This is a genomic window from Kitasatospora sp. NPDC094028, assembly GCF_049543595.1.
In the GTDB taxonomy this organism is placed as follows: domain Bacteria; phylum Actinomycetota; class Actinomycetes; order Streptomycetales; family Streptomycetaceae; genus Kitasatospora.
The window spans coordinates 56836-112445 of record NZ_JBMVFA010000006.1; the positions used below are offsets into that span (position 1 = coordinate 56836).

Below are 55610 nucleotides of genomic sequence, written 5' to 3' on the forward strand. Positions count from 1 at the left end.
TCCAGTCCTCGCTCAAGTCCGGCGCGGGCCCCGCGGCCAAGGCCGAGGTGCGGATCTCGGACAACGTGCAGGACTTCAGTGCCGACCGGGAGCGGCTGCGGTTGGTCCGGCAGGCGGCGCAGTACCTGGCCGAGACGCTGACCAAGGCGTCCTGAGCGGGCGTCGGACGGGGGTTACGCTGCCCGGTGCCCGGGGTGGGTGCCGGGCAGCGGCGCGTCGCGGCGGGTCGTCGGGTGGAGTGGGCGGAGTGGAAGGGAGCCGGATGAGGGGCAACGGGCGGGCCGCGCTGGCGGCCGGGATGCTCGCGGCGGCGGTGCTCGCGGGCGGGTGCAGCCCGGGGCCGTCCGGGTCGGACGGCGCGCGGCCCGTCGGCGGGGCCGCGGCGGCCTCGTCGGACTCGACCGGGGCGAGTGGCGGCAGGGCCGCGGCCGGGGTGACTCCGCTGCAGCCGCTGCCCACCGCCGTTCCGGCCGCGCTCGCGCCGTACTACGCGCAGCGGCTCGCCTGGCAGCCGTGCGACGGCGGGTTCGAGTGCACCACCTTCCGGGTGCCGCTGGACTACGAACGGCCCGGCGACGGGGACCTCACCCTGGCGGCGGCCCGGGCGGCATCCGTGGCGTCCGGGGCCTCCGGGATCTCCGGTACCGCAGGGGAGGTGGCCGAGGGCGGTGGCGCTGGTGGCGCTCCGGCCCGGCTGGGCTCGCTGCTGCTGAACCCCGGCGGGCCCGGCGGCTCGGCGATCGAGTACCTGGAGACCGCCGCCCGCAGCTACGACCGCGGGGTGCGCGCCCGGTACGACCTGGTCGGCCTCGACCCGCGCGGGGTGGGCCGCAGCAACCCCGTCACCTGCCTGAGCGGGGAACGGATGGACGCCTACACGGCCGTCGACCTGACCCCCTCCGACCAGCCCGGCGTCGAGGCGCTGGTGGCCGCCGACAAGGAGTTCGCCGAAGGCTGCCACCGGCACACCGGCCCCGCCCTCGGCCACCTCAGCACCGTCGAGGCCGCCCGCGACATGGACGTGCTGCGCGCCCTGCTCGGCGACGAGAAGCTGAACTTCGTCGGCAAGTCCTACGGCACCTTCCTCGGCGCCACCTACGCCGGCCTCTACCCCGGCCGGGTCGGGCGGCTGGTGCTGGACGGCGCGATGGACCCGTCCCTCGACTCCGTCACCGGCAACCGCACCCAGGCCGGCGGCTTCGAGACCGCCTGGACGGCCTTCGCCAAGGACTGCGCCACCCGCGACGACTGCCCGCTCGGCCGTGCCGAGCAGCAGATCGGCGAACAGCTCACCGCCCTGTTCGGCGCCGTCCACGCCCACCCGCTGCCCACCACCGACAACGGCCGCCGGCTCACCGAGGCGCAGGCCACCACCGGCGTCATCCAGGCCCTCTACGCCGACTTCCTCTGGCCCAAACTGCGCACCGCGCTCTCCGACGCCCGGGCGGGCGACGGCACCGGCCTGCTGAAGCTCTCCGATTCCTACTACGGACGGGAGACGGACGGCTCCTACCCCAACCTGATGTTCGCCAACACCGCCGTGAACTGCCTCGACCTGCCCGCGCCCTTCGGCGGGCCGGAGGACGTCCAGCGGGCGGTCCCGGACTTCGAACGGGCCTCGCCGCACTTCGGCCGTGACATGGCATGGATGGCGCTGGCCTGCACCTACTGGCCGGTCCGGGCCACCGGCGCGGCCCACACCATCCGCGCGGCCGGCGCCGCCCCGATCGTCGTCGTCGGCACCACCCGCGACCCGGCCACCCCGTACGCCTGGGCCCAGGCCCTGGCCGGCCAGCTGGAGTCCGGCCGCCTCCTGACCTACGACGGCGACGGCCACACCGCCTACGGCCGCCGAAGCGCCTGCGTGGACACCGCCGTCAACCGGTACCTGCTCACCGGTGAGGCACCTGAGCCTGGCAAGCGCTGCGACCGGTAGCGCGATCGGTAGCGCGATCGGTAGCGAGACCGGTAGCGCACGGGGCCGGCTGCCCCGCGGCCCGGCGCGCTCAGGCGGAGGACACGGCCAGCTTGGCGGCGAACCCGGCGAACAGCACCGCGACGCCGCTGGTCAGCGTGGCGGAGAGGCGCTTTCGGCGGCGGAACGCGCTCGCGAGCGTCGTGCCGGCGAAGATCAGGAGCGACAGGTAGAGCACGCTGAAGGTCTGCAGGATGCCGCCGAGCAGGCCGAACGAGAGCGCGGGCTGCCCGTAGGACGGGTCGACGAACTGGGTGAAGAAGGAGAGCAGGAACAGGATCGCCTTCGGGTTCAGCAGGCTGATCACCAGCGCCCGGCGGAACGGCCGCTCGCCGGCCTCCGCCACCGCCGCCTCGGCGGCCGGGCCGTCCCCGGCCCCGGCCCGGCGCTCGCGCCACAGCTGCCGGGCGGCCCGGAGCATCCCGTACCCGATCCACAGCAGGTACGCGGCCCCGCCGAACTTCACCACCGCGAACACCGCCGGGTTGGCCGCCAACAGCGAGGCGGCCCCCAGCGAGGTGAGGCTGATCAGCGTGAGGTCCCCGACGAACACCCCCGCCGCGGCCCGGTACCCCGTCCGGATCCCCTTGCGGGCGGCGACGGACAGCACGTACAGCGAGTTGGGGCCGGGCAACAGGACGATGACCAGGGCGCCGAGGACGTAGGTCGCCAGGTCGTTCACACCGAACATGGTGCACTCCGGGGTGGGGGAAGGGCGGCAGGGGGCGCTCATCGTAACGTCACACCGCCGATCGATTGAAGCGACAACCATCACCCCTTCCCGGCCCCGCTCCCGGCCCGCCACCGCCCTGGCTACGGATCACCAGCGAACCTGTGTAGACTGGCCCGCGTTGCCGACACACACGGCAACGGTGCCGCCTTAGCTCAGTTGGCCAGAGCAACGCACTCGTAATGCGTAGGTCGCGGGTTCGAATCCCGCAGGCGGCTCAGAAGGGGAAGGCCCGGTCAGATGTTCTGACCGGGCCTTTTCGTGTTCAGCTGTCCTGTGGGCGCGAGTGAGGGGCGGTGGGGCGGGTGGCGCGGGTGGTGGTGCGGGATGCGTCCGGGCGGGAGTGGGTGCTCGGGGACGGGGGCCCCGCGGTGGTGGGGGCGGGGCGGGTGCTGGTGGTGGTGCCGTCCGGGGTGGGGGCGGTGCGGCTCGACGGGCAGCGGGTGCGGGTGGCCGGGGGTTTGCTGCCGGTGGACCTCACCCGGTCGACCGGGTTCCACCGGCTGGTCGTGGAGGGGCGGGAGTACTGGTTCGGGACGGAGGACGCCAAGCTCGGGCTGGACGGGATCGAGCGGATGCTGAACCACCTGCGGACGGTGTACACCGGGGCGGGCTGGCGCGGGCAGGTGCTGTTCTCGTCGGGGGACGTGCTGCGGGACCCGCACGTGGTGTACGGGTGGCTGGACCGGCACGTGGCGGCGGTCGTGGCGGTGGCGCGGGAGATCCTGGCGCAGCCGCGGTGGGGGAGCGAGACCGGCCGGCGGACCAGCCGGGTCGGCGGGCCGGGGGTGGACGCGGCGGCGACGCACCGGCTGTTGCGGTCGGATCCGCGGCGGCTGCTGGTGGAGCTGCCGGGCCAGGGGTACCTGCCGCTGCGGGTGGTCCGGAAGGACCGCCGGGCGAGCGTGCGGACGGCGGCGAACCTGCGGCTGCTGGCCCTGCTGCGGGTGGTGGCCCGGCTGGCCGGGGAGGTGCGGGCGGCGGCCGACGACGAGGCGGTGGCGGCGCGCTGCCTGGGCTGGCAGGAGGAGGTCGGCGGGCTGCTGCGGCTGGGCGTGCTGCGGGAGTTGGGGCGGGACGGAGTGTCGGCGAACGCGCTGCACGCCGCGCGGACGACCGACGAGCTGGCCGACCGGCGGTACCGGGCGATGTACGGGCAGGCCGAGTCGCTGCGGCGCAACTTCGGCTGGCAGGCGACGCGGGAGCCGGTCAACCGGTTCGCGTACGTGGACTACGCGGACCGGATCTACCAGTCGTTCGTGGCGGTGGCGATGGCCGACGCGCTCGGCTGCGCGCCGGTGGACCCGGTGCTGGGGCGGGCGGCCGGGGCGGCCTTCCGCGGGCCGGAGTTCGACGTCCACGTCGACCGGACGCCGCCGGCGGGCGTGTTGAGGTCCTGGCGGCTGGCGAGCAGCACGCCGGACCAGCTGCGGCCGGACGTCCTGGTGCACCGCCGGGAGGACGGGGCGGTGCTGCTGCTGGACGCGAAGTACCGGGCGCGGGGGAACCGGGCGACGGAGGACTCGCGGAAGGAGGTGCTGGCGTACATGGCGAGTTACGGCCTGGAGAGCGCCGTGATCGCGTACCCGCCGGCGAGCTCCGCGTACGCGCAGGTGGCGGTCGTGGAGGGGGCCGGGCAGCGGCTGATCGAGCTGCCGGTGGCGCCCCGGGCCGGGCTGCGGGCGGAACTCGCGGCGGAGGTGCCGAAGTTGCTCGCGCACCTGGCGCCGGGGCGGTACTGAGGGCAGGCCTCAGAGGAGCGGGAGGAGCTCCTCGGGGGCGCCGTCCTTCATCCGGTCCAGCAGCCGGACGACGTGCTCGGCGCCGGTCAACCCGGCGACGGCGGCGGCCAGTTCGTCGGCGCGGGCGTGCGGGCCGCGCAGCTGCGGGACCAGCTTGTCGGCCACCGCGTCGACCAGGGCGCCGAGTTCGGACTCCTCGTCGTCGCGGTCCGCGTAGCCGACGGCCAGCGCGAGGTCACGCAGCAGGCCCATGGTGAACCAGGACCGGCCCTCGGGGCTGCCGAGCACGGCGGCGCAGATCCCCGTCAGTGCCGAACGGGTCTGCGGGGAGAGGGAGTCCGGAGTCTCGACGGTCGCGAGCCGGGCGAGCCGGATCTGGTCGAACATGCTGGCCAGGCCGTCGTCGACGCGCCGCTGGACGCGCTCGCGCTCGTCGCGGATCCGGTCCAGCGCGAGGGGGACGATGGCGTCCTCGCCCCCGGCCTCGAAGCGGTCGGCCAGCACGTTGGGCATGGTGATGACGGTGGCGCGGCGCTTGGCCGGGGCGCTGATCCTGGTCCGGGTCTCCGGCTCGTCCAGGTAGGAGTTGCAGGTGGCGAGGATGAAGGCGTCGACGGGCAGGGCCCGGTGCGTGCCGTCCGGGAGGCGGATCCGGCGCTTGGGTTCCTGGGCCGCGATCAGGACGGAGGCCAGGTAGCTCTCGATCGTCGCGAGGTTGAACTCCTCCAGGATGACCACACGGGCGTCCAACGGGCGCCCGGTGTTGAGGACTTCGGTGGCGAACTCGCGCAGCTGGGCCGTCCCGTCGAGCTGCTGGTAGCCGATGAACTCGGCCTCGTCGAAGTCCGAGCGGATCGGGATCAGGACCGGGGACGGGAGCTTGAGGTACGCGCTCATCGCCGTGGCCAGGTTGCTCGCGAAGGTCGTCTTGCCGGTGCCGGGCTGGCCGATGAGCACGACCATGTCGCCGCGCAGCCAGGCGGTCAGGACGCGGCGGACGAGGTTGGTGGGCGTGGTGAATCCCGACTCGGCTATCCGGGAGTCGAGTTCGGCGACGATGGTGTCGAGGGAAGCGGGGATCAATCCGGCCTGTTGGGTCTCGCCGGGTTCGCCCGTCCGGTCGGTCTGGTCGGTCCGGTCGGTCTCGTCGATGGAGTCGGACTCGTCGGTGTCGGCGTCGGTGTCGGTAGCGGTGTCGTCATCATCGTCGGCGTCGAGGGCGAACTCCGTCTGAGTTGCGGCCCGTTCGGTGTCGGCGAAGGCGGCGGCGAGTTCCGCGTCGGTGACCGGTCGGTCGACGGGCGGGAAGGCGGTGTACTCGGCGGTGACACCGGAGTCGAGCAGGATCGTGCCGGGGAGGTCCAGGACCTCGGGACGGAACTCCTCGTGGTACCAGGCCATCAGCTCGTCGAGGTCGGAGACGTCGCGGTGCCGACCGAACCAGATCGCCAGGTCGATCATGCGGACGGGCTTGCAGGGCTTGGCGAGGAGGTCGGCGCCGGGCGTCTCGGTGAGGGACCAGAGGTCGTCGGCCCGGCCGGAATCCTTGTCCGCCTTCTGCTGGCGGAAGATCTTGCCCCACTTGACGCCGTCCGTGCGCATCCGTTGGAGGCTGGTGTCGGGGTAGCGTTCGTTCACCCACGGCTTGGTCGCCCCCTTCCAGATCGCCCGGTAGGGGATGGTCGGGTCGGGTGCGCCGGGGAGGCGGAAGTACTCGTCGAGGAACGCCTTCTCGTTGCCGGTCCAGGTGAAGCCGTCCAGCAGCTTCTTGGTGGCGCCCTCGGCGTCCGCGCTGTCCTTGGCGGCGGTCCGCAGCATGGCGGAGAGCGTGACGACGATCAGCGGGTGGGCCTCGGCCCGGAGGCGTCCGGCGGCCTTGAGGATCAGCGGCAGGGGGAGGTACGGCACCGTCGTACTGTACCGACCCGCCGACCGGCCGTTACGGGGCCAGGTCGGTGAGCCCGGGGAGGGTGGGGTGGAGGTCGAGTTCGTCCGCCCGCAGGGCGGCCTCGGGCTTGGCGGGCCTGGGGAGGGCGGCGGCGCCGGGCATGTGGCCGATGACGAGGTCGCAGAAGGCCGGGTTGAGCTCGATGCCGACCGAGGAGCGCCCCATCTCCAGGGACACCTCCATGGTGGTGCCCCCCCCGAGGAAGGGGTCGAGGGTGACGCCGCCCTCCGGGCAGCCGGCGGCGATGCAGCGGCGGACCAGGTCGCGCGGGTAGGGGGCGTAGTGGGTGCCGCGGCCGAGGGACTTGCGGTCCGGCTCGATCGTCCAGACGTCCTCGGCGCCGTCCAGGCCCTCGCGGTCGAAGAAGTAGCGGGGGCCCTTGGAGAACAGGAAGATGTGCTCGTACTGGCGGTGCGGGCGGTCCTTGGCGGTGGGCTCGGGGAGGCTGGTGCGACGGGTCCAGATGATCGCGCTGCGGAGCGTCCAGCCGTCTTCCTGCAGGGCGAGGGCGACCCGCCACGGGATGCCGATCAGGGACTTCCGGGGGAGGCCGAGGCCGGGCCCGTCGACGGCGCGCAGGCCGGGGAGACGGCGGCTGCGGTGCTTGGCGTCGTTGCCGTGCGGCTTGCCCTTGGCGGAGTAGTACGTGTCGCCCAGGTTGAGCCAGACCGTGCCCTCCTTGGACAGCACGTGCCGCAGGCCCCGGAAGGTCTCGCGCAGGTTGGTGACGAAGCCGTCGATGGTCGCTTCCATGCCGAACTGGCCGTCGACGCCGTAGTCGCGCTGCCAGTAGTACGGCGGGGAGGTGATCACGCAGTCGACGGACTCGGCCGGCAGGTCCTGGAGGACCTTGTGGTTGTCGCCCTCGTGGACCCGCCAGAAGGCGCCGTCCGGGGCGCTGCCCGCGCCGCGCGCGGCGGGGACGCTCTCGTCGGCCCAGATCTCGGCCTTGGTGCGTGGCTCGGCCTTCGGAGTCTTCGTGCGCGCAGCCACGTGGTTCCTCATCCGGATTGTCCTGCAATGTACCGACCCATTATGGGCCAGTGAACACCACTGTAAGAGTTGTCCGACGGTGGTGGCAAGCCGCGGATGGATCTAGGCTGGCTGGTCGTGGACGCCAAGTATCTTGCGGGTGCGACCGAGATCGGCGAGGTGCTGGGCGCGGACGGCAACACCGTCAACCAGTGGAAGCGTCGCTACCCCGACTTCCCGGAACCGGTGCTCGTGCTGTCCGGACGCCCGCTCTGGGACATCCGGGAAGTCATCGGCTGGGCCCGGCGCACCGGGCGGCCGGTGGCCAAGCCGGACTACGAGGCGCCGGTGCGGCGGACGGCGGCGCGGGCGGCCGCGGCGGACCCAACGGCGCTGCCCGGGAAGGACGTTCGGCCATCCGAGGGGTGGACGAACGGTGTGGCAGAATCCCGGCTGTGACCCTTCGCCTACTGATCGCGGACGACCAGGAGATGGTTCGGCGCGGCATGCGGCGGATCCTGGAGAACCAGCCGGACATGGTGGTGGTCGGCGAGGCGGCGGACGGCGTCGCCGCCGTGGCGGAGGCCCGCCGGCTCCGGCCCGACGTCGCCCTGGTGGACATCCGGATGCCGCGCATGGACGGCCTGGAAGTCGTCCGGCTGCTGGCCGGGCCCGGCGTCGCGGAGCCCGTCAAGGTGGTCGTCGTCACCACCTTCGACCTCGACGAGTACGTGTACCCGGCGCTGCGCAACGGTGCCTCCGGGTTCCTGCTCAAGCGCTCGGGGCCGGCGCTGCTGGTCGAGGCGGTCCGGGCGGCGGCGGTGGGGGACAGCCTGATCAGCCCGTCGATCACGGTGCGGCTGCTGCGGCACGTCACGGGCGGTGGGGGGTCCTCGGGGGCGTCGGCGGGCGCCGGGACGGGTGCCGGGACGGGTGACGGGTCGAGCGGTCGTCCGGGGCCGGCCGAGCGGCTCACCGGGCGGGAGGTGGAGATCGCCGGGAAGGTCGCGGAGGGCCTGACCAATGCCGACATCGCCGGGGAACTGTTCATCTCGGCCGGCACGGTGAAGACCCACGTCGCCAGCATCCAGCGGAAGTTGGGCGTGCGGAACCGGGTCGGGATCGCCGTACGGGCCTTCGAGCTGGGCTACGCGGCCGGCCGCCCGGTCGGCTGACTGCCCTGCCGGGCCCGGCAGTTGGACCGTTCGGGGTCGCACCGCCGGGCCGGCGCCGCCTAGGCTCGGCGCATGCAGACCGTACCGGGACCGCCCGACTCCCGCCGTCGCCGCACTTTCTGCGCCGTGGCGGGGGTGCTGGTCGCGGCGCCGGCGGCGCTCGCCGTGACGGCCACCGCGTGGATCGTGGCCCTGGCCGCCGTCGCGGCGCTGGCGGTCGCGGTGCTGCGCCGGCCGTTCGGGGCAGGCTCCCCGGTCCTGGCGGCCGGGCTGGTCGCGGCCGCCTCGCTCACGGTGGACGCCGGCTTCCCCGGGCCGCGCGGACTCGCGCTGCTGTGGCTGCCGTTCGAGTTCGCGGCGCTGCTGGTGCTGGTCGCCCGGGTGGTACGGCTGGCGCCGGCCCGGCAGGCGGCGCTGGTCGGCTCGGCGCTGACCCTCGCGGTGACGGTCCTGCCGCTGCGCTTCGCCCTGCACCCGCCGGGGCCCGCCCTCGGGCCTGCGGTGGTCGGCGTCGCGGGCGCCGTGTTCCCGGCCGCGGGGGCGGTCGGCGTCGGGCTGTACCTGCGGGCGCTCGACGACCGGCGGGGCCGGGCCGTCCGGCGGGCCCGGCGGGAGCAGCGGCTCGAAGTGGCCCGCGACCTGCACGACTTCGTCGCCCACGAGGTGACCGGGATCCTGCTGGAGGTGCAGGCCGCGCAGCTCGGGCCGTACGACGAGCGGGAGATGGGGGAGCTGCTGGTGCGGCTGGAGGCGGCCGGGCTGCGGGCGCTGGACTCGATGGACCACACCTTGCGGTCCTTGCGCGGGTTGGAGGGCGGGCCCGGGGAGTCGGGCGGCGGGCCGGAGGGCGGGCCGGAGGGCGGGCCGGAGGGGGCGGTCGTCGCCGGGCCGCCGCCGACCCGGACCCACGGGCTCGCCGACCTGCCGGAGCTGTTGGGCCGCTTCCTGGCGACCCGGTCGGCCGGGGCGGCCGGCGAGGTCGGGGAGGTCGGGGCGGTTGGGGCGGTCGAGGGCGGGCTCGACCTGGAGCCCGGGTTGGCCGGGACGGCGCCGCGCGAGCTCGAGGACGCGGCCTACCGGATCGTCCTGGAGGCGCTGACCAACGTCCGGCGGCACGCCCCGGACACCGGGCGGTTGGCGGTCGAGGTGGTCCGCACCGAGGGGCCCGCGCTGCGGGTCACCGTGACGGACGGCGGACGGCGTGCGGGCTCCGGGCGGCTCGGTGGACTGCTCCCGCGCCGTGACGGCGGGGGCGGCACCGGGCTGGCCGCGCTGGGCGAGCGGGTCGACGCGCTCGGCGGGCGGCTGGAGGCCGGGCCGCACGGCGGGGGGTGGCGGGTGCGCGGCGAACTGCCGCTGCGGCGGGAGCGGGTCGGGCTGGTCCGGCGGGGCTGAGGCCGCGGGCTCTGCCCCGGGGTGCCGTGCGGAGGCGCGCGGGCGGAGCAGCGTGGGCGAAGGGGCGCGTGCCGTGGGCGCGCGCCCTGCCGAAAGGCACAGGTCAGAGGGCGAGAAAGTCCCCGGATATCTGCCGAACGGCAGATGGCGGCCGGGCGCGGATCGGGGAGGCTTCCGAGCGTGCCCAACGCCAACGCCAATGCCCTGGAGGTGCCCGGTGTTCACCCGTCGCCGCGCCGTACCCGCCCTGCTCGCCCTCGTCGTGGCCCTCCTCGTCCCGCTGACCGGCTGCGCCAACGCGGCCGACGCCGAACCCGAGGACCGGACCTTCGAGTTCACCGGCAAGAGCCTGAACGTCAGGTCGCACGGCATCCCGACCGACCTGGTGCCGGCCGAGCGCAAGGACGTCAAGGTCACCCGCTGGTTCGACAAGGACGGCCGGATCGGCGACACCCACGAGGTCTGGGAGTTACAGGGCGACGTCCTCGAACTCCGGGCCGGGTGCAATGGCCTGGCCAACTGCGACGCCAGGTTCCGGGTCGAGGTCCCCAAGGGCGTCGCGGTGCGGCGCGACGGCCGTGAGACGGACCTCAAGGGCTGAAACCGACGACGGCTCCTGCTGGGAAGGGCGGAGGCAATGCTCGAACTGATCGATGTCACCAAGGTCTACAAGGGCGGCAAGCGGGCCGTCGACGGCATGACGATGCACCTCGCGCCAGGAATGCTGGGCCTGCTCGGCCCCAACGGCGCCGGGAAGTCCTCGCTGATGCGCATCGTGTCGACGGTGACCCGACCCACCAGCGGCCAGGTCCGTTACCGGGGCGCCGACGTGGTCGCCGAACCCGACCGGCTGCGCACGGAACTCGGCTACCTGCCACAGGACTTCGGGGTCTACCCGAATCTGACCTCGCGGGAGTTCCTGGCCTACCTGGCGGCCGCCAAGGGGCTCGGCGCCCGCTCCGCCCGGGCCCGGATCGACGAACTGCTCCACCTGGTCAACCTGACCGAGGCGGTGAAGCGTCCGCTCGGCACGTACTCGGGCGGGATGCTCCGCCGGGTCGGCATCGCCCAGGCCCTGCTGGCCGACCCCCGGGTGATCGTGGTCGACGAGCCGACCGCCGGACTGGACCCGGAGGAGCGGGTGCGCTTCCGCAACCTGCTCAGCGGACTCGCGGCCGACCGGGTGGTGATGCTCTCCACCCACATCGTCTCCGACGTCGAGTCCGTCGCCTCCGACATCGCCGTGGTCGCGCGGGGGCGGCTGCTGCGGCGGGGCGCGCCCGAGGACCTGCTCCGGGAGGCCGAGGGGCGGGTCTGGGAGGCCGTGGTCGCCCCGGCCGCCGTCCCGGCGGTGCAGGAGCGGTACGTGGTCAGCCGGATGGTGCGGACGGCGGACGGCGTGCGGCTGCGGCTGCTCGCGTCCGACCCGCCGGCGCCCGACGCCGTCACGGTGCCGCCCGACCTGGAGGACGCCTACCTGAGTGTCATCCACGGTTTCGGAGAGCGGAGTTCGGAGCAGCCGCAGGCGGATCGGGGGGTGGTGCGGCGATGACGGTGCGACTGCTCGTGGGCCTGGCGGTCGGCGACTTCCGGGACCGGGTGCGCCGCCCGGCGTACGCGGTGACCCTGCTGGCGGCGGTCGGCCTCGGCTATCTGGCGGTGCCGGACGCCGGCAGCCGGTGGGTGATCATGGACGTGGGCGGCTACCGGGGGGTCTACAACAGCCCCTACGTCGGGGTGGTCACCGCCTTGGCCGGCGCGCTCTGGCTCACCTTCGGCGGCTTCTACGTGGTGCGCAGCGGCATCGCCCGGGACGAGACCGCCGGGGTCGGCCAGATCCTGGCCGCCACCCGGATACGCAGCTCCGCGTACCTGCTGTCCAAGTTCCTGAGCAACCTGCTGGTGCTCGCCTCGATGCTGGGCGTGCTGGCGGTGACCGCGCTGCTGATGCAGCTGGCCCGGGGCGAGGACCGCTCGGTCGACCCGGTCGCCCTGGTCGAGCCGTTCTTGGTGCTCGCACTGCCGCTGATGGCGGTCACCGCGGCGGTGGCGATCCTGTTCGAGACGGTGCCGCTGCTGCGGGCTGGCCTCGGGAACGTGCTCTGGTTCGGGCTGGCGCTCGTCCTGTCGATCGGTGGGCAGTCCGCGGCCGCGCCGCTGGGCGGGCTGGGCGTCGGGGAGGTCTCGCGGTCGATGGCGGCGGCCTTGGGGGCCCAGCACCTGCAGGCCGGGGACGGCGGCTTCAGCCTGGGGCTGACCGAGGTGGCCGAGCCGCTGGGCAGCTTCGCCTGGAGCGGCTTCACCCCGTCCGTGGGGTTCCTGCTCGGTCGGGCGGTGCTGGTGCTGCTGGCGGTGGCGGTGGCGGTGCTGCCGGCGCTCTGGTTCGGTCGCTTCGATCCGGCGCGGGCGACGGCGGCGTCGGTGTCAGCGTCGGTGCCGGTGCCGGTGCCGGTGCCGGTGTCAGCGTCGGTGCCGGCCTCGGACTCGGCGCGGGGGCCGGAATCGCCCGCCCCCGCCCCCGCCCCCGCCTCCGCCCCCGCCCCCGCCGGCGCGGGGTGGGCGGAGCCCGGTGGTGCGCCGGTGGCCCTGCCGCGGACGGAGGCGCGTCAGGCCGGGGCGTTCGGCCGACTGTTGGCGGGCGAGGTCCGGATCCTGGTGCAGGGGGTCTCGCGGTGGTGGTGGCTGGTCGCCGCCGGGCTGGTGGTGGCCGGGTTCGCGCTGCCGCTCGGGACCGTGACCGGGCTTCTGCTGCCCGTGGCGTGGCTGTGGCCGGTGCTGATCTGGTCCCGGCTGGGCAGCCAGCAGGTCGAGAACGGCCTGGAGGTGCTGCTCGGCGCCTACCCCTCGGCCCGGCGCCGGCTGCTGGCCGAGTGGGCGTCCGGGGTGGTGCTGACCGCGGTGGTGGGTCTCGCTCCGCTGGCGCGGATGCTGGCGTCGGGGGACGGCGCGGGGACGGCCTGCTGGTTCGGCGGGGCGGTGTTCATACCCTCGCTGGCCATGGTGCTGGGCGTGCTGAGCCGGACCCACCGGGTGTTCCAGGCGGTCTACCTGCCGATCTGGTACGTGCTGGTCAACAACGTGGCCGCGCTGGACTTCATGGGGGCGGTGCGCCGGGACGGAAGCCCGGCCGGGCCGAGCCCACTGCTGGTCGCGGGCCTGGCGGCGGCGATGCTCGCGGTGGCGTTCCTGGTCGGCTCCGCCCGGCGGAACGTCAAGGGATGAAGGAGCGAGGAGGTGAGCGGGTGAGCGGGTGAACCACCGGCGTCACTGGTCGAGGTAGGCGAGGACGGCGAGGACGCGGCGGTTGTCGGCGTCGGCGGGCAGGAGGCCGAGCTTGGTGAAGATGTTGCTGATGTGCTTGGCGACGGCCTTCTCGGTGATGAACAGCCCTTGGGCGATACCGGCGTTGGAGCGCCCCTGGGCGAGCCATTCCAGGACCTCGCGCTCCCGGGCGGAGAGGCTGCCGACGCTTTCGTCGCGCTCCTTGCGGACCAGCAGCTGCGAGATCACCTCCGGGTCCATCGCCGTGCCGCCCTCGGCGACCCGGCGGATCGAGTCGAGGAACTGCGAGCCGTTGGTGACGCGGTCCTTGAGCATGTAGCCGACCCCGCGCCCGCCGCTGGCCAGCAACTCCCGGGCGTAGAGCGGCTCGACGTACTGGGAGAGCAGCAGGACCGGCAGGTCGGGCATGGTGCGGCGGGCGGACAGGGCGGCTCGCAGTCCCTCGTCGGTGAAGTTCGGCGGCAGCCGGACGTCGACGATGGCGACGTCCGGCCGTTCGGCGGTCAGCGCGGCGAGGAGGTCGGCACCGTTGTCCACGGCGGCCACCACCTCGTGGCCGAAGGCCTGGAGCAGACGGATCAGGCCGTCCCTCAGGAGGAAGTGGTCTTCGGCGAGGACAATGCGCACGGGAGCTCCATGGTCACCATGGTGGGGCCGTTGACGGGACTGTCGACGGCGACGACCCCGTCGAAGGTGGCGAGCCGTCGCTCGATGCCGCGCAGCCCGGTGCCCCGGGAGGCGTCGGCGCCGCCGCGGCCGCTGTCGGTCACGGTGATGCGCAGCATGCCGCGATCGTAGCGAATGTCGATCCTGGCCCGGTCGGCGTGCGAGTGCTTGGCGACGTTGGTCAGGATCTCCGAGACGGCGAAGTAGGCGGCCGACTCGACCGGCATCTCGGGGCGGCCGGGGAGGTCCACCTCGACCTCGGTCGGGACGGGGCAGACCATGGCCAACGCCCGGACGGCGTCGGCGAGTCCGCGGTCGGCGAGGACGGGCGGGTGGATGCCGCGGACCAGGTTGCGGATCTCCTCCAGCGCCTTGGAGGAGGACTGCCGGGCCTCGATCAGCAGCGCGCGGACAGCCTCCGGGTTGCTCTCCAGCAGGTGCTCGGCGGCGTCCAGGGTCATGCCCATCGCGACCAGCCGGGCCTGGGCGCCGTCGTGCAGGTCGCGCTCGATCCGGCGGATCTCGGCCATCTGGGTGTCGACCGCGCTGCTGCGGGTGGTGGTCAGGTGCTCGATCCGGCTGGCCATCAGCTCCTGCTCGCTGGGGGCGAGCATCGAGCGGGTGTACAGGGCGTGCCGGCGCACCGCGCGCGGGGCGATCCACAGCGCCAGCGGCAGCTGGGCCAGGCCGAGGACGCCGGCCAGCACGGCGGTGGCGGTGCCGTCGATCGGGACGAACAGGTACCAGAGCCCGTCCCACTCGGCGGAGAGCGAGACGCCGAAGAAGGCGAGGAAGATCCCCCAGAAACCGCTGAGCAGCACCGCGATCGGAAGGAAGGCGAGGACGGAGCCGGCGAACGGGTCGGTGAAGACCCAGGCGAACTCCCGCTTGGTCTGCGGGTCGCCCGTGATCCAGCGGTAGCGGGCGAACATCCCGGAGGCGCCGGGCGGCACCGGCGGCAGCGGGGCGGGCGGGTCGGGGATGTGCACGCCCGACCAGCTCGCGGCCCGCACGCGCTGCTCGTCGGCCAGCGCGCGCACCCGCGCCATGGTGCGCGGCACCAGGCCGAGGCCCGGGCTCATCAGGGAGAGCGCGGTCGTGACGACGAAGGTGAGGCCGCAGGCCACGAGGGACAGCCGGAACAGCGCCAGGGCCCTGAGCAGCCCCGTGAATCCGGCGGGGCCGGAGAACCCCTTGATCTCGACCGCCGAGGGGCTTCCCCCGAGCTGCATCGTGCGGTCCATGGACGCGCTCCTTCCTGGTGCCTCGCGGCCTCGGCGGTGCTCCGGCCGGGCGCCGGCCGGCCTTGCGTCCATTCTGGTGGTGCCGCGGGGGTGGAGTCGGTGGTAATAACCCCCCTCTTGTAGGCCGGTGACTGATCGACAGATCGATGCACTCGCCGACCGGGCCCTGCGCCGGCCTGACGGAAGGGGGGCGGACACAGCGGCGCCGGCGGCCCTCGGGGAGGGCCGCCGGCACCGGGGTCGCCGCGGGGCGTGCTGCCCACGTCCCGCGGCTACAGCGACGGATCCTGTGTGAGGATCGCCTGGTAGAGGTGGTGGAGGCGGCGGCCCGGCTTGAGCCCCAGCTCCTCGTCGAGCCATCGGCGGGTCCGGTGGAAGATGTCCACCGCCTCGGACTGTCGCCCGCACCGGTACAGCGCGATCATCAACTGTTCGCTGAACCGTTCCCGTTCGGGGTACTGGGCGAGCAGTTGCTTGAGCTCGGGCACCACCGCGCCCGCCTCACCGGCCCGCAGCTGCGCCGCGATCAGGTCCTCGCGGGCGGTCTTGCGCTGCTCGTCCAGCCGCAGCGCGACCGCCCGGCACCAGGGGCCGTCGCTGGTGTCGAGGAGGGCCGGGCCGCGCCACATCGCGAGCGCCTCGCGGAGCGTGTCCATCGCCTCGTACGGCCGGTGCTCGACCAGCCCGGCGCCCCGCTCGGCGGTTCGCAGGAAGCGGTAGGCGTCGACGGCGCTTTCCGGGACGTCGAGCAGGTAGCCGTTGTCGACGGTGCGGATGAGTTCCTGGTCGGGTCTTTCCAGGCCGAGTTCGGCCAGGGATTTCCGCATCCGTTTCACATTGGCCTGCAGGGCGTTCCGGGCGTTCTTGAGCGGCGCCTCCCCCCACAGTTCGTCGATCAGCTCGTCGAACGCGACCACCTGCCCGGCGTTCAGGGCGAGCATGGTGAGCATCACGCGGTTCTTCTTCGCCCGTAAGCCCACGGCCCGCTGGTCGTCGCCGATCAGCAGCGGGCCGAGTATGGAGATGTACACCGAATTCCCCGTCCTCGCGGTGAACTCCGGCCACAGGTTTCGCCCTTGCGACCTCGGGCCGCCACAACGACAGTGGCCGACTTGTTCGGAGAGTGTCCTGAAAAAGGGAAAAGCCTGGCGATCATTCGCGCTGGTCAAGTATCCGACGAACGCGGCTCCTCCGGCCATGTACCTTCGTACATGAGTTGGTGACACTGGGCCACCAGCCCGGCCTGCAACCGGGATTCGACGCCCAGCTTCGCCAGGATCCTGGCGACGTGCGCCTTCACCGTGCGCTCGGTGACGTGCAGCCGGTCGGCGATGCCGCGGTTGGAGTGCCCGGCCCCGATCAGGTCGAACACCTGCCGCTCGCGCACCGACAGCAGCCCGACCCGGGTGAGTTCGTCGCGCCAGCGTGCCGAGGCGAGGCCGCCGTCACCGTGCAAGCTGACCGCCCCCGCTTCCGTCCGCCCCGCGCGTCGCAGCCGTGTCCTCGGGCTCCCGGCAGCCGCTCCTGGAGGCCGTTCCCGGGAGGCGCGTGCGGGGGGCGCGTTCGGACGGCACTCCGCGCGAACAGCGAACGTGCATGCGACTCCACAACTCCCGTAACAAACCATCACAGGGCCGTCGTCGTCAAACCCCTGGTCCACCTCTCCCGCGGCCGGGCGCGCGGACGGCTGGCCGGGCCCGGGCGCGGCCGTTCTGCCGGTGTGCCCGCCGGGGCGGGAGTGACGGGAGGGGTCGGCGGGTTCCGGTCCGGTGCTGCGGAAGCGGGCGCGCGGGCCACGGTGGGAGCGGGCGCGCGGGCCACTGCGGAAGCGGGCGCGCGGGCCACTGCGGAAACGGCGCGCGGGCCACTGCGGAAACGGCGGGCGGGGCACTACGGAAGCGGCGTGCGGGCCGCCGCGGAGGCCGTGGCGGCGGCCACGACCGCGGGCATCCGTGGGGCCCGCGCGGTGCCCTGGCGGGCCAGCCGGGAGGGCCACCAGGTCTTCCATCCGAGCAGGGTGACGACGGCCGGCAGCACCACGATCCGGATCAGCGTGGCGTCCAGCAGCACCGCGCAGGCCATGCCGACCCCGAGCTGCTTCGTCTCGATGAAGTCGAGCGAGGCCAGCAGCGCGAACACGCAGACCGTCACCACCGCGGCGCTGGTCACCACGCCCGCGGCGCGGGTGATGCCCTGCTCCACCGCCTCCCGGACGGACAGCCCGCCCCGGACCGCCTCCCGGATCCGGCTGATCACGAAGACGTGGTAGTCCATCGACAGCCCGAGCAGGATCACGAACAGCGTCAGCGGCAGCCAGGCCACCACCCGGCCGGTGGACCGGAAGTGCAGCAGGTCCTCCGCCCAGGTGTGCTGGAAGACCAGCGCGAGCAGGCCGAAGGAGGCCGCCGCCGACAGCACGTTGAGCGCCACGGTGATCAGCGCGAGCACGATCGAGCGGAAGGCCAGCGCCGTCACCAGGAAGGTCAGCGCCAGCGCCGCTCCGAGCACCCAGGGCATCCTGTCCATCACGTTCGCCCGGTAGTCGACGTCGAAGGCCACGTCGCTGCCGCCGACCGCGTACTCGGCGCCCTCGACCGCCCCCAGGGTCCGCGGCGCGAGGTCCTGCCGCAGCCGCGCCAGTGAGGCCCGGGCCCGCGCGGAGCCGCTGTCGAAGCGGGTGCCGATCAGCACCTCGGCGACGGTGCCGTCCGCCGAGGTGCGCACGGTCGGGGCCGGGTCCCGGACGAACAGTTCGTCCTGCTCGGCCAGCCGGACCAACCGGGCGACGGCCGCCCGCAGTTCGGCGGTCCGCCCGGCCGGGACCCGAACCGCTACGGTGTGCGTGTCGGACGGGCTGGGGAAGGAGTGGGCGAGCCGCTGGTTCGCCTGCATCGCGGGGATCGAGCGGGGCAGGTCGTCGATCCCGGTGGCCTTGAGCCTGAGCCCGAGCGCGGGCAGCGCGAGCACCAGCAGGGCCGCGACCGAGGCGGTCAGGGCGATCGCCGGGTGGCGCAGCGCGGGCTTGAGCATCGCCGACCAGAGCCGGGGCCTGACCCCGCCGCCCTGCCGGGTGAGGCGCCACACCAGCGGCACCCGCGGGGCGTCCAGGTGGCGGCCGAACCGGGACAGCATCGCGGGCAGCACGGTCAGCGAGGAGGTGATGGCGGTCGCGACCACGATCACCGCGCCGGTGGCCATCGACGCGAAGGCGACGTGCCCGGCGAGGTAGAGCGCGCCCATGGACACCATGACGACCATCCCGGAGACCAGCACCGAGTGCCCGGAGGTGGCGGCGGCGATCTCGATCGCGTCGATGGTGTCGGCGCCCAATGCCCGTTCCTCGCGCTGGCGTTTGAGGTAGAAGAGCGAGTAGTCCACGCCGATCGCCAGGCCCGTCAGCACGATGAACTGGCTCACCGGCCCGGGGTCGGGAACCGCCTGGGAGGCCACCCCCCACAGCCCGAGCCCGGCGAGCACCGAGGACAGGCCCAGCACCACCGGGACGCTCGCGGCGATGACCGCGCCGAAGACGAAGACCATCACCAGCATGGTCACCGGCAGGCTGAGCACGGTCGCCTTGCCGAGGTCCTTGCGCAGCATGTCGTCGAGCCCGGCCCGGATCGAGCCGGCGCCGACCAGCTCCATCCGCAGGTCGGCGTGCGCGGCGCCGGTGCGTTCGACGCTGTCGAGCAGCGGCCGCACCCGGCCGGAGGCCGTCTCCGGGTCCCCGGCCAGGGTGACCGGGACGAGCAGGGCGGCGCCGTTCGGGGCGGTGACCTGCTCGCCGACCGAGGCGACGCCTTCGACCGTGCGCAGCGCCCGGCCCGCGTCCCCGGCGGCGGCGCGGGCCTTCGGTAGGTCCAGCGGGCCGTTGTCCCAGGCGGTGACGAGCAGGTTCTCCACCGCGCGGTCCTGCAGTCCGCCGCCGCGGGCGATCTGGGCGGCCCGCCCGGACTGGCCGATCGCGAGGTCGGAGCTGGTGGCCTGCCGGGTGCCCGTGACGCTGCCGACCATCAGGGACCCGACCACGAACACGACCCAGAGCGCGATCGCGCACCAGGGGTGGACGGCGCTCCAGCGGGCGGCCCTGGTGATCACGTTCCTGCCTTCCACGATCGCGTTCCCCTCCTCATGACCAGCTGCCCGGAACCTGGAGACGGCGCCCGGAGACGGCGTCCGGAGACGGCGCCCGCCGCGCGAGCCCGGCGGTGCGGCGGCGCGCGTGTGCCGGCGCCGTCGAATCTAGTGCCGCTCCGGCGGGCCGATCACGGGGACAACGTCGCCGATCCGGACGTGCGGACGGCCTCGACGGACCTCGGGTCGGTCGCGGTGTCGCTCATGCGGTGCTCCTCGCGCGCGATCCGGGGGTGGGCTGAGTCGGTTGCTGTCGCTGAAGGGGCAGCGCGGGCTCGCCGGGCGCCCAGTGGTTCCCGCTCGGGTGCGGTCGGAGCGGCCGGTGGCACGGAGCGGCCGGGTGTCGGTCAGTGTTCGAGGACCATCGCGGCGAAGGCCGCCCCGAGCCCCGCGCTGGTCATCGGGTAGCGGTCGCCCGGGCCAGCCGGCCGCGGGCGGCGGTTCTGCCGCAGGTTGATGAAGGGGCGGCGCAGAAGCAGTGGCCGATGCGGCCGGCCAGGTCGAGGAAGACCCGCTTGATCGGGTAGCCCAGGGACTGGCAGGCCCGCAGCAGCAGGTCGGTCTCGTCGGCCGCCGGGTCGCGGCACACCTGGTCGAGGCCGTAGAAGCGCTGGTAGCGCCGCAGTTGGGCACCCGTCAGCCCGAGCTCCCACTGGAATCCGAGATCGGGACGGTGTCGGGGAGGCCGCTGGAGACCGCCGTGATCGACGTCATGCCCCCTACGGTCGCGTGCGGCGCTGACGCTCAGCTGACGCCGGGCTGACCGTCCGGACGGCCCGGCCCGCAGGTGCTACTCGTCGTCGCCGAAGTCCCCGGCGTCCCCGGCGTCGCTGCCGTCCGGGGTGCCGCTGATCGCGTAGCCCTGGCGGCGCGCCTCGTAGCAGGCCACCGTCGCGGCCGCGGAGACGTTCAGCGAGCCGACCCGGCCCAGCTGCGGCACGAAGACCACCTGGTCGCAGAGTGCCAGCGCCTCGGGGGTGATGCCGCGGTCCTCGTGCCCGAGCACGAAGGCCACCGCCGGGGTCAGCTCGGCGGCGAACATCGGCACGGCGTCGTCCGCGAGCTCCAGCCCGACGACCTTGAAGCCGTCCGCCTTCGCCGCGGCCACCGCCTCGGCGACGGTCGGGAAGTGCTCCACCTTGAGGTACTTGTCGGTCCCCATGGCGGCCTTCTGCGCGCCGGAGGAGCGCACCGACGGGGTGTCCCCGGTCAGGTACAGCTTCTCGGCGCCCATCGCCGCCCCGGTCCGGACCACCGAACCGACGTTGAACGGCGACTGCAGGTTCTCCAGGATCATCGCGAGCCGGAACTCGTTGCTGCGCCGCCACGAGCGGTGCAGTCGCTTCAGTTCGGTCCCGCGCAGCTGCTTCACGACGTCGTACCCCTGCCACTCTCGGTGCCCTCGCCCGCCTCCGGACGGGGCCGTGCTTCCAGAATCCGGAACCCGTTGACGGATGTGACCCGGGTCGTCGGGTAGCCCTGGTCGTTCAGCCACTTCTGCAGCGAGTCCGAGCCCAGGTGCTTCTGCACCACCAGGAACGCCGAGCCGTCCGGGGTCAGCCGGCCGAGCCAGCGGGTCAGCAGTCGGCGCAGTTCCGCCTTGCCGATCCGGATCGGCGGGTTGGAGTAGATGGTGGCGAAGCGGACGTCCTGGGGGACGTCGTCGGGCAGCGCGGCCTGGACGTTGCCCAGCCCCAGCGCCTCCGCGTTCAGCCGGACCAGCTCCAGCGCGCGCTCGTTCACGTCCACCGCCCACACCGGCAGCCGCTTGCGCCGGGTCGCCCAGGTCAGCGCGATCGGGCCGTAGCCGCAGCCGACGTCCAGGATCGGGCCGCGCACCCGCGGCGGCGGGGCGTGCTCCAGCAGGATCCGGGTGCCCGGGTCGAGCCGGCTGCGGGAGAACACCCCGGCGTCGGTGGTCAGTTCCAGGGTGAGGTCCGGCAGGGAGACCGTGATCGGCCTGCGCTCGCTGGCGACCTCGGGTGCACCGCTGAAGTAGTGCGAGCCGGACATGCGTTCCCCGTCGTTCGTAAGGGCCTCGGGGCCACCGGGTGGGTGTGGGTAAGCCCTTGGTACGGCACCGATCGTACCCCGGTGGCCCCGGGCGACGTCCCGGTCAGCGGTTCGCCCGGGGCCCGGCCGGCGGCCCGTCGCCGCCGCGCGCGGTCAGTGCGTGCCCGGGGTCTTGCGGGTGGCCACGTTGATCCGGTTCCAGGTGTTGATGGTGAAGCAGACCGAGATCAGCTGCGCCAGCTCCGCCTCGGCGAACTGCTCGGCGGCCCGGGCGTACACCGCGTCCGAGACCCCGCCGTCGATCCGGGCGATCTCCTCGGCCAGCGCCAGCGCGGCCCGCTCCCGCTCGTTGTAGACGCCGGCGGGGGCCTCGTGCCAGACCGGCAGCAGGTAGATCCGCTCGTCGGTCTCGCCGGCCTTGCGGGCGTCCTTGGCGTGCATGTCCAGGCAGTACGCGCAGCCGTTCAGCTGCGAGGTGCGCATCTGCACCAGCTCGACCAGTGCCGGGTCCAGGCCGTCGCGGGCGGCGGCGTCCAGGGCGATCACCGCGCGGAAGACCTTCGGGGCGGTGCGGGCGAAGTCGAGGCGGGCGGGGGCGGTGGTGCCGTCGTTCGGCGTGGAGTTCGTCGTCATGGCTACGACCCTAGGGGCGGAATGAACCCGCCTCATGGGTCATTCCGCAGGAGGATTCCCGGGTCAATTCCCGGACCGGCCGAGCGCTGGCCGGTCCCGGGTCGGTCCTCGGCCGAGCCCCGGTCGAGCCCTGGCCGAGCCCGCGTCCGGCCCCGGTCGGCTGCGGCGCATCGCGCCCGGCGGCCCGGCGGCGGATACTGCCAGTACCGCCCTGTACCGTCCCGTAGCGCGCAGCACCGCCGCCCGGGCCCGTGGGAGCCTCCGAACAGCGAGGACGGACGCCATGCCGCAGAATCACGAGGACTACCTGATCGACGAGGCCGTCGAGACCGTCGAGCCGGACGAGGCGGCGCCCGAGGGCGACGAGTACGACGAGGTCGCCGAGCGCCGGGCCGTCGGCGCGGACCCGGCCACCGACATCGCGGACGCCGCCGAGCAGAGCCGGGTCGTCCAGCTCGACGAGGACGCCTACCGCGACTAACCGCCCGCGGCCCCCGTCACAGCGCCTTGCGGCGCTGCAGCCAGGCCATCGCCGCCCAGCCCGGCAGCACCGGAAGGATCAGCGTCAGCAGCCGGAACAGCGCCACCGCCGCCAGCGCGCCGCCCTCCTCCATCGACGCGGTCTGCTGCAGCAGCCCGGTCAGCATCGTGTCCACCGCGCCGGCGCCGCCCGGGGTCGGCGCCATGCTGCCCACCGAGTTCCCGACCAGGAACACCACCGCCACCGAGGCGAACGACGGCTCCCGGCCGATCGCCCGGACACAGCAGTAGAAGCAGGTGATCAGGCAGAGCGACACCAACAGCTGCCCGGCCACGCCGACCGCGAGCCGGCCCGGGTTGCGCAGCAGGTCGAGCATCCGCGGCAGCACCTCGGCGGTCAGCGGCCGCAGCCGCGCCGCCAGCCACCGCCGGGCGGCCGGGATCGCCCAGGCGACCGCCAGCAGCACCGCCGCCACCACCAGGCCGGTCACCACGATCGGCAGCGCGCCCGAATCGCCGTTGCCCGAGTCCGCGCCCGGCGCGGCGTTGACCGGCTCGAACTCCAACAGGTAGGCGAACGCGCCCAGTTGCAGCATGTGCAGGGCCAGTCCGATCAGGTTCCCCACCCCGACGCTGGACAGCGCCTGCGCGGTCGGGATCCCGGCCTTCTGCAGCAGCCGGGTGTTCAGCGCGATCCCGCCGACGCCGCCGGGCGACACCAGCTTCACGAAGGACCCGGCCACCTGCGCCAGCACCACGTTGCGGAAGTCCAGCCGCTCCGGCACGAACCCGACGAACCCCATCCCGGCCGCCACGTGGCTCGCCGCCGCCGCGACCAGCGCCAGCACCAGCCACCACGGCTCGGCGTCCGCCACCGCCGCGATCGGGTTGTCCTCCGCCGCGAACAGCTGCGGGATCAGCAGCCACCCGGCCACCACCCCGCCCACCACGGCCAGCAGCGTCCGGGGCCGCAGCCGCTCCAGCTTCACCGGCCGCTCCGGCGTCACCGCCCGCCCCCGCAGCACCTCCGCCCGGATCTCCTCCACCAACCCGCCGGCCACCGGCTCCGCGGCGGCCCCGGCCCCCGCCGGCGGCTCCGCCGGCCGGTGGCGCTTGAGGGCGCGGCGGGTGGTGCGGGCCAGCGCGATGGGCTGGAGGAGGGGCAGGGCGGAGACGACCGGGTCGGGGCCGAGGACGGCGATCGCGGTGGCGACGGCGCGGGCGGCGCCGGCCCGCAGGGCGAGCGTGGTGAGGAGCTGGACGAGGTCGCAGCGGAGGACGAGTTCGCTGGCCGCGATGTCGCCGTCCGCGAAGTCGACCAGGTGGACGGCGCCGGCCCCGTCGACCAGCAGGGAGGTGGGGACGAGCGCCCGGTGGGCGATCTCGCGGCGCTGCAACAGGGCCAGCTGCCGCCAGGCGTCGGCGAGCAGTTCGTCGGTGACCTCCTCGTCGGCGAGCCGGTCGAGGGTGCGGCCGTCGAGGTGCTCGTAGGCGATGAGGGCGCTGTCCGGGCCGAGGCCGGCGGTGGCGGCGATGTGCCGGGTGCGGACGCCCGCGGCGAGGGCCGCGTACGTGACCAGGGCCTCGTGTTCCAGCCCGGTGCGGGGCGAGCGCAGGGCGCGCGGGTGGGGCGCGGTGCGCAGCCGCAGGCGGCGCCAGGCGCGCTGGAGGGCGGCGGCGGTGACCGCCTGCCGGTCGAGGAGCTGGAGGTCGAGGTCGGGCCGGTCGTCGGCCTGCCGGACGTGGTAGCGGTCGGGCCCGGCGGGCTGGGCCTCGACGGGCCGCAGCCCGCTGTCCCGCAGGGTGCGCAGGATCTCGCCGGGGCGGGGCCGGGGGTCGGGGGTGCCGACCGCGTAGAGGGTGCCGTGCGCGCCGGTCCAGCCGAGCAGCAGGCCGAGCAGCAGCGCGGTGGGGGTGGCGTACCCGCAGGCCAGTCCGGCGAGGCCGGAGAGCGTGAGGAGCGCCCAGGGCAGCCGGCGTTCGCGGCTGCCGGAGGCGGTCATGAAGGCGAGCACGGGCGCGAGGTAGCCGTACACGGGCTCGGTGTGGCCGAGCGTGCCGGGCGGCGGCTGGGTGAGCGCGTGGAGCATCGAGGCGGGGGCGAGGGTCTCGCACCACAGGTTGAGGGCGAGGGTGGCGCCGTAGGCGAGGACGGCGGCGAGCAGTCCGTCCGAGACCTGGTGGAGGGCGCGCCGCCGGTCGGGGCCGAGGAGGCGGCGGACGGCGAGGCCGACCGGGAGCAGCAGGACGGCGGCGGTGGTGAGCCCTCCGGCGAGGCGGGCCAGCGGGCGGGGGACCAGCGCGGCGACGCCGGCGACGTCGTCGGCGAAGCCGCCGGTGGTGGCGCGGGCGTACTCGGCGAGGAGGAGGGTGAGCGCGATGGCGGTCAGGCCGGTGAGCAGCCGGATGAGGGCGACGGGCTGCCGGACGCGGTCGGTGCCGGGCAGCACCCGGGCCCGGTACCGCCCGCTTCCGCCCTGCCCGTTGCCTTCCTGCCCGCTGCCTTCCTGCTCGGCCGCGTTCTGCCCGGCTCGGCGCTGTTCGGGTATGCCGCCCGCGCCGCCCGTCCCGGCGGGTGCACTGCCGCCCCCGCCGTCGCCGCTCGTTCTCCCCGTCGCGATCGTCACGGACGGCATGCTCCCATGCGTCCGTGGACGACGTGTCCGCACGGTGGACGACCGCCCCCGCGATCGGCGGGGGGCGGGCGGTGAGCGTGTCGCGGGCGGGCCCGGCCGGGGCCGTCACTACCCTCGACGACCATGAGCGCCTGCGAAGACCTCGCCGCGGCCCCCCGGGAGATCGCGCCGCTTCCGCCCGTCGACGGCTGCGCCGACTGCCTGGCCGAGGGCCGCCGGGACTGGGTGCACCTGCGGATCTGCCTGGACTGCGGCCACATCGGCTGCTGCGACTTCTCGCCGCGGCGGCACGCCACCGCGCACTTCCACGATTCCTCGCACCCGGTGATCCGCTCGTTCGAGCCGGGGGAGGACTGGCGCTGGTGCTTCGTCCACGAGGTCATGGGCTGACCGCCCCGGCCTGCCCGTGACCTGCCCCGCCCCGGCTGGACCGGGCTCCGCCCGCTCCTCGGTGGCACGGGCCCGCAGGACGGGTAAAATCCGGACATAACGCCCGTGCGGGCCCTCCGGTCGACATCCGTCCGGCCGGTGGCCGTCGAAGGGAGGCCGATGATGACCAAGCGATCACCGGGCAGCACCGCCAAGCTCCGCCAGGGCACCCAGGAGCTGCTGGAACGCCGGGGCATGGCGAGCCCGCCCGCCCGGCTCGGGCCGACGCCGCAGGCCGGGTCCATGTCCTCCGCCACTGCCGGGTACGGCTCCGGCGGCGCCTTCCGCCACGGCGGGCGCGACGCGGCGACCGCGGCGATGCAGTCCGCCCCGGCAATGCACGCCGAGCTCAAGGGACACCGGCACCGCGGCGCGGAGAAGCACTCGGCGCACTGAGTGCCGCGTCGTCCGGGGATTCCCTCCCGGGGGCGGGTGCCGGAACGTCCGGACCCGCCCCTGACGCGCGCTCGGGCCCCGGGGCGGGCCGGCGGAACGGGACGGTCGGGGCGACTGTCGGAGGTGTCCGCTAGGTTCGTCGCGATCATCGGGACAGGGCCCGGTGGTCGGCGCAGGCACAGGGCACGGCAGGACGTTGGGGGCGCACCATGGCCGATGTGATCGCGGAGGAGCCGGTCGAGGTCCGGATCGAGCGGCACCGCACCGAGTTGACGGGCTACTGCTACCGCATGCTCGGCTCGGTCTTCGAGGCCGAGGACGCGGTGCAGGAGACGATGGTCCGCGCCTGGCGCGGCTACCAGGGCTTCGAGGGCCGCGCCGCGCTGCGCTCCTGGCTGTACCGGATCGCCACCAACGTCTGCCTGGACGCGTTGAACGGCCGCAACAACCGGGCCCGCCCGATGGACCTGGCCGGTCCGGTGACGGTGGCCACGGCGAGCGGTGACCAGCTGCCCGAGGTCACCTGGATCGGCCCCGCGCCGGACGGCCGGGTGCTCCCCGAGACGGGGGACCCGGCCGAGGTGGCGGCGCAGCGCGAGTCGGTGAAGCTGGCCTTCGTCGCGGCGCTGCAGCGTCTGGCGCCCCGGCAGCGGGCGGTGCTGATCCTGCGCGAGGTGCTCGGCTGGAGGGCGGCCGAGGCGGCCGAGCTGCTCGGCGTCACGGTGGCCTCGGTCAACAGCGCGCTGCAGCGGGCCCGGGCCGTGCTGGCCGCCGACGACTCGGCGGTGCGGACCCCGCAGCCGCTGGACGCCGACCACCGCGCCCTGCTGGACCGCTACGTCACGGCCTTCGAGGCGTACGACATGGACGGCCTGGCGGCGCTGCTGCACGAGGACGTCACGCTCAACATGCCGCCGTTCTCGATGTGGCTGCGCGGTCTGGGCGAGATCCAGGCGTGGATGCTGGGCCCGGGCCACGGCTGCCGGGGCTCGCGGCTGGTGCCGGTGACGGCCAACGGCGGCCCGGCGTTCGGCCAGTACCGGCCGAGCCCGGCGGGCGGGCACGAGCCGTGGGCGCTGATCGTGCCGGAGGTGTCAGGGGGCCGGATCACCGGGCTCACCAACTTCCTCGACACCGACGTGCTCTTCCCGCTGTTCGGCCTCCCGCCCCGGCTGGACGCGGAGTAGCCGGGCACCGGGCGGCCGGGCGCCGACCAGCGGCGCCAGCGCGGACGGGTCGGCCGCGCCCGGCAGCAGCGCCGCGAGCCCGCTGAACGCGAGCAGTTCGCGCAGCGGCCCGTCCGCGTTCAGCAGCACCACGCGCACGCCGTGCCGCCCGGCGGCCAGCCGCAGCCGGGCGAGCGCGTCGACGACGGCCAGGTCGGGGGCGGTGAGGGCGCCCAGGTCGCAGGTGAGCACGGGGGCGGTCGCGGTGTCGCGGTCGAGGTCCATGCGGTGTGGACCGTCCGCGCGGCCCGGGCTCATCGCTCCCGGCGGAATCGGCCCGGGATCGGCCTGGAACCAGCCCGGAAAAAAAGATCCGCGCGGAGCGATGAGTTTCGACCGGACACCCGGTCTACCCCTGTGAGAGCGCACCACCGAGGGCGCCGCACCCGAGCGAGGAACGGACACCACATGACCGAGAACCTGGGCGAGCTGACCATCACCCGCGAGCTGCCGGCCGGCCCGGACGCGGTGTTCCGCGCCTACGTCGAGCCCGAGCAGTTCGTCCGCTTCTGGGGCCCGGTCGGCACCCACGTGGAGCTGGACACGGTGACCATCGAGCCGAAGCTGGGCGGCCGTTACGACAGCACGATGACCGTCGACGCGACCGGCGACACCTTCCCGCTGCGCAGCACGATCACCGGGTTCGTCCCCGGCGAGCTGCTCGTCATCCGGGAGGAGGGCGTCGGCATGAGCTCCAGCCTGGCCTTCAGGGACCTCGGCGACGGCCGCACCGAGGTCGTCCTGCACCAGACCGACGTGCCCGCGATGTTCCTCGGTCCGGAGGCCGAGGCGGGCATGAACTCCAGCTTCGACCGCCTGGTGGAGCACCTGTCGGTCCAGCGCTGACCGGGCCGGACCGCACCCCGGGTGCGGCCGACCGGCCGTGCCCGGTGGCAGGGTTGGGGTCACCTGTACCCGCCCCGCCCCAGGAGGTCCGCCGTGACGGTCGAGCCCGAGCCCCTGAAGTCCCGTGAGGAATGGCTGGCGTCGCTGCCCCGGATCTACGCGGCGGCCGGCTGCCTGCTGCGGGACGAGTCCGGCCGGATCCTGATCGTGAAGGCCGGCTACCGCGAGCACTGGCAGTTCCCGGGCGGGACGATCGACCGCGGCGAGGGCCCGGTCGAGTGCGCCGTGCGGGAGTTGGAGGAGGAGACCGGCATCGTCCAGCAGGCCGGCGAGCTGCTGGCGATCTCCTGGACCCACCCCTCCTCCGAACTCGACCACCCCGCCCAGCACCTCCTGTTCGCGTTCGGCACCGTCCCGGACGGCACCCCCGTGACCGTCCCGGCCGGTGAACTGGACGCGTACCGCTGGGCCGGCACCGACGAGGCGCTGCGGCTGCTCGGCCCGGCCCGCTCGGCCCGGCTGCGCGCCGCGCTGGAGGCGGAGGCGGACGGCCGGGTGCGGATCGTCACCACCCACGTGTCCGGTTTCTGAGCGGCGACGGCGGCGACGCGAGCGACGTGACCGGCCCCGGGCGGAGGTTCCCGCCCTGGGCCGGCCGCGTCCGGGGCTACGACCGGTCGCCGTCCTGGTCGCCGCCCTGGGTGGCGGCGACGATGGCGGCGATGGCCTCGGCGACGAAGGTCTCGGCCTCGGCCTTGTCGACCTTCAGCCCGGTCAGCACGCCGTCGCCGTTCTCCAGTTCCAGCAGCGCGAGCAGGATGTGCTCGGTGCCGATGTAGTTGTGCCCGAGCCGGAGCGCCTCGCGGAAGGTCAGCTCCAGCGCCTTCTTCCCGCGCGCGTCGTACGGGATGAGCCCGGGCACGGTCTCGGCCGCGGCCGGCAGGGTCGCGGCGACGGCCGTCCGGACCACCTCCGGGCTGACACCCTGGGCGGCGAGGGCCTTGACCGCGATGCCCTCCGGTTCGGCGAACAGGCCGAGCACCAGGTGCTCGGCGGTGATCTCGGCGTTGCCGGCGGCCCGGGCCTCCTCCTGGGAGGCCATGACGACGTTGCGGGCCCGGGGGGTGAAGCGGCTGAAGCCCTGGCTGGGGTCCAGGTCGTTCGGGGTGCCCGGGGCCTTGGGGACGAAGCGCTTCTGGGCGGCCTGCTTGGTGACGCCCATGCTGCGGCCGATGTCGGTCCAGGAGGCGCCGGAGCGGCGGGCCTGGTCGACGAAGTGGCCGATCAGGTGGTCGGCGAGTTCGCCGAGGTGGTCGGCGGCGATGACCGCGTCGGACAGCTGGTCGAGCGCGTCGGCGTGGACCGTCTTGATCGCGGCGATCAGGTCGTCGAGGCGCAGCGGAGTGGCGGAGGGAACGACGGGATTCTCCATGCGTCAACCGTAGGTTGTCGATCCGAGGATCGTCAACCATCGGTTGACGTTACTGGCGGGTAGTCCCGCGGGCCTCCCGGGCCGCGCTCCCGCGGGCCTTACGCGTCCGGCAGCAGTCGCGCCCGGACGGCCGCGAGCTCGGCGGGCGTGTTCCCGGCGGCGAGCAGGTAGCGGGCCGGGTCGAAGCCGTCCAGGGCCGCGCCCAGGGCCGCCCCGGCGGTGGTGCCGGCCTCGGTGAGCGCCGCGTCGATCCGGCGGTACGGGTCCCGCAGGCCGAGCATCGTGTACAGCGGGCGGACGTTCGGCTCGCTCAGCAGGTAGTCCTCGACGATCGCGTCCCGGTCGACGCCGGCCAGGGCGAGCAGCAGGGCGGCGGCCAGGCCGGTGCGGTCGCGGCCGGCGCCGCAGTGCACCACCAGCCCGCCGGGGCGGGCCGCGGCGATCGCGGAGACCAGCGCGGCGGCGGCGTGCGGGCAGTGCTCCAGGTAGGGGCGGAAGGCGAGCGGGGTGCCGTCCAGGTGGCTGTGGGCCTCCCACCAGGCGGGGCCGGCCAGCTCGTCCAGCGGGACGCGGACCAGCTCGACGCTGTCGGGGAGCGGCAGCAACGGCTTGTGCTCGGCGGCGTCGCGCAGGTCGACGACGGTGCGGACGCCGTGCTCCACCAAGGCCTCCCGGCCCTCGGCGGTGAGGCGGTCCAGGTTGTCCGCCCGGACGATCGCGCCCCGGGCGGTGGGCCGGCCGGCCGTGGTGGGCAGTCCGCCCAGGTCCCGGACGTTCAGGCAGCCGTCCCAGACGAGGGTGCGGTCCTCGGTGGTGGTGAGCGTGCTCGTCCGAATCATGGGGTCCCCGTTTCCTCAGCCGGGGGTCCCGTTACCCCCTTGTTATGAACGACTCCCGAGCGGGGTGGATGGTTCCTGTGGTTCCATCCCGTTCGACCTGGCGGAACCGTCCGTTCACGGAACTCCGTGGCCGTCCGATCGGGGGCGGCCGGGCCGCCCGCTCAGCGGGCGGTCGGGGCCTCGACCTCGTCCCGGACCAGCTTCTCGATCGGCTCGACGGCGATCTGCCCGAGCATCGAGCCGGCCACGATCGCGCCGACCAGGAACACGGTGGACAGCCAGGCCATGGTGGCCACCGGCAGGGTGAAGGCGCCGACCACCCGGGCCGCGCACTCGGCCAGCAGCGCGGTGCCCCAGATCCCGGCGAACACCCGCTCGTGGCGGCGGAAGGCCCGGGAGCCGGCCGCCCGGCCCTCGGCCAGCCGCTGCCAGGCGGCGGCGCGGTCCCGCCGGCCCTTGGTCACGAAGGGCATCAGCATCGGGGTCATCACCGGGCGGCCGATCAGCGCCGAGACCAGGATCGCCAGCGCCACGGTGCCGCTCAGCAGGCCGTCCTTGGCGATCATCATCCGGGCGTCGCCGCTGACCAGGGTCAGTGCCAGCCCGGCCAGGTTCACCGCCAGCATCAGCGAGGACCACAGGTTGAGCCGGCGTTCCGTCAGCAGGCCGAGCGCCGTCCGCCCGGCCGGAACGACGCTGCTCCAGGCCAGCGCGGCGAACTCGCTCAGGCCGCAGACCGAGTGCAGCAGGTAGTAGCCCGCCAGTGGCGCGGCGACGTCGAGGGCCAGCGGCCGCAGCCCGGCGGCGATCGGGTTCGGTGCCCCGGCGCCCGCCACGGGGGCGGTGGCGGGAGCGGCGGCTGCGGTGGTGACGGTCTGGCTCACGGTGGTTCCTCCCCGACTGGCTGCCGCGGGCCGCTGCCCGCGTCGTGCCGCCAGTCTTCTCGGCGGCCCCCGGTCCGGGGCAGTGCCGTCCGTTGCCCGTTCCGCGTGACAGCTGTCATGGTCCGGCCCGTGACACCGCCGCTGACCTGCGGTTTCCCGCTCGCCGGCGGAGGCGGCCGGGGCGCCCTGGCCCCGGGGGCGGCCCGCCGTCGCCGGTCGGTCCTTCGGCCGGGGCCGACCCGTTCGCCCGGATGGCGCATCATGTGGCGGGTGCAGAGTGCAGAACTCCCAGGAGCGGGGGCCGGCGGCCCGCTCGGCCGGTCCGGACCGGTACCCCCCGACGACCCGCCACCGGGCCGGGCCGCCACCGCAGCCGAGCTGACCGAGGCCGTCCAGGCCGCCCAGGCCGGGGACGAGGAGGCGTTCCGGCTGCTCTTCCGGAGCGTCCAGCCGGGCCTGCTGCGCTATCTGCGGGTGCTGGTCGGCGGCCGCCCGGAGGACGCCCAGGACGCCGAGGACATCGCCTCCGAGGCCTGGCTGCAGATCGCCCGCGACCTGCACAGCTTCTCCGGCGACGGCGACGGCTTCCGCGGCTGGGCCGCCACCGTCGCCCGGCACCGTGCCCTGGACCACCTGCGGGCCCGGCGCCGCAGACCGGTCGCGGACCTGCCCTTCGAGTACCTGTCCGAGCTGGCCGCCGGGGACGACACCGCGGGCAGCGCGCTGGCCTCGGTCGGCACCTCCGACGCGCTGGCGCTGATCTCCCGGCTGCCGCAGGACCAGGCCGAGGCCGTCCTGCTGCGGGTGGTGATGGAGCTCGACGCCGAGAGCGCCGCCCGGGTGCTCGGCAAGCGGGCCGGCACCGTCCGGATGGCCGCCCACCGGGGCCTGAAACGGCTGGCCAAGCTGCTCGGCCAGACCGGTGCCGGCGCCGGTGTCCCGGCCGCCCGGACGGGCGCGGACCCCACGCCGGGGGCGGCCGCGGAGCCCGGGCGCGACGGCTCCGGGAGCCCCGCGCGGAAATCCGCGAGAAAAAGTTCTCCGCAAGGTGTGACGGAACACCGGGCCGCGACGCTGAAGGACATGAGATGAGCACCAACCGACCCCGTCGGATCGACCGTGATACCGCCGAGCAGCTGCTCGGCGGTGCCATGGGAGACCCGTCGGCCGGGCAGGGCGCCTCGCTCACCGGACCGGACGGCGGTCCCGGGCAGCTCGCCCGGGTGCTGGCCGCGGCCGCCGCTCCCGCGACGGCCGGTGAACTGGCCGGGGAGGAGGCCGCGCTGGCCGCGTTCCGGGAGGCCCGTCTCGCGTCCCGCCCCGTAATGACCGCACCCGTCCGGAGACGATCGATGGCGACCGCCACACTGGCCAGGGCCTTCAGCACGAAGGCTGCTGCCGCCGTGCTCGGTGCCACTGTGCTGTGCGGGGTCGCGGTCGCCGCCGGGACGGGCAACCTGCCGGTCCTGGGCGGTGACTCGCCGGAGCCGGCTCACACCCTCGGTACGGACGGCGCGTCCGGCTCCGCCTCCTCGCCCGCCGGCGGCACCGCCTCCTCGCCCGCCGGCGGCACCGGCTCGTCCGGCCGCCCGTCCGGCGCGTCCCCCGCCGCCGGACCGCAGGCGGCCGTTCCGTCCGCCGGAACGCACCCCGGCTCGCCCTCGGCGGACGGGCACGGCGGGGGCCGTCCGGCCGCCGGCCCGCTCGCGGACCTCTGCCGGGGGTTCGTGGAGCGGACGGCCAAGGGCGAGCACCCGCTGCAGCTGGCCGCCGACCCACTGTTCGCGCAGCTGGTCACGGAGGCGGGCGGCGCCGACAAGGTCGCCGAGTACTGCGCCAAGGCGCCCGACAAGGCCGGCCAGGGCGACCGTCAGGGCGCGACCGACCAGCCCCGCGACCCCGGCCGGACCGGCTCGGGATCCGGCTCGGGCCAGGACTCCGGGGCCGGCAAGGGCGGCAGCGGGCAGGGCGCCCAGAACGGCGGCAGCGGCACCACGGTCGGCGGCACCACGGTCGGCGGCAACGCCAACGGCGGCTCCGACACCAAGCCCGGCGGCCACGGCGGCGCGACCGCGCCGGCCCTGTCCGGCGGCCCGACCCTCCGGCCGGGCAAGTCGGACGATCCACAGGACCGGAGCGCCCCGAGGTAACTCCTAGAACTCCGGATGGGCGGCGGGCGAATCCCCCCGGGCTCGCCGCCCATCCGGACCGCGCCACCCGCAGTACCGCACCACCCGCAGTACCTGCCGCACGCGAGTGCGCAGGACCACCCGAAGACCCCGGGTGGCCGGTCGGCTCCCCCGTGCCGGCCGTCCACCCGGCCGGCCCCGGCCGGACCGGCAGGCGCACCCCCCCGGACGCGCCGCCGGCCCGGCCGGCCCGGAACGTGCGGCCCGCCCTCCCGCAGTCAGGGCGGGCCGCACACCCCCCGTGCCGGCGGCCGGGGGACCGCTGCCCGGTCCCCCGACCGCCTCCCCTCCTCGGGGGGTGCCACCCGGCGGGGCCGCTATCGTGCACAGGTGCACGAGGCGGCCCGAATCCCGGGCAGGGCACGTGAGGGGAGCTCCAGGTGATCGGTCGGGCGCTGAACGGGCGTTACGAACTCGTCGAGATACTCGGCGTCGGCGGCATGGCCACCGTGTGGCGCGCCGTCGACCGCGTGCTCGGCCGCCAGGTGGCCGTCAAGGTCCTCAACGGCGGCCTCGCCGACGACCCCCGCTTCGCCGAGCGGTTCAGCCGCGAGGCGCAGCACGCGGCGATGCTGGTGCACCCGAGGATCGTCATGGTCTTCGACTCGGGCGTGGACCAGGGCACCCCGTTCATCGTCATGGAGCTGGTCCACGGCCGTTCGCTGGCCGCCGTGCTGCACGAGCAGCCGGTCCTGCCGGTGGAGCGCGCCGTGGGCATCGCGGCCGCGGTCTGCGAGGCGCTGGCGGTCGCGCACGCGGCCGGGCTGGTGCACCGGGACATCAAGCCCGGCAACATCATGATCACCGACGACGGCGGGGTGAAGGTCGTCGACTTCGGCATCGCCCGGGCCGGCTCCTCCAGCAACCTCACCCAGACCGCCAGCGTGCTCGGCACCGCCGCCTACCTCTCGCCCGAGCAGGCCACCGCCGCCGCCCTGGACGGCCGCACCGACCTCTACGCGGTCGGCTGCGTGCTGACCGAGATGCTCACCGGCGAGACCCCGTTCACCGCCGAGACGCCGGTCGCGATCGCCTTCAAGCACGTCAGCGAGCAGCCGGCGCCGCCGTCCTTCCGGCGCCCGGGCCTGCCGCCCGCGCTGGACGCCGCGGTGCTGCGGCTGCTCGCCAAGAACCCGGCCGACCGCCCCGCCGACGCCGCCGCGGCCCGCACCGAACTCCTGTCCACCGTGCCGGGGTTGATGGTCGGCGACCCGACCGCCGAGCTGCTCTCGACGACCGCCGCGCCGACCCAGCTGCTCGCGCCGGTGGCCCCGCCGCAGCCCCCGCTGGGGTCGAACCCGGACCAGCAGCACACCACCCTGCTGCCGCCCCAGCCCGCGGCCGCCACCTCGGTGATGGCGCCGGTCCCGACCCTGCCGCCGACCGGGCCGGCCACGGCCGCGCCGCCCGCGCCGGGCCGCCGCCGCAAGCCGCTGCTGATCGGGGCGCTGGGCGTGGCCGGGCTGGCCGGGGTCACCGCGCTGGCGCTCACCGCCTTCGACGAGCCGGCCGGGAACGCCGCCGCCACCCCGCCGCCCGCGACCACCGCCGCCCGCACGCCCGGCCCGTCCGCCGCCGCGGCCGGGACCTCGGCCCCCGCCGCGCCGGCCGCCACGCCGTCCGCCCCGGCGGGCGCGGCCCCCACCCAGGCCGTCCCGCGCAACCAGCCGGCGGCCCTGCAGCTCCAGTCCTTCCGCCAGGCCGTGGCGCAGACGCAGATCACCAAGGAGCGGGACCGCCAGCTGGACCTGCTGAGGATCCTCGACGACACCGCCGCCCGCCTCAACGAGGGCAATCCGGACGATGCCGCCCAGCAGTTGAAGGGCGCCCAGAAGGTGATCAAGGACCTGGGCAAGAAGCACGCCATCGACGTCCCCACCTACGCCAACTGGAACGCCCGGCTGTCCGCGCTATACGCGACGCTGCACACCGCCGGCGACTTCCAGGACGACTGACCGCCACTCGGCCGGGTTGTCCACAGGCCTGTGGACAACCCGGGCCGGCCGGTGGACGGTTCAGGCCGGCCGCCCCGGACCGCCCGCGCCCAGCGCCCGCCGCCGCTGATCCAGGCGCCCAGCGGGGTCAGCAGGCAGGCCGGCAGGATCAGCACGGTGGCGAGGACGGTGCGCCCGGGGTGACGGCCGGCCGGGCCGGTCCGGGCCTCGACGGCGCTCAGCCGGGCCCGCAGGGCGGCCAGTTCGTCGGGCGGCGGGCCGCCCGGCTCGTCGGTCGGCATGCCGCGGCTCCGTTCCTCCGGTGGGTGCGTACCAGGAGACAACGGATCAGATCGGACGGCGAGTCGGACGCCGGGTGAGGAGGCGCGGGCCGGGGGCCGCGGGGAGAGCGGCGGGAACGCCGGAAGCCCCCGGCGGTGCCGGGGGCTTCCAGGGAACGTGGCGAGACTCAGGCGGTCTCGGTGTGCTTCGCCTCGGTGGCCTTGGTCACGTTGGTCGGCGTGACGGCCGGGCGGTCGGCGGCCGGCTGCTGCGGCGCGGCCGTGCTCTGGGCGGTGCCGGCGTCGGCGGGGGAGTCGTCCTCGCGCATCGCCTTGGTCTCCGCCTTCAGGATGCGCATGGACTTGCCGAGCCCGCGGGCCATCTCCGGCAGCTTCTTCGAACCGAACAGCAGCACTACGACCGCCAGCACCACGAAGATGTGCCAGGGCTCAAGACCGTTCCGCAGCATCCCTGGCCACCGGTCCCTTCTTGTCTAGAGTCACGGTAGGGCTAGCGCCCGTGCTGGCCAGTATGCCTGTCCTTACCGAAGAACGGATACACCGGCCGGGAAACGCTGGCTGAAAACCAGGTGCCGCGCGGACCGTTCCCGGGGCGGGACCGGTCCGGCCCGCCGGGCTCCCCGGCGCGTCGCCGCAGGTCCGATCAGTAGACGAACGGAACCAGTCGCTTCGACACCCGCCGGTACTCCCGGTACTCGGACCCGAAGGCCGCCAGCAGCAGCCGCTCCTCGGCGGCGATCCGCCAGCCGTACGCGGCGAGCAGCACCGCCAGCACCACCAGCGCCGCCGCCCAGCCGGCCGTGCCCAGCGCGTAGCCGGCCCAGACCAGCAGGCTGCCGCTGTAGCCCGGGTGCCGGACCAGCCGGTACGGGCCGGAGCGGACCACCCGCTGGGTGTCCACGGTGCGCAGGGTGCGGGTGTAGTACCGGCCCAGGGTGGTCATGCCCCAGGCCCGCAGCGCCAGCCCGGCGGCGATCAGCGCGACCCCGGACCAGCGCGCCCCCGCGGGCAGCCCGCCGATCGAGGCCCGGGCGCACACCACCACGGCCAGCACCGCCACGCCGTAGCCGGCGAACAGCAGACGGGTGGAGCCGCGGTCGCGCCCGTCCGCGTGCCAGCTGCCCGCGGCGGAGTCCTCCCGGCGGCGCAGCAGCAGCTCGTAGCCGGCCCAGCAGAGGATGCCCAGGACGGAGAACAGAGTCGGTAGGGGCATGGTGCGGCTCCTGACGCTCGGGGGCAGGTACCCCCCACGGTCCTCCCGCGCGGGCGCGGGCACACGCACCCGGGGGTGGAGCGCGACGGGTCCACCCCCGGGTGGACGGACGGTCAGGCCGGGCGCCGGGCCAGCAGGTAGCCGCGCCGGGTCGGGGCCTCCTGCGGCAGCCCCTCCCGCTCCAGCCGGGCCTCCACGGTGAAGCCCGCGCCGGCGAGGAGGTCGGCCACCGCGCCGGTCTCCAGGTGGTGGAAGGCCACGTCCACCCGGTGGCCCCACCACTCCTCCAGCCGCTTCACCTCGGTGCCCAGGTGGAAGGAGACCAGCAGCACCCCGCCCGGCCGCAGCACCCGGTGCATCTCGGCGAAGGCGGGGGCCAGTTCGCCCGGCTCCAGGTGGATCACCGAGTACAGCGCCACCGCCGCCGCGAACTCGCCGTCCGCGGCGGGCAGCGCCAGCAGGTCGCCGGTGCGGAACCCGGTCTTCGGGTGCTCGCGCCGGGCCAGCTCGACCATCCGCGGCGACAGGTCGATCCCCACCACCTCGGCGCCCTGCCCGCTCAGCCACCCGGCCACGTGCCCCGGCCCGCACCCGAGGTCCGCCACCACCCCGCCGGCCGCCTCCTCCACCACGGCCGCCAACAGCGCCCGGTCCAGCGGCTTGTACGCCAGCTCACCCCCGATCCGCCCCAGGTACTCCTCCGCCACCGCGTCGTAACTCCCGCGCACCCGCCCGTGATTCGCCGTCATACCCCCACCCTGGCACGTGCCGCGCGGCCGCGGCAGCTGCCCGGAGGAGACGGTCGCGATACTCGGCGATCAGCACGGCCGGACCCGACTGCGGCGGCCACTCGGCCAGGGGCACACCTGTCGCGCCTCCGACCCTCGGAACGGCACGGAGCCCCCGGCCGGGTGGCCGGGGGCTCTGGATGACGCGCGCGGATCGGGGCCGGGTCGGGTCAGGCGGTGACGGTCTCCGGCTCGGCCTCGGCGGCCGGGGTGGCGGCGGGGAGGTGGCCGAGCAGGCGGTAGGCCAGCAGGGCGGCGCCGAGGGCGAAGACCAGGCCGACCACGGCGGCCACGTGCAGTCCAGCGGTGAAGGCACCGCGGGCGGCCTCCAGCAGGTCGGCACCGAGCCGCCCGGGCAGCCGGGCCGCGGTGCTCACCGCGCCGCCGAGGGTGTCCTGGGCGGTGCGGGCGGCTTCGCCGCCGACGCCCGCCGGGAGGCCGCCGTCGAGCCGGTGGCGGTAGACCGCCGCGCCGGCCGCGCCGAGCAGGGCGATGCCGAGGGAGCTGCCGAGTTCCACGGCGGTCTCGGAGGTGGCCGAGGCGGCGCCGGCCTGCTCGGCGGGGGCGGCGGTGACGACCATCTCGGCGGTCATCGTCATGGTGCCGACCGTCCCGGCGGCGAGCACGCCGGCCGCGGTGAGGATGAGCGCCAGCGGCGAGTGCGGGCCGACCGCGGTCATCATCGCGAAGCCCGTCGCGCCGACCAGGAAGCCGCCGCCCATCAGCACCGCCGGGCGGACCTTGCCGGCCAGCGCGGAGCCGACCCCGATCGCCGCGCCGACGCCGACGCTCGGCACCAGGGACCAGAGCGAGGCGGTGAACGGGCTCATGCCCTTGACCAGCTGCAGGTACTGCGAGGTGAAGAGGGCGAAGCCCATCATCGCGAACATCGCGAGGGTGTTGACGCCGATCGCCCCGCTGAAGGTGCGGATGCGGAACAGGCCCAGGTCGATGAGCGGGTTCGCGGCGGTGCGCTGGCGCAGGTAGAAGGCGCCGGCGAGGACGAGTCCGGCGGCGAGGGCGGCCGCGGGCAGCGGGCTCCAGCCGTCCACGGCGAGGGTCTTGATGCCGTAGACGACCGGCAGGATCGCGGCGAGCGAGAGCGCGGCGCCGAGCAGGTCGAAGCGGCCGCCGCGGGCGGGGGTGCGGTGCTCGGGGAGCAGGAAGGGCGCGCCGAGCAGCACCAGGGCCATCACGGGGACGGCGAGCAGGAACGCGGAGCCCCACCAGTAGTGGTCGAGCAGCAGGCCGCCGGCGACCGGTCCGAGGGTGGCGCCGGAGGTGAGCATGCCGCCCCAGGCGCCGAGGGCGATCTGCCGCTGCTTGGGGTCGTCGAACATGGTGCGGATCAGCGCGAGGGTCGAGGGCATCACGGTGGCCCCGGCGGCGCCGAGCAGGGCCCGGGCGGCGATCAGCTGCTCCGCGCTGCCCGACCAGGCGGCGAGCAGCGAGGCGCCGATGAAGCCGGCGGCGCCGACCATCAGCAGTCGGCGGCGGCCGATCCGGTCGCCGAGGGCGCCCATGGTGATGAGCAGCCCGGCCAGCAGGAACGAGTACATGTCCATGATCCACAGCTGCTGGGTGCCGCTGGGGGCGAGCGTCGTGGAGATGTACGGGACGGCGAAGAACAGCACGCCCATGTCCATGGCGAGGACGAGGGTGGGGAGCAGGAGGACGGCGAGGCCGATCCATTCGCGGCGGCCGGCGCGGCCGGGGGTGGCGGTCATGAGGAAGACGGTACGCACGTGTCAGACGCTTGTCTAGTACGTATGTGTAAATCGCTCGTGCAAGACGTTCGTCCAAGACGAGCGTTCAGGGGGGTCGTAGGATCGGAGCCATGGGAAACCGCGAAGACCTGATGGCCGGCGCCAAGCGCTGCCTGTACGAGAAGGGCTACGGACGCACCACGGCCCGCGACATCGCGACCGCCTCGGGCGTCAGCCTGGCCGCGATCGGCTACCACTTCGGCTCGAAGGACGCGCTGCTCAACGCCGCGATGATCGAGGCGATCGGCGAGCTCGGCCAGGGCATGGGCGAGGTCGTCGTCGCCGCCAATCAGACCTCCGACGACCCGGAGGAGCGCTTCGTCGCGGCCTGGGAAGGCCTCAAGACCGTCTTCGCCGAGCACCGGGGCCTCTGGGCGGCCCAGTTCGAGGCGCTCGCGCAGGCCGGGCACGAGCCCGAGCTGGCGGCCGCGTTCGCCGAGGCGCAGAAGGAGGGCCGGCTCGGCCTCGCGGCGCTGTTCCAGGGGCTGCCCGAGGTGCCGGACACCGAGGAGGAGCTCGCCCGCGGCAGCTTCTACCAGATCCAGCTGGCCGGGTACGTGGCCCTGTGGCTGGCCGCGCCCGAACTGGCGCCGAGCGGGCGGGAGTTCCTGCGCGGCCTGCGGCTGGTCGGCGGCAGCGTGCTGGGGTCCGCCGCGTTCTGACGGCGCCGGTGCCCGGGCCGTGCCGTCGCTCAGACCGTGACGGCGGTCAGCAGCACCACCGAGTCGACGTGCGCCAGTAGCCCGTGCCGCTCCTGCGGGACGGGCTGCAGCCGCCCGGCGGGCAGTTCCAGCCGGCGGCCGGCGATGGTCAGCGAGACCCGGCCGCGCAGCACCTGGACGCTGCCCGCGGACGGCGGGTTGTGTTCGTCGAGCGCGGTGCCGGCGGTCAGCGCGATCACGGTCTGCCGCAGCACGCCGTCGTGCAGCACCAGGTGGGCGCTGCGCCCGTGCGGGCTCTCGGCCGCCAGGGCGGCGTGCTCCACGGCGAGCTGTTCGAGATCCGCCATCGCCGCCTCCTCACCCACCCGTGTGCGCAGGACCCGCCCCCCGTGTGCCCAGGTTCGCGGACGGGCCGGTGCGGCGCACCTCGGGGACGGGCCCGAGGTGCGGCCCTCGCCGACTGCCCGCATCGTGGAGGCATGGCGACCAACGAGAGTGTCTTCAGCGGGTTCCGGGTCAACCGCTCGCTGCTCGCCGGCGGCGCGGTGCTCACCGGCATCGGCTCGCTGCTCGGCGCGGCCGGGGCGACGATGGTGTGCGCGGCGCTGGCCATGGCCGGACGCGACTGGATGCGCGGCCTGGAGAACCGGCCCACGGCCGTGGCCCAGCGGGCGCTGCACGAGGCGCGGGTGGCCTCGACGGCCGGCTGGGAGGCCTGGCGGGCCGAGCACGGTTCACCCAACTGAGCCCGCCGCCACCCGGCCGTCCGCGTGGATCCGCCGTCCGGCCCTACAGCCCCAGCGACTTGGCGATGATGCTCCGCATGACCTCGCTGGTGCCGCCGTAGATCCGGAACACCCGGTTGTCGGTGTAGAGCCGGGCGATCGGGTACTCCAGGATGTAGCCGTAACCGCCGTGCAGCTGCAGGCACTTGTCGATCACGGTGGACGCCGACTCGGTGCAGAACAGCTTCGCCGCCGCCGCGTCCGCCACGGTCAACCCGCCGTGCTGGTACAGCTCCAGGGCGCGGTCCACCATCGACTGCTGCGCCACCACCTGGGCCTCGCAGTCGGCCAGCGTGAACTTGGTGTTCTGGAACTCGGCGACGGCCTTGCCGAACACCCGGCGGTCCTTGACGTACTGCAGCGCGAACCGCACCGCCGCGGCCGACGCCGCGTACGCGCTCACCGCGATCGCGAGCCGCTCCTGCACCAGGTTGTGGGTCAGGTAGGAGAAGGCCCGCCCCTCCTCGCCGAGCAGGTTCTCCACCGGGACCCTGACGTCGGCGAACGCCAGCTCGGCGGTGTCGGAGGTCCGCAGGCCGATCTTCTTCAGCTTGCGGCCGACCGTGTAGCCGGGCGAGGTGGTGTCCACGCACAGGATGGACAGCCCGGCCCGGCGGTTCTCCGGGTCGTACGGGGAGGTGCGGCAGACCACCAGCACCAGGTCGGCCAGCACGCCGCCGGTGATGAAGGTCTTGGCGCCGTTCAGGACGTAGTGCGTGCCGTCCTCGGAGAGCCGGGCGGTGGTGGCGATGCCGGCCAGGTCGGAGCCGGTGCCCGGCTCGGTCATCGCGATCGCGGTCATCAGGTCGCCCGAGACGAAGCCCGGCAGCCAGCGCCGCTTCTGCTCCTCGTTCGCGTACTCCAGCAGGTAGGGCAGCACCAGCCCGGTGTGCACGCCGGAGGAGCCGAAGGTCACGCCCGCCCGGGCGGTCTCCTCGGCGATCACCGCCTGGTACTTGAACCCGCTCTCGCCCGCGCCGCCGTACTCCTCCGGCACCTCGATGCCGTAGACGCCGAGCGCGCCGAGCTTCCGGTAGAAGTCGCGCGGCGGGTGGCCCTCGGTCTCCCAGCTCTCGTAGACCGGGACGACCTCGTTCGCGACGAAGTCCCGGATGGTCTCCCGGAAGGCCTCGTGGTCCTCGGTGAACACGGTGCGGCGCACGGTGGCGCTCCCTTCGGCGGAGCCGGCCGAGCGGGCCGGCTGGGGGCGGAACGGGCCAGGTGATGGCCTCACAAGTTAATCCCGGGTAGCTTCGGCTGTCCAGGGTCGTCCGGCCATCGGCACCCCGGTGGCCGCCGGGCGGGGGCGCGGGTAAGTGAATCCTTGCTAGCCTTCCGTCGACACCCGGTCGGACGGCAGGAGGGAGGGCGCGCCGTGGTGGTCCGACGCCCGCCCGGGCGACGCGCCCAGATCCTCGCCGTCGCCGCCGACCGCTTCCACCGCAGCGGCTACCACCAGGTCTCGATGACCGAGGTCGCCGCCGGGGTCGGCATCACCGCGCCCGCCCTCTACCGGCACTTCCGGGGCAAGCCCGAACTCCTCGAACGTTCCCTCCGGGTGGGCCTGGACGCCCTCGCGGACGGGCTGCGCGGGGCCCGCAGCACCGCCGACCTCGGCGCCGCGCTGGCCGCCGTCGCGATCGCGCACCGGCCGCTCGGCACCCTGGTGCAGCGCGACGCCCGGCTGCTGCCGCCGGCCCGGCGGGCGGCGCTGCGCCGCGAACTGCGGGCCGACGTCGCGCTGATGGCCGCCGTGCTGCGCGCCGAGCGGGCCGAACTGGGGACGGCGGACGCCGAGTTGCTCTGCTGGTCGGCGCTCTCGGCCTGCGCCGGGCTGTCCTACCAGTCGGCCGCGCCGCAGCCCCGGCGGGCCGAGGCCCTGCTGCGCGAGCTGGTCGCGGCCGTCCTCGCGGTCTCCCTGGCCGGGACCGCGCCGGACGACACCGCGCCGGACGACACCGCGCCGGACTGCACCGCGGCACCCGTGCCCCGGGCCCGCCGTGAGGAACTGCTCGCGGCCGCCGTCCGGCTGTTCCACCAGCGCGGCTTCGACAACGTCAGCACCGACCAGCTCGGCGCCGCCGTGGGCATCTCCGGCCCCAGCGTGTACCGGCACTTCGACAGCAAGGCCCAACTGCTCGCCGCCTCGCTGGTGCGCAGCCGCGAGCGGCTCTGGCACGAGGTGGACGGCGCGATCGCGGCCGCCGCGGGCCCCGAGCGGGCGCTGGCGGCCGGGCTGCGCGGGTACGTCGGCTTCGCGCTGCGCAACGGGGACTACCTGGGCGCGATGCTCAGCGAGACCGAGCGGCTGGCCCCGCCGGACCGCCGCGCCGCCGTCGACTTCCGGCGGGACTTCCTGCGCACCTGGGTCGGACTGCTGCGCGAGGTCCGCCCGGAGGACGACGCGGTGGCCGCCCGGATCCGGGTGCACGCGTTGTTCGCGCTGGTCAACGACGGGGTGCGGAACCGCCCGCACAGCACACGGCCGGACCTCGGCGACTGCCTGCGGCGGCTCGGCCGGGCCGTGCTCGGACTGGCCTGAGCCCGGGAACGGGCCCGGCCGCTCCACCGGCGTGGAGCGGCCGGGCCCGGGGCAGCGCCCGGGGGGCGTGGGCGCTGCCCCGGCAGGGGCGCCCGGTGCGGACGTGCCTAGTGCGGGTAGTACACCCGGGCGTCGACGTTGCCCTGCAGGGCGCCGACGTTGCCGGAGTTCCCGGCCACCGCGAGCCCGTTGTTCTGGTTGCTCGCTCCCGAACCGGTCGCGGTCTGCTGGGTGTTGACCACGTTGCCGTTGGCGGTGCCGAGGATGTTGCCGGAGCCGACGTTGCTGACCACGTTGCTGTTGGAGTGGTCGACCGCGCCGGCGCCGTTGTCGGCGTGCGCGGTGGCGGCGCCGACGCCGACCAGGAGGAAGGCCCCGAGGGCGGTGACGGCGGCGGCTGCGCGGATACGGGACACGGTGGTCTCCCTGAGGTGGGATGCGAATGTGGCGCGATCCGGAGTGGCCGCTCCGTGGCGCCGTGGCCTGACGTCGCACGTCCAGCATTCACCACGGCCGCGGACGAACTCCACCGAACGGGTGGTATTTCCCCCGATGGTGGGGGACGGGTCAATTCTCGATTGACCACGATCCGTCAGAAACCCCGGAACGGCAAGGAAGAAAGAAATGGTCGCCGGATAGTCGCACTGGCACACTGGGGACCCATGTCTGAAGGTGCCCCGTCCGAGCCCGCCCGCGCCGACGATCTGCGCACGACCGAGGTCGACCTCGGCGGTCTGGTCAACGTCCTCGCCACCCACCTCTACTCCACCCCGCTGGTCGCCCTGCGCGAACTCGTCCAGAACGCGCACGATTCGCACACCCGCCGGTTCCTGGAGGACCCGGACGGCACCCTCGCCGACGACAGCCGCCCGGTGATCCGGGTGCGCGCGGACGGCGCCCGCCGGACGGTCTCCGTCGAGGACACCGGTGCCGGCCTCACTGAGCCCGAGATCCACGCCTACCTCGCCACCGTCGGCACCGGCTACACCCGGATGCTGCGCGAACTGACCGGCGACCAGAAGCTGATCGGCGCCTTCGGCCTCGGCTTCCTGTCCGCCTTCTCGGTCGCCGACGAGGTCACCGTCACCACCACCTCGCACCGCGAGCCGCACCTCGGCCACCGCTACCGCAGCCGCGGCGGCGAGCAGTACCGGGTCGAGCCGGTGCCGGCCCGGCCGCGGCCGGGCACCGTCGTCGAGCTCGCCCTCAAGCCCGAGCACGGCCACCTCGCCGACGAGCACGCGCTGCGCGAGGTCCTCAGCCGGTACTGCGTGCTGCTGCCGATACCGGTGCACGTCGGCGACGACGAGCAGCCCGTCAACGACGTCCCGGTGCCCTGGCGCCAGGCCCACCCGTCGCCCGCCGCCACCCCTGCCGCGGACGCTTCGCGCCGCCCCGCCGAGGGGGACTCGTACGAGGCCCGGATGCGCTTCGCCACCGCCTTCGGCCGCCGCTTCGAACCGCTCACCGCCTTCCCGCTGCGGCCCGTCCGGCCGGAGGGGGCCGCCGAGGGCGCCACCGACGCGGTCGGCCTGCTCTGGGTCCAGGACGGCGGCACCTACGGCAGCAGCGACAACCGCGACCTCGCCGTCTACCTGCGCGGCATGCTGCTCGCCGAGGACGCCCGCGACCTGCTGCCCGGCTGGGCCGGGTTCATCGGCGGCGTGGTCGAGTCCGACCGGCTCACCCCCACCGCCAGCCGCGAGGACCTGCAGCGCGACGGCCACTACCGCGCGCTCCAGCGCGCCCTCGCCGACGCCGTCGTGGACGGCCTGTACGAGACGGCCCGGCTGCGGCCCGCCGCCTGGCGCCGCATCCTCACCCGGCACGGCCAGGACCTGCTCGGCGCCGCGCTCTGCGACGACCGGCTGTTCACCCTGCTCGCCGACGACGTCCCGGTGCCCACCTCGCAGGGCGACCTCACCGCGGGTGCGCTCCGGGCGGCCGGGGGAGGAGTGGTGCACGTCGCGCTCGGCAGCGGCGGCGGCTTCGAGGAGATGCTGTACCGCGCGATGCGGGTGCCGGTCGCCCGCGGCGACCGCTACGCCGTCCTGCCGTTCCTGCGCCGCTACGCGCAACTGCGCGGCTGCCGGCTGGTCGAGCTGGGCAGCGAGCACGGCGACCGCGCGCTGTTCCGCGACCCGGAGCGCCCGCTGCCGGCCGAGGAGACGGCCTGGCTGGCCGGCGCCCTCACCGACCGGGGCGAGCGGCTCGTCCCGGCCCGGTTCGACCCGCCGGGGCTGCCGCTGGTGCTGGTGCCGGACCGCGAGGCCGAGCTCAAGGCCCGGATCGAGGACGACCGGGCCGACGCCCGGATCCCGTCCGCCGCGCTGCGGCTGGCCCGCGCCTTCACCGCCCGCACCGACGGCGAGGTCCGGGCCCGGCTGTACCTCAACCTGGACTGCCCGGCGGTGCGCGACCTGCTCGCCGCCTACCGCGCCGGGCACACCGGCAGCGCGACGGCGGCCGGGCTGCTCCGCTCGGTCAAGGTGATCATGGCCGCGGCCGGGCCGGCCGGTTCGAGCGGCGGCGACCTGACCGCCGCGCTGTCCGGCGTCGGCACGGCCGTCTCGGCACTCACCGCCGCCGTCCCGGCCGGCCTGGCGGAGGTCCCGGACAGCCCGGGCGCGCTGCCGGAGGGGCCGTGACGGCCGGCCCGGCCGCCCCGGGTGCAGCGGCCGGGCCGGGACGGATTGTCAGTGGGCCCTGGTAGACCACTCATCAGCACCATGCAGGGGGAGACGACATGACCACCGACATCTGGGCCTGGGTCCACGACGCGCACCGGCAGCTGTCCGAGGCCGGCCACCACCGGCTGGCCGAGGCCATGTACGCGCTCCCCGGCCACGCCAACGAGGGCCGCGACGACCAGCTCGACGCGGTCTACCCGGAGGCGGTGGCCGCCGCCCGGGCGCTCGGCCTGCCCTGGGTCGAGGTCTACCTGCGGCACTGGCGGATGCAGAACCTGCTGAACAAGCGCCACCAGGGCGAGCAGGCGCTGCCCGAGGCGGTCGACCTGCTGGAGTTCGCGCACCGGGAGGAGACCGTCGGCTGCCCGCAGTCGGTCTGCGTGGTGCAGGACTTCGCGATCTGCCACGCCCGGGTGGACGGCCCCGGCTACGTGCCGCAGCGGCTGGAGGTGCTGGGCGAGACGCTGGCCCGGATCGAGCCCGGCCGGGCCTGCTTCGACTGCCTGTCCCGCGAGTACTCCGACGCGCTGGAGGACGACGGCCGCCCGGCCGACGCGCTCAGCCACCTCGACACCGCCGCCGCCCGCATCCAGGCCGCCGGCGAGCGGCTCTCGCTGCACTTCCAGCACGCCCGGGCCGGCACGCTCCACCTGCTCGGCCGGCACCAGGAGGTGCTCGACCTGCTCGACACGGCCGAGCGGGCCGAGCGCGCCCGCGGCCACGAGCCGGACGAGAGCGACACCCGCTGGGGCGCCCTGCTCCGGGCCCGCGCGCTGGCCTCGCTCGGCCGCACCGAGGAGGCGATGGCGCTGCTGCCCGAGCGGGCGGAGGCGGAGCGGCACGCCGACCTGCGGCCGGTCTGGACGCGCACGGTCGAGCTGCTGATCGCGGCCGGCGCCGTCGAGAACGACGCCGAGCTGGGCGCGGTGCTGGCCGGCTGGGTCGGCTATCTGGACGGCACCGGCTCGCACCGCCCGTGCGTGGACCTGCTGCTGGCGGCCGGCCGGCTGGCCGTCGCCCGCGGGGCCCGCACGGTGGCGCTGACGCTGGCCGGGACGGGCGAGCGCAAGCTCGCCCAGCTGGTCCGCACCGAGGGCGTGGCCGAGGAGGTCGCCGCGCTGCGGGCGGCCGCCGAGGCGCTGCCGGTGCCGGAGCTGCCGGTGCCGGCCGACGAGCTGATGGCGTACCTGGCCGAGGCCGGGGTGCCCTACGAGACCGGCGCCGACCTGCTCTCCGTCGCCCTGGACCGGTACCGGGGTGAGCAGGCCGGCGCCTCCGAACTGGCCGGGGTGCTGGCCGTCGTGCTGGGCGGCCTGGGCCACGCCCGGGCCGCCGCCGACGTGCTGTGGCGGCGGCTGGACGCCGACCCGGGCAACGAGCACCTGACCGGCACGCTCGGCCAGGTCCTGATCGAGGCCGGGGACACCGAGGGCCTGCGCCGCCTCGCCGACCGGCTGGCCGCGACCAGCCCGGCCGAGGCGCACTGGATACGGGCCCGCTGGGCCGCCGCCGAGGGCCGCTGGGCCGAGGTGCTGGAGCAGTGCGGCGCGATCCTGGCGCTGGACGGCAGCCGGATCAACACCCGCCGGCTGGCCGCCTCCGCGGCCACCGCGCTGGGCGACCACGTCACCGCGCAGCGGCTCTACCAGGAGCTGCTGGAGCACGCCGTGCCCGCCGAGGGCGCCGGCGAGGACGCACTGCACCGCACCGTCCAGGAGCCCGATCTCTGGCACCTGATCACCGCCGCGACCGCCAACCGGGACTGGGCCGTGGTCCGCTCCACCGGCGCCCGGATCGGCATCGAGTTCGACGAGCCGGCGGGCCCGGTGGACGAGGAATGGCAGCTGGTCACCGTCCGCGCCACCCGCACCAACGGCGCGACGGCCGACCTCCCGGCCGTGCGCACCGGCCCGGCCACCGCCCGGGTCCTGCCGGTGCTCGGCGACGACCTGACGCTCAACCACGGCGACGTGGTGGTGTTCGCCCCGGCGCTGCTGGAGCCGTACCCGGCCGAGGACGCCCCGGAGGAGGAGCGGGAGGGCTGGCGCCCGGTGTTCGAGGTGCTGACCCTGCTCGACCCGGCCGGCTTCACCACCTACTGGATCGACGGCGGCCGGCCCGGCGAGGAGGCGTGGGCCGCCCTGCGCGAGGAGCTGGACCGGGCGGGCTACGCGGTCTGGGCGTACAGCGGCGAGCAGTACCGGATCACCGACCCGGCGGACGAGGACGGGACGCTGCCCGGCCTGTACGCGGCGGTCGGGGTCCCGCCGACCGCCTCGGCCGCCGAGGCCGACGCGCTGCTGCACCGGCTCACCGGCGACTGGCCGCACCCGCTCGCCTGGCTGGACCTGGCCAGGGCGGCCGGCGCGGACACCGCCCGGCACGAGGGAATCGTCGAGCGCTACGGGCTCTGAGCCGCGGTTCCCCGGCCCCCGGGTGGCGGCCGGGGAACCTTTCCGGTCGCGGACGAGTCTTTGTCAATGCTTTACCTTCGCATTGCCGAGCCTCGACCTCCAGGAGCGTCCGCGGGCTGCTCTGGGGCGCCGGCGTGACGGTGCTCGGCTACTTCCTGGGGCAGATCGTCTTCGTCCGGGACAACATCGAGGCCATCCTGATCGCCATCGTGCTGCTCTCGGTGGTCCCGGTGGCGTTCGAACTGCTGCGGGCCCGCCGTTCCGGCAGGCCGTCCACGGCCGTGCGGGAGCACCACCGCGCCGGGTAGGCGCCCGCCGGGCCGCCCACCCGACACCCCGGACATGTGCGCCGAGCAGTTCGATCAGGCAAGGTGTCATCAGCGATCGAACAGTGGCCGGGCGGCCACCAGGGGCGGCAAGGAGCGGAAGTGCCGAAGCGGGGCCGACCGGGTGCGGGCAAGCGGACGAGGGGAGGCCGGGCGGTCCGTCAGGCGCGGCAGGCGCCGCCGAAGCCGGTGCCCCCTGCCGAGGCACCGCCCACCGAGGGCCTGTTGGGCCACCCGGCGCCGGTCGTCGAGCCCACCGTCGTCATCCCGCTCGTCCCGCCCGTGCCCGAGACCAAGGGCCTGCTGACCCCTGAGCCGGAGCCCAGGCCCGAGCCGCAGCCGGAATCCCAGCCGGAGCCCCAGCCCGAACCCGGGCCGCACCCCGAGCTGGTCGTCGACGCGTCCGCGGCCGCAGCCGCCGCGGACGCCGTCCGGGCGCGCCCGGCCCGGCGGCGCTCGGTCGCCGAGGACACCCTCACCCCCGAGGAGTGGCGAGCGGCTGGCTACACCCCGCCCACCGGCATCCCGATCCCGGACCTCACCGCCGGCGCCCCCGGCGAGGCGCCCTGGCCGGACCGGATGCGCACCCTGCTGCGCACCCCGATGTCCGAGCGGCCGTCCTTCGAACGCACCGCCCGCGAGCTGCACCCCTCGGCCGGTGTCGCCCGCAACGTGCCTCGCATCCTCGACCTGACGCTGCGCATCGGCGAGCTGCTGCTGGCCAGCGGCGAGGCCGCCGAGGACGTCGAGGCGGCGATGCTCGGCATCGCCCACGCCTACCGGCTGGACCGCTGCGAGCCGCAGGTCACCTTCACCCTGATCGGTATCTCGCACCAGCCCTCGCTGGTCGAGCCGCCGGTCACCGCCGACCGCGTGGTGCGCCGCCGCACCTCCGACTACACCCGGCTGAACGCGGTGTACGAGCTGGTCGCGGACATCACCGCGGAGAAGGTGACGGTCAACGACGCCTACCGCCGGCTCGCCGAGATCCGCCGCAACCGGCACCCGTACCCGGCCTGGCTGCTCGCCCTGACCACCGGTCTGCTGGCCGGCGCCGCCACCTTCCTGGTCGGCGGGAAGGTCGACGACAAGGCCTGGCTGGTCTTCGCGAGCGCCTTCGTCGCGGCCGTGCTCGGCGACCGGCTGGCCTCCGCGCTGGCCCGCCGCCGGCTGCCGGAGTTCTACCAGTTCGTGGCGGCCGCGATGCCCGCCGCCGCCTCCGGGATCGTGCTGTCCTTCAACGACTGGGGCCTGCGCGGCTCGGTCGTGATCACCGGCGGCCTGTTCGCGCTGCTGCCCGGGCGCGCCCTGGTCGCCGCCGTCCAGGACGGCCTGACGGGCTTCTACATCACCGCCGCGGCCCGCCTGCTGGAGGTGATCTACCTGGTCGCGGGCATCGTGATCGGCGTGATGGTGATCCTCTACCTCGGCGTCGGCTTCGAGGCGAAGCTGCGCCCGGACGAGAGCCTGGTGGGGATCAGCTACCCGCCGGTCCAGATGGTCGCGGCGATGCTGCTGACGCTGGCCTTCGCGATGCTGCTGCAGACCGACCGCCGCACGCTGCCGCTGGTCACGCTCAACAGCGGCATCGGCTGGGCCAGCTACGGCGCGCTGGTGTACAACGCGGGCGTCAACCCGATCGCCGCCACCGGGGTGGCGGCCGGCCTGGTCGGCCTCTTCGGCCAGCTGATGGCGCGTTCGCGCAACGGGTCGGCGCTGCCGTACGTGACCGCCGCGATCGGCCCGCTGATGCCCGGTTCGGCGCTCTACCTCGGAATGCTGGCCTTCGCCCAGGGGCACTCCGGGGCCGGCCTGGTGTCGGTCTTCCGGGCCGCGGCGATCGCGATGGCGCTGGCGATCGGGGTGAACCTCGGCGGGGAGATCGCCCGGCTCTTCCTGAAGCTGCCGGTCGGCGCCGAGCTGCCGTCCCTCTACCCGGTGGTGCCGCGCCGCGCGGCCAAGCGCACCCGGGGGTTCTGACCGCGCGTTGAGCCCGGTGTTGGAGGCGCGTTGGGCTCCGGGCCATCTCCCCGCAGGCAGGACGCAGGACCAGGAACGAAGGTAAGAGGCATGACCACACTGCTGGACGGCTACCGCGAGCACATCGTCGCCGCGCACAAACAGCCGCTGTTCCTGCTGCTGGTCGGCTTCATCACGTCCTTCGTCTTCATCCGGTTCAGCGTGCGGATGATCCGCGCCCAGGTCCGCTGGTGGCCGGGCAACGTGACCCCCGGCGGCCTGCACATCCACCACATGGTGTTCGGCCTGGGCTTCCTGCTGCTCGGCGGCGTCGGCGTGTTCGCCACCTACGGCGGGCACCCGTGGATCGACTGGTTCGGGCTGGCCTTCGGCATCGGCTGCGGCCTGGTGCTGGACGAGTTCGCGCTGATCCTGCACCTGGACGACGTGTACTGGAGCGAGCAGGGCCGCAAGTCGGTGGACGCGGTGATCTTCGGGATCCTGTTCACCGCCCTGCTGCTGGTCGGGTACGTGCCGTTCGGCGCGCTGCCCGGCGAGGAGACCAGGTGGGGTCTCATCACGGTGATCTCGGTGAACGCGCTGGCCTCGGTGATCACCCTGTTCAAGGGCAAGGTGTGGACGGGCCTGCTCGGCATCATGATCCCCGGCCTGTCCTGGATCGGCGCGATCCGGCTGGCCCGGCCGAGCAGCCCGTGGGCCCGCTGGCGATACGCCGCGCGCCCCCGCCGGCGGGCGCGCGCGCTCCGGCGCGAACGCCTGCTGCACCGGCGCGCGGACCGAGCCCGCACCTGGCTCTTCGACCTGATCGCCGGCGCCCCCGACAAGGTCCCCGCCAACCACCCCGCCGCCCACCGGGTGGCCGAGCGGATGGCCGCGCGGGCCAGCGCCCACCTCGACGCGCACGCCGCCCGGGCGCTGGCCCGCCGCCGCGCCCGGCTCGCCGACCGCCGCTCGGCGGCCGCCTCCGGGGCCGCCTCCGGTACGGCGCCCGCCCGCCCGGCCTCGGCGGAGGGCGCGGCGTACGGGGCCTCCGGCAGCGGCCCGGGCCGGTCCCGCCGGGCGCAGCAGTTCCGCCGGACCGTCCGGGCCGGGCGCAGCCGGACGTACGCCGTCCGTCCGACCGGGCTGGAGCGCCGGCCCGAGCGACACCCCCACCTGCGGACGCACACCCGCCGGACGCGCCGGTAGTTCGTATACCACGGGCAACCGGCTGGACTTGAGTCCTGGTCGGATCATCCGATGGTCACTCGGCCGGCCGAGCGCGTTCGAGGTGTGAAACGCGTCCGGGTTGAGAACATGAGCGTCGTGTGACCGTTCTGTCACGTGATGGGATGATTCGTCGGTTTCCCCTCCCCGCGCTCGCAGCTGCCCCCGGCCGCTGCCCGCCCGCCGCGGTCCGAGGGCTTCCCCGCGCACGTGACCCATGAGAAGGGATGTCGCGTGGCGCGCAGACTCCTGCCGACCCTCCTGTTGTCCCTCACCGGGCTGCTCGGGCTGCTGCCCGCCGCCCAGGCCGCCCCGGCGACGGGCGAACCGGCCGTGGGCGATCCGGCCGCCGAACCGGCCCGGGGCGAGACCCCGTACCCGAGCGCCGAGGACGTCGACCGGGCCCGCGCCCGGGCCGACGGCAAGGCCGCCTCGGTCACCGCCCTGGAGGCCGCGCTCACCACCGCCCGGGCCGACCTCGACCGGGCCGGCCGGAGCGCCGAACAGGCCGTCGAGGCCTACAACGGGGCTCAGCTCGCCCTCACCCGGGCCCGTACCGAGGAGACCGCCGCCGCCCGGCGCGCCGACACCGCCGAAGCCGCCCGCACGGCGGCCGTCGAGGACGCCGCGCGGCTCGCCGCCGAAACGTACCGCCAGGGCGGCGGCGCCGAGCTCTCCGCGATCAACGCCCTGCTGGCCGCCCACGGCCCGCGCGAGGCCGGCGACCGGGCCGCCGTCGTCGGTGCGGCCAGCCGGCGCACCCGGCAGATCCTGGACGCCGCCACCGACACCGCCGCCGAGGCCGCCCGCGCCTCCGCCGCCGCCCGGGCCGCCACCGGGGCCGCCGAACGGGCCGCCACCGAGGTCGGCGCCGCGAAGGCCCGGGCCGAGGAACGCCTCGCGGCCCAGCGGACCGAGGTCGCCGCGGCCGGCGAGCGCCGTGAACAGCTGCTCGCCGAACTCGCCGCCGCCCGCGACACCACCGTGGAACTCGAACGCCGCCGCCGCGAGGCCCTGGAGGAGATCGCCGCCCGCGAGGCCGAGGCCGCCGCCCGGGCCGCCGCCGAGGCGGAGGACGCCGCCGCTGCCCGGCCGGCCGTCCAGCCGCCGCCCGCCGCCCGTCCGTGGTCCGCCGAGGGCGCGGCCGCCGCCGTCGCCTTCGCCAAGTCCAAGATCGGCCTGCCGTACGTCTGGGGCGGCGAGGGCCCGGCCGGCTACGACTGTTCGGGCCTGACCATGATGGCCTGGCGCACCGGCGGCAAGCAGCTCAACCACTTCGCCGCCGACCAGTACGCCCAGTCCACCCCGGTGACCTACCGGCAGCTCCGCCCCGGCGACCTGGTCTTCTGGACCGAGACCGGCCGCGCCGCCGACATCCACCACGTCGGCCTCTACATCGGCGACGACCAGATGGTCGAGGCCCCGCGCGCCGGCATGCCGATCAAGCAGGCCAGCCTCTGGATCATGGGCACCCCGGACTACTACGGCCGGCCCTGACGCGCCCTAGTGTTCGAACAGTGCCTCGAAGGGGGCGAGCGGGACGACGCCGCGGGCGGCGGTGGCGAGGGCGGGGTCGAGGGTGACCAGGGCGTCGGCCTGCAGCCGGGTCAGCGCCAGGTACTCGGCGTCGAGCGTGTCCGGCGCGTCCAGCCGCTCGGCGATCCGCCAGGCGGTCGACTGCAGCACCCGGTCGCCGAGCAGCCGGACGCGCAGCGCCCGCACCCGGTCGAGGGCCCGCTCGGCGTCCTTCGCGGTCAGCTCGCCCCGGCGGACGGCGCCGTAGAGCAGCGCCAGCAGCTGCGAGCGCAGCAGCGTCGGGGCGAGCAGCTTCCGCCCGTCCGGGAGCGGCCGGTCGTCCCGGGCGAGCCGGAGGGCCACCTCCGGGGTGATCACGTACGTCGCCACGGGCGTCGGCCTCCTCGGTGCGCGGGACGTTCGCCGACCAGTGAACCGCAGGAGCGCTACGGCCGCAGCGCGTCCAGCTCCTCCTCCAGCCGCCGGATCCGGCGCACCGCCCGGGCGTACAGCCAGCAGGCCGTCACCAGGCCGGTGAGCAGGGCGGTCCGGATGACGACGGAGTTCTGGTTCGCGCAGTCGCGGTGGTAGCCGTTCGGCTCGCAGGTGTCCACGAAGGCGAGGTAGCCCGTCCAGAGCCAGCCGGCCGAGACGACCAGCCACACGGCCACCGTGCCGGCCCGGCCCGCCGTGGCGCTCCTGCGCCGCGCCCGGGCGTCCTTCTCCGCGAGCAGCTCCGCGACTCCCATGATTCCCCCACAGTCCGCCGATCGAAGATCACGACGGCCGTAGGCTACTCGGCCGCGGACCGGAGGGCCTCCCGGAGCCTGCCCGGGCCGGTGCCGAGAAGAGCCGGCAGTCGGCGCGCCGATCGCCCGCGCCGGGTGGAGCCGGTGCTGACAGGCCGTCAATCGGCCGGTGTGGTCGTCGCCGTAGATGTGGGTCGCCGGGCAGGGCCCCCGGAGGCCGTCGGCACCGGCGCCGCCGGTTGTCGGAGGCGGCGGCTAGGGTGGCCGCTCCGATCGATGGAGGAGGGCGCGGTGCGACTGCGGAATGTCGAGGCGGGGGACGTCGAGGCGTACGTCCGGATGCGGTGCGACGCGGAGATGATGGCGGAGTTGGGCGGGCCGTTGCCGCGGGAGGCGGTGGAGGCGCGGCTGCGCAAGGACGTCGAGGGCGTCGCGCAGGACACCCTCTGGGCCCGGATGATCCTCGACGACGAGGGGCGGACGGCCGGCGGGGTGGTGCTCTGGTCGATGGCGGAGGGCGGCGTCACCGTCTCCGAGATCGGTTGGGCGGTGCTGCCCGAGTTCCAGGGGAAGGGCCTGGCCAAGGCGGGGGTCCGGATGCTGCTGGACGAGGCCGCCCGGGACGGCCGGTGGGGCGAGATCGAGGCCAACCCCGGGGTCACCAACGGTCCGTCCAACGGGATCTGTCGGTCGCTCGGCTTCCGGCTGCGCGGCGAACGCGACCTGGACTTCGCCGACCGCCGGCTGCGGACCAACCACTGGGTGGTCGTGGCCGGGGAGCACACCGGCGCGGCCGGGGAATGACGCGCACGAAATAAATCGGATGCCGTGCCCGTGGAGCCGCCCTACGGTGGGGCTCCATGGGCAACAGCATTGACGAGACGACCGTGGACGTCGTGAACGGGCTCACCGTCCGGGCGGTCGCCGAGGACGAAGTCGCCGCCTGGGAAAGGGCGTTGCTTCTGGGGTTCCATCGCCCGCACGTGCCGGCCGCGACCGGGCTGCGCCGTGAGGACTGGCGGCCGGGCCGCTGGCTGGCCGGCCTCGACGGCGAGCGGATGGTCGCCACGTTCAGGGGCTTCGACGTGGAGCTGACGGTGCCGGGCGGCGCCACCGTGACGGCCGACGCGATCACCAACGTGTCCGTCCTCGCCACCCACCGCCGCCGCGGTCTGCTCGGCGCCATGATGCGCCGGGAGCTGGCCGCCGCCGCCGGGCGCGGCACGGCGGTCGCCATCCTGATCGCCGCCGAGTACGCCATCTACGGCCGGTACGGCTTCGGCCCGGCCACCCGCGGCCACGGCTGGAACATCGACCTGCAGCGCGCGCGGGGGCTGCGCGAGGACCTGCCGACCGCCCCCGGTGGCCGGGTCGACTTCGTGACCATGGCGGAACTGGGCGAGATCGGGCCGGAGTTGCACGACCGCTGGCGGCTCGTCCAGCCCGGCGCGATCGCCCGCTCCGCGCAGTGG

General features: G+C 74.9%; 56 protein-coding genes and 1 tRNA gene (2 of these 57 only partly in view). 30 read left to right on the top strand and 27 right to left on the bottom strand.

The genetic code is table 11. The features are described from left to right. Both ACPC54_RS11970 and ACPC54_RS11975 read left to right on the top strand, forming a co-directional pair. Nucleotides 1-155 carry the 3' portion of an alpha/beta hydrolase gene (locus ACPC54_RS11970; RefSeq protein ID WP_498963934.1) on the top strand. 1036 nt of this gene lie to the left of the window's left edge, so the window shows 155 of its 1191 coding nt (coding positions 1037-1191); the start codon falls outside the window, past its left edge; its stop codon occupies nt 153-155. Nucleotides 156-262: 107 nt separating this feature from the next. Next, nucleotides 263-1936, top strand: coding sequence for an alpha/beta hydrolase (locus tag ACPC54_RS11975; RefSeq protein WP_498963936.1), 1674 nt, complete (start codon nt 263-265; stop codon nt 1934-1936). 70 nt (nt 1937-2006) lie between these two features. On the opposite strand, the gene leuE is transcribed toward ACPC54_RS11975, so the two are convergent. Beyond that, nucleotides 2007-2666: a leucine efflux protein LeuE gene (gene leuE / locus ACPC54_RS11980; RefSeq protein ID WP_498963938.1), complete on the bottom strand. Its 660-nt coding sequence runs from the start codon at nt 2664-2666 to the stop codon at nt 2007-2009. A gap of 183 nt (nt 2667-2849) precedes the next feature. Between leuE and ACPC54_RS11985 the strand changes: the two genes are divergently transcribed. Both ACPC54_RS11985 and ACPC54_RS11990 read left to right on the top strand, forming a co-directional pair. Further along, a tRNA-Thr gene (locus ACPC54_RS11985) sits at nt 2850-2923 on the top strand. 96 nt (nt 2924-3019) lie between these two features. Continuing rightward, nucleotides 3020-4447, top strand: a complete 1428-nt coding sequence (locus tag ACPC54_RS11990; protein ID WP_498963940.1) for a hypothetical protein — start codon at nt 3020-3022, stop codon at nt 4445-4447. 9 nt (nt 4448-4456) lie between these two features. Here the strand turns inward: ACPC54_RS11990 and ACPC54_RS11995 are convergent, their stop codons facing one another. Further along, nucleotides 4457-6355, bottom strand: a complete 1899-nt coding sequence (locus ACPC54_RS11995; protein ID WP_498963942.1) for an AAA family ATPase — start codon at nt 6353-6355, stop codon at nt 4457-4459. 31 nt (nt 6356-6386) lie between these two features. Then, nucleotides 6387-7388 carry a DNA-methyltransferase gene (locus tag ACPC54_RS12000; protein ID WP_498963944.1) on the bottom strand — a complete coding sequence of 334 codons (1002 nt, stop codon included), beginning with the start codon at nt 7386-7388 and terminating at the stop codon, nt 6387-6389. 117 nt (nt 7389-7505) lie between these two features. Here ACPC54_RS12000 and ACPC54_RS12005 point away from each other — a divergent pair, with 117 nt between their 5' ends. From ACPC54_RS12005 to ACPC54_RS12030, 6 genes are all read left to right on the top strand, one after another. Then, nucleotides 7506-7826, top strand: coding sequence for a hypothetical protein (locus tag ACPC54_RS12005; protein WP_498963946.1), 321 nt, complete (start codon nt 7506-7508; stop codon nt 7824-7826). After that, entirely contained in the window at nt 7823-8542 is a 720-nt protein-coding gene (locus ACPC54_RS12010) for a response regulator (RefSeq protein ID WP_498963948.1), read from the top strand. Before ACPC54_RS12005 ends, ACPC54_RS12010 begins: the two co-directional genes overlap by 4 nt. Nucleotides 8543-8614: 72 nt before the next feature. After that, entirely contained in the window at nt 8615-9937 is a 1323-nt protein-coding gene (locus tag ACPC54_RS12015; protein WP_498963950.1) for a sensor histidine kinase, read from the top strand. Nucleotides 9938-10154: 217 nt separating this feature from the next. Further along, nucleotides 10155-10538, top strand: a complete 384-nt coding sequence (locus tag ACPC54_RS12020) for a hypothetical protein (RefSeq protein WP_498963952.1) — start codon at nt 10155-10157, stop codon at nt 10536-10538. A 36-nt stretch (nt 10539-10574) separates the two neighbouring features. Then, on the top strand, nt 10575-11489 hold the full coding sequence (locus tag ACPC54_RS12025; RefSeq protein ID WP_498963954.1) for an ABC transporter ATP-binding protein: 915 nt from the start codon (nt 10575-10577) through the stop codon (nt 11487-11489). Further along, on the top strand, nt 11486-13159 hold the full coding sequence (locus ACPC54_RS12030) for an ABC transporter permease (RefSeq protein ID WP_498963956.1): 1674 nt from the start codon (nt 11486-11488) through the stop codon (nt 13157-13159). Before ACPC54_RS12025 ends, ACPC54_RS12030 begins: the two co-directional genes overlap by 4 nt. Nucleotides 13160-13201: 42 nt before the next feature. On the opposite strand, the gene ACPC54_RS12035 is transcribed toward ACPC54_RS12030, so the two are convergent. The 9 genes from ACPC54_RS12035 to ACPC54_RS12075 form a co-directional block, all read right to left on the bottom strand. Beyond that, the gene (locus ACPC54_RS12035) at nt 13202-13846 is read right to left on the bottom strand and encodes a LuxR C-terminal-related transcriptional regulator (RefSeq protein ID WP_498963958.1); all 645 of its coding nucleotides are present in this window, start codon (nt 13844-13846) and stop codon (nt 13202-13204) included. Beyond that, nucleotides 13810-15129, bottom strand: a complete 1320-nt coding sequence (locus ACPC54_RS12040) for a sensor histidine kinase (protein ID WP_498963960.1) — start codon at nt 15127-15129, stop codon at nt 13810-13812. The genes ACPC54_RS12035 and ACPC54_RS12040 overlap by 37 nt, the downstream gene beginning before the upstream one ends. A gap of 272 nt (nt 15130-15401) precedes the next feature. Next, a complete protein-coding gene (locus tag ACPC54_RS12045) occupies nt 15402-16160 on the bottom strand; it encodes an AfsR/SARP family transcriptional regulator (RefSeq protein WP_498963962.1) in 759 nt (252 codons plus the stop codon). 134 nt (nt 16161-16294) lie between these two features. Next, entirely contained in the window at nt 16295-16585 is a 291-nt protein-coding gene (locus tag ACPC54_RS12050; protein ID WP_498963964.1) for a response regulator transcription factor, read from the bottom strand. Nucleotides 16586-17019: 434 nt separating this feature from the next. Beyond that, nucleotides 17020-19242, bottom strand: a complete 2223-nt coding sequence (locus tag ACPC54_RS12055; RefSeq protein WP_498963966.1) for an MMPL family transporter — start codon at nt 19240-19242, stop codon at nt 17020-17022. A gap of 418 nt (nt 19243-19660) precedes the next feature. Further along, the gene (locus tag ACPC54_RS12060) at nt 19661-19852 is read right to left on the bottom strand and encodes a hypothetical protein (protein ID WP_498963968.1); all 192 of its coding nucleotides are present in this window, start codon (nt 19850-19852) and stop codon (nt 19661-19663) included. Nucleotides 19853-20053: 201 nt separating this feature from the next. Next, nucleotides 20054-20635 carry a TrmH family RNA methyltransferase gene (locus tag ACPC54_RS12065; RefSeq protein ID WP_498963970.1) on the bottom strand — a complete coding sequence of 194 codons (582 nt, stop codon included), beginning with the start codon at nt 20633-20635 and terminating at the stop codon, nt 20054-20056. Beyond that, complete coding sequence (locus ACPC54_RS12070) at nt 20632-21276, bottom strand: class I SAM-dependent methyltransferase (RefSeq protein WP_498963972.1); 645 nt, start codon at nt 21274-21276, stop codon at nt 20632-20634. Before ACPC54_RS12070 ends, ACPC54_RS12065 begins: the two co-directional genes overlap by 4 nt. A gap of 153 nt (nt 21277-21429) precedes the next feature. Beyond that, a complete protein-coding gene (locus ACPC54_RS12075) occupies nt 21430-21909 on the bottom strand; it encodes a carboxymuconolactone decarboxylase family protein (RefSeq protein WP_498963974.1) in 480 nt (159 codons plus the stop codon). Nucleotides 21910-22192: 283 nt separating this feature from the next. Between ACPC54_RS12075 and ACPC54_RS12080 the strand changes: the two genes are divergently transcribed. Further along, a complete protein-coding gene (locus ACPC54_RS12080; RefSeq protein WP_498963976.1) occupies nt 22193-22390 on the top strand; it encodes a hypothetical protein in 198 nt (65 codons plus the stop codon). Between the two features lie 16 nt (nt 22391-22406). On the opposite strand, the gene ACPC54_RS12085 is transcribed toward ACPC54_RS12080, so the two are convergent. After that, a complete protein-coding gene (locus tag ACPC54_RS12085) occupies nt 22407-25016 on the bottom strand; it encodes a lysylphosphatidylglycerol synthase transmembrane domain-containing protein (RefSeq protein WP_498963978.1) in 2610 nt (869 codons plus the stop codon). 132 nt (nt 25017-25148) lie between these two features. Between ACPC54_RS12085 and ACPC54_RS12090 the strand changes: the two genes are divergently transcribed. The 3 genes from ACPC54_RS12090 to ACPC54_RS12100 all read left to right on the top strand — a co-directional run bounded on the left by ACPC54_RS12090 (nt 25149) and on the right by ACPC54_RS12100 (nt 27037). Beyond that, complete coding sequence (locus tag ACPC54_RS12090) at nt 25149-25415, top strand: UBP-type zinc finger domain-containing protein (RefSeq protein ID WP_498963980.1); 267 nt, start codon at nt 25149-25151, stop codon at nt 25413-25415. A 162-nt stretch (nt 25416-25577) separates the two neighbouring features. Next, the gene (locus ACPC54_RS12095; RefSeq protein ID WP_498963982.1) at nt 25578-25850 is read left to right on the top strand and encodes a hypothetical protein; all 273 of its coding nucleotides are present in this window, start codon (nt 25578-25580) and stop codon (nt 25848-25850) included. Between the two features lie 209 nt (nt 25851-26059). Then, nucleotides 26060-27037 carry a sigma-70 family RNA polymerase sigma factor gene (locus tag ACPC54_RS12100; RefSeq protein ID WP_498963984.1) on the top strand — a complete coding sequence of 326 codons (978 nt, stop codon included), beginning with the start codon at nt 26060-26062 and terminating at the stop codon, nt 27035-27037. Here the strand turns inward: ACPC54_RS12100 and ACPC54_RS12105 are convergent. Beyond that, nucleotides 26945-27301, bottom strand: a complete 357-nt coding sequence (locus ACPC54_RS12105) for an STAS domain-containing protein (RefSeq protein WP_498963986.1) — start codon at nt 27299-27301, stop codon at nt 26945-26947. The genes ACPC54_RS12100 and ACPC54_RS12105 overlap by 93 nt on opposite strands. A gap of 183 nt (nt 27302-27484) precedes the next feature. Between ACPC54_RS12105 and ACPC54_RS12110 the strand changes: the two genes are divergently transcribed. Together ACPC54_RS12110 and ACPC54_RS12115 are read left to right on the top strand one after the other, a co-directional pair. Beyond that, nucleotides 27485-27922 (top strand): SRPBCC family protein, encoded by a 438-nt coding sequence (locus ACPC54_RS12110; RefSeq protein WP_498963988.1) that lies wholly within the window; start codon nt 27485-27487, stop codon nt 27920-27922. Nucleotides 27923-28015: 93 nt separating this feature from the next. Next, the gene (locus ACPC54_RS12115) at nt 28016-28513 is read left to right on the top strand and encodes an NUDIX domain-containing protein (protein ID WP_498963990.1); all 498 of its coding nucleotides are present in this window, start codon (nt 28016-28018) and stop codon (nt 28511-28513) included. Nucleotides 28514-28589: 76 nt separating this feature from the next. On the opposite strand, the gene ACPC54_RS12120 is transcribed toward ACPC54_RS12115, so the two are convergent. The 3 genes from ACPC54_RS12120 to ACPC54_RS12130 all read right to left on the bottom strand — a co-directional run bounded on the left by ACPC54_RS12120 (nt 28590) and on the right by ACPC54_RS12130 (nt 31077). Then, nucleotides 28590-29354, bottom strand: a complete 765-nt coding sequence (locus ACPC54_RS12120; RefSeq protein WP_498963991.1) for a Clp protease N-terminal domain-containing protein — start codon at nt 29352-29354, stop codon at nt 28590-28592. Nucleotides 29355-29452: 98 nt separating this feature from the next. Next, nucleotides 29453-30193, bottom strand: coding sequence for a tyrosine-protein phosphatase (locus ACPC54_RS12125; RefSeq protein WP_498963993.1), 741 nt, complete (start codon nt 30191-30193; stop codon nt 29453-29455). 161 nt (nt 30194-30354) lie between these two features. Further along, the gene (locus ACPC54_RS12130) at nt 30355-31077 is read right to left on the bottom strand and encodes a VC0807 family protein (RefSeq protein ID WP_498963995.1); all 723 of its coding nucleotides are present in this window, start codon (nt 31075-31077) and stop codon (nt 30355-30357) included. A gap of 261 nt (nt 31078-31338) precedes the next feature. On the opposite strand from ACPC54_RS12130, the gene ACPC54_RS12135 reads away from it, so the two are divergent. The 3 genes from ACPC54_RS12135 (at nt 31339) to ACPC54_RS12145 (ending at nt 35221) form a co-directional block, all read left to right on the top strand. Next, the gene (locus ACPC54_RS12135) at nt 31339-32169 is read left to right on the top strand and encodes an RNA polymerase sigma factor (protein WP_498963997.1); all 831 of its coding nucleotides are present in this window, start codon (nt 31339-31341) and stop codon (nt 32167-32169) included. Then, a complete protein-coding gene (locus tag ACPC54_RS12140; protein WP_498963999.1) occupies nt 32166-33227 on the top strand; it encodes a hypothetical protein in 1062 nt (353 codons plus the stop codon). The genes ACPC54_RS12135 and ACPC54_RS12140 overlap by 4 nt, the downstream gene beginning before the upstream one ends. A 419-nt stretch (nt 33228-33646) precedes the next feature. Continuing rightward, the gene (locus ACPC54_RS12145) at nt 33647-35221 is read left to right on the top strand and encodes a protein kinase domain-containing protein (protein WP_498964001.1); all 1575 of its coding nucleotides are present in this window, start codon (nt 33647-33649) and stop codon (nt 35219-35221) included. Here ACPC54_RS12145 and ACPC54_RS12150 read toward each other — a convergent pair. The 5 genes from ACPC54_RS12150 to ACPC54_RS12170 form a co-directional block, all read right to left on the bottom strand. After that, a complete protein-coding gene (locus ACPC54_RS12150) occupies nt 35146-35502 on the bottom strand; it encodes a hypothetical protein (RefSeq protein ID WP_498964003.1) in 357 nt (118 codons plus the stop codon). The genes ACPC54_RS12145 and ACPC54_RS12150 overlap by 76 nt on opposite strands. Nucleotides 35503-35669: 167 nt before the next feature. Next, nucleotides 35670-35951, bottom strand: a complete 282-nt coding sequence (gene tatA / locus ACPC54_RS12155; protein ID WP_498964005.1) for a Sec-independent protein translocase subunit TatA — start codon at nt 35949-35951, stop codon at nt 35670-35672. A gap of 194 nt (nt 35952-36145) precedes the next feature. Next, nucleotides 36146-36715, bottom strand: a complete 570-nt coding sequence (locus ACPC54_RS12160) for a methyltransferase family protein (RefSeq protein ID WP_498964007.1) — start codon at nt 36713-36715, stop codon at nt 36146-36148. Between the two features lie 113 nt (nt 36716-36828). Continuing rightward, on the bottom strand, nt 36829-37464 hold the full coding sequence (locus ACPC54_RS12165; RefSeq protein ID WP_498964009.1) for a class I SAM-dependent methyltransferase: 636 nt from the start codon (nt 37462-37464) through the stop codon (nt 36829-36831). 209 nt (nt 37465-37673) lie between these two features. Then, complete coding sequence (locus ACPC54_RS12170) at nt 37674-39230, bottom strand: MFS transporter (protein ID WP_498964011.1); 1557 nt, start codon at nt 39228-39230, stop codon at nt 37674-37676. Between the two features lie 110 nt (nt 39231-39340). On the opposite strand from ACPC54_RS12170, the gene ACPC54_RS12175 reads away from it, so the two are divergent. Then, entirely contained in the window at nt 39341-39931 is a 591-nt protein-coding gene (locus ACPC54_RS12175; RefSeq protein WP_498964013.1) for a TetR/AcrR family transcriptional regulator, read from the top strand. A 29-nt stretch (nt 39932-39960) separates the two neighbouring features. Here the strand turns inward: ACPC54_RS12175 and ACPC54_RS12180 are convergent, their stop codons facing one another. Beyond that, complete coding sequence (locus tag ACPC54_RS12180) at nt 39961-40278, bottom strand: cupin domain-containing protein (RefSeq protein WP_498964015.1); 318 nt, start codon at nt 40276-40278, stop codon at nt 39961-39963. Nucleotides 40279-40410: 132 nt separating this feature from the next. Here ACPC54_RS12180 and ACPC54_RS12185 point away from each other — a divergent pair, with 132 nt between their 5' ends. Next, nucleotides 40411-40677 (top strand): hypothetical protein, encoded by a 267-nt coding sequence (locus tag ACPC54_RS12185; RefSeq protein ID WP_498964017.1) that lies wholly within the window; start codon nt 40411-40413, stop codon nt 40675-40677. 43 nt (nt 40678-40720) lie between these two features. Here ACPC54_RS12185 and ACPC54_RS12190 read toward each other — a convergent pair whose 3' ends face one another. Further along, nucleotides 40721-41878, bottom strand: a complete 1158-nt coding sequence (locus ACPC54_RS12190) for an acyl-CoA dehydrogenase family protein (protein ID WP_498964019.1) — start codon at nt 41876-41878, stop codon at nt 40721-40723. A 213-nt stretch (nt 41879-42091) separates the two neighbouring features. Between ACPC54_RS12190 and ACPC54_RS12195 the strand changes: the two genes are divergently transcribed. Then, nucleotides 42092-43258: a TetR/AcrR family transcriptional regulator gene (locus ACPC54_RS12195; RefSeq protein ID WP_498964021.1), complete on the top strand. Its 1167-nt coding sequence runs from the start codon at nt 42092-42094 to the stop codon at nt 43256-43258. A gap of 107 nt (nt 43259-43365) precedes the next feature. Here ACPC54_RS12195 and ACPC54_RS12200 read toward each other — a convergent pair whose 3' ends face one another. Further along, nucleotides 43366-43674, bottom strand: coding sequence for a hypothetical protein (locus ACPC54_RS12200; RefSeq protein WP_498964023.1), 309 nt, complete (start codon nt 43672-43674; stop codon nt 43366-43368). Nucleotides 43675-43920: 246 nt separating this feature from the next. Here ACPC54_RS12200 and ACPC54_RS12205 point away from each other — a divergent pair, with 246 nt between their 5' ends. The 6 genes from ACPC54_RS12205 to ACPC54_RS12230 all read left to right on the top strand — a co-directional run bounded on the left by ACPC54_RS12205 (nt 43921) and on the right by ACPC54_RS12230 (nt 53371). Beyond that, nucleotides 43921-45906, top strand: coding sequence for an ATP-binding protein (locus ACPC54_RS12205; RefSeq protein WP_498964025.1), 1986 nt, complete (start codon nt 43921-43923; stop codon nt 45904-45906). 98 nt (nt 45907-46004) lie between these two features. After that, on the top strand, nt 46005-48362 hold the full coding sequence (locus ACPC54_RS12210) for a tetratricopeptide repeat protein (protein ID WP_498964027.1): 2358 nt from the start codon (nt 46005-46007) through the stop codon (nt 48360-48362). A gap of 134 nt (nt 48363-48496) precedes the next feature. After that, nucleotides 48497-48670 (top strand): hypothetical protein, encoded by a 174-nt coding sequence (locus ACPC54_RS12215; RefSeq protein ID WP_498964029.1) that lies wholly within the window; start codon nt 48497-48499, stop codon nt 48668-48670. 207 nt (nt 48671-48877) lie between these two features. After that, entirely contained in the window at nt 48878-50668 is a 1791-nt protein-coding gene (locus ACPC54_RS12220) for a threonine/serine exporter family protein (RefSeq protein WP_498964031.1), read from the top strand. A 90-nt stretch (nt 50669-50758) separates the two neighbouring features. After that, nucleotides 50759-51856: a hypothetical protein gene (locus ACPC54_RS12225; protein ID WP_498964033.1), complete on the top strand. Its 1098-nt coding sequence runs from the start codon at nt 50759-50761 to the stop codon at nt 51854-51856. 252 nt (nt 51857-52108) lie between these two features. After that, on the top strand, nt 52109-53371 hold the full coding sequence (locus ACPC54_RS12230; RefSeq protein WP_498964035.1) for a C40 family peptidase: 1263 nt from the start codon (nt 52109-52111) through the stop codon (nt 53369-53371). Nucleotides 53372-53377: 6 nt separating this feature from the next. On the opposite strand, the gene ACPC54_RS12235 is transcribed toward ACPC54_RS12230, so the two are convergent. After that, nucleotides 53378-53779, bottom strand: a complete 402-nt coding sequence (locus tag ACPC54_RS12235; RefSeq protein ID WP_498964037.1) for a type II toxin-antitoxin system VapC family toxin — start codon at nt 53777-53779, stop codon at nt 53378-53380. A gap of 56 nt (nt 53780-53835) precedes the next feature. Further along, nucleotides 53836-54138, bottom strand: coding sequence for a hypothetical protein (locus tag ACPC54_RS12240; RefSeq protein ID WP_498964039.1), 303 nt, complete (start codon nt 54136-54138; stop codon nt 53836-53838). Between the two features lie 291 nt (nt 54139-54429). On the opposite strand from ACPC54_RS12240, the gene ACPC54_RS12245 reads away from it, so the two are divergent. Continuing rightward, on the top strand, nt 54430-54942 hold the full coding sequence (locus ACPC54_RS12245) for a GNAT family N-acetyltransferase (RefSeq protein ID WP_498964041.1): 513 nt from the start codon (nt 54430-54432) through the stop codon (nt 54940-54942). A gap of 56 nt (nt 54943-54998) precedes the next feature. Then, nucleotides 54999-55610: the start of a GNAT family N-acetyltransferase gene (locus ACPC54_RS12250; RefSeq protein ID WP_498964043.1), read on the top strand. 669 nt of this gene lie beyond the right edge of the window; the window shows 612 of its 1281 coding nt (coding positions 1-612); its start codon is at nt 54999-55001; its stop codon lies off the right edge, out of view.

Bases quoted from the DNA above. Each gene is read 5' to 3' on its own strand.
- ACPC54_RS11975 (WP_498963936.1), top strand. From the start codon at position 263: ATGAGGGGCAACGGGCGGGCCGCGCTGGCGGCCGGGATGCTCGCGGCG.
- ACPC54_RS12100 (WP_498963984.1), top strand. From the start codon at position 26,060: ATGGCCGATGTGATCGCGGAGGAGCCGGTCGAGGTCCGGATCGAGCGG.
- ACPC54_RS12135 (WP_498963997.1), top strand. From the start codon at position 31,339: ATGTGGCGGGTGCAGAGTGCAGAACTCCCAGGAGCGGGGGCCGGCGGC.
- ACPC54_RS12205 (WP_498964025.1), top strand. From the start codon at position 43,921: ATGTCTGAAGGTGCCCCGTCCGAGCCCGCCCGCGCCGACGATCTGCGC.
- ACPC54_RS12150 (WP_498964003.1), bottom strand. From the start codon at position 35,502: ATGCCGACCGACGAGCCGGGCGGCCCGCCGCCCGACGAACTGGCCGCC.
- ACPC54_RS12110 (WP_498963988.1), top strand. From the start codon at position 27,485: ATGACCGAGAACCTGGGCGAGCTGACCATCACCCGCGAGCTGCCGGCC.
- ACPC54_RS12140 (WP_498963999.1), top strand. From the start codon at position 32,166: ATGAGCACCAACCGACCCCGTCGGATCGACCGTGATACCGCCGAGCAG.
- ACPC54_RS12180 (WP_498964015.1), bottom strand. From the start codon at position 40,278: ATGGCGGATCTCGAACAGCTCGCCGTGGAGCACGCCGCCCTGGCGGCC.
- ACPC54_RS12095 (WP_498963982.1), top strand. From the start codon at position 25,578: ATGACCAAGCGATCACCGGGCAGCACCGCCAAGCTCCGCCAGGGCACC.
- ACPC54_RS12210 (WP_498964027.1), top strand. From the start codon at position 46,005: ATGACCACCGACATCTGGGCCTGGGTCCACGACGCGCACCGGCAGCTG.
- ACPC54_RS12175 (WP_498964013.1), top strand. From the start codon at position 39,341: ATGGGAAACCGCGAAGACCTGATGGCCGGCGCCAAGCGCTGCCTGTAC.
- ACPC54_RS12170 (WP_498964011.1), bottom strand. From the start codon at position 39,230: ATGACCGCCACCCCCGGCCGCGCCGGCCGCCGCGAATGGATCGGCCTC.
- ACPC54_RS12120 (WP_498963991.1), bottom strand. From the start codon at position 29,354: ATGGAGAATCCCGTCGTTCCCTCCGCCACTCCGCTGCGCCTCGACGAC.
- ACPC54_RS12040 (WP_498963960.1), bottom strand. From the start codon at position 15,129: ATGGACCGCACGATGCAGCTCGGGGGAAGCCCCTCGGCGGTCGAGATC.
- ACPC54_RS12090 (WP_498963980.1), top strand. From the start codon at position 25,149: ATGAGCGCCTGCGAAGACCTCGCCGCGGCCCCCCGGGAGATCGCGCCG.
- ACPC54_RS12015 (WP_498963950.1), top strand. From the start codon at position 8,615: ATGCAGACCGTACCGGGACCGCCCGACTCCCGCCGTCGCCGCACTTTC.
- ACPC54_RS12225 (WP_498964033.1), top strand. From the start codon at position 50,759: ATGACCACACTGCTGGACGGCTACCGCGAGCACATCGTCGCCGCGCAC.
- ACPC54_RS12165 (WP_498964009.1), bottom strand. From the start codon at position 37,464: ATGACGGCGAATCACGGGCGGGTGCGCGGGAGTTACGACGCGGTGGCG.
- ACPC54_RS12105 (WP_498963986.1), bottom strand. From the start codon at position 27,301: ATGGACCTCGACCGCGACACCGCGACCGCCCCCGTGCTCACCTGCGAC.
- ACPC54_RS12070 (WP_498963972.1), bottom strand. From the start codon at position 21,276: ATGTCCGGCTCGCACTACTTCAGCGGTGCACCCGAGGTCGCCAGCGAG.
- tatA (WP_498964005.1), bottom strand. From the start codon at position 35,951: ATGCTGCGGAACGGTCTTGAGCCCTGGCACATCTTCGTGGTGCTGGCG.
- leuE (WP_498963938.1), bottom strand. From the start codon at position 2,666: ATGTTCGGTGTGAACGACCTGGCGACCTACGTCCTCGGCGCCCTGGTC.
- ACPC54_RS12160 (WP_498964007.1), bottom strand. From the start codon at position 36,715: ATGCCCCTACCGACTCTGTTCTCCGTCCTGGGCATCCTCTGCTGGGCC.
- ACPC54_RS12030 (WP_498963956.1), top strand. From the start codon at position 11,486: ATGACGGTGCGACTGCTCGTGGGCCTGGCGGTCGGCGACTTCCGGGAC.
- ACPC54_RS12240 (WP_498964039.1), bottom strand. From the start codon at position 54,138: ATGGGAGTCGCGGAGCTGCTCGCGGAGAAGGACGCCCGGGCGCGGCGC.
- ACPC54_RS12125 (WP_498963993.1), bottom strand. From the start codon at position 30,193: ATGATTCGGACGAGCACGCTCACCACCACCGAGGACCGCACCCTCGTC.
- ACPC54_RS12080 (WP_498963976.1), top strand. From the start codon at position 22,193: ATGCCGCAGAATCACGAGGACTACCTGATCGACGAGGCCGTCGAGACC.
- ACPC54_RS12075 (WP_498963974.1), bottom strand. From the start codon at position 21,909: ATGACGACGAACTCCACGCCGAACGACGGCACCACCGCCCCCGCCCGC.
- ACPC54_RS12025 (WP_498963954.1), top strand. From the start codon at position 10,575: ATGCTCGAACTGATCGATGTCACCAAGGTCTACAAGGGCGGCAAGCGG.
- ACPC54_RS12185 (WP_498964017.1), top strand. From the start codon at position 40,411: ATGGCGACCAACGAGAGTGTCTTCAGCGGGTTCCGGGTCAACCGCTCG.